A 55,606-nucleotide genomic window follows, 5' to 3' on the forward strand; every position below is an offset into this window, starting at 1 on the left:
TACGGCGGCGAGGCCGGCCGCGCGTGGATCGCCGCACTCCCCGACCTCGCGCCGCCCGTGCTCGACGCCTGGGAACTGCGCGCCGTGTCGTCGTCACCGGAGCTGGGCTGCGTCCCGTCCCCTAAGGTGCGGCTGCTTGGCACCACGAGTCCCGCGCTGTGCACCGGCGAGTCCCGCGCCCTGCACCCGCGAGTCCCGCGCCCTGCACCCGCGAGTCCCGCGCCCTGCACCCGCGAGTCCCGCGCTGTGCACGCGCCCTGCACGCCGATCGCGCCCGTGCGGGGCCGGGGCTCGCCGGTGATCAGAGTGCGGGCGGGCCCTGTTCGATCCGCCGCATGATCGGCGTCAGCTTGTCGAGGTCCGCGCTGTTGATCGGCATTCGCTCGTCCCACCACGTCGCTCCGGCGTCGGCGAGCGGGCCGATCACGTCGGCGGCGTCACGGGTGCTGGAGCCGCCGACCACGACGTCGAACGGCCCGCCGCCGTCACGGTGCGACGACACGTAGTCGACCAGGTCGCGCACCTCGTGCACGGGCGGCGGCGTGCCGTGGTTCGCCGACTTGAACAGCGGCACCACGCCGTCCCACCGCGCGGCCCGGCGCATCGGCTTGCGGTTGGGCCAGTAGCCGGCCACCCACACCGGCACGCGCGGCCGCTGCACGGGCGTCGGCAGCAGCGTCACGTCCCGCACGATGTGGTGCTTGCCCTCATGTGACACCTGCTCGCCGGACCAGTAGCGATCGAGCAGGTCCAGGCCCTCGTCGAGTAGTTCGGCGATCACCACGGGATCGGTCGGCTCGCCGAAGCTGCCGTACTCGTCCTCGATCGGCGCGCCCAGCCCGGTGCCGATGATCACCCGCCCGCCGCTCAGGTTGTCCAGTGTGGACACCTGCCGGGCGAGCTGATGCGGCCGCCGCCGGGCCACCGGGGTCACCAGCGTGCCGAGCTTGATCCGCGTGGTGGCCAGGGCCGCCGCGGTCAACAGCATCCAGGGATCGCCGAAGGACCGGCCCAGCGTCTTGACGTGGACAACGTGGTCCCACACGAACAACGCGTCCCAGCCGGCGTCCTCAGCGGCCTTCGCCACCGAGGCCACCGTCCGCGCGTCGCCGAAGTCACCGAAATTCGGGATGTTCACCGAGAAGCGCACGGCCGCATGGTTGTCTCACCGCACGGCGGCGGCAACTCAATTCCAGAAGACCGCGAGGCCGACGTTGAGGACTACGAGGCCGGCCAGCGTGGGGGCGACCCACTTGGGTGCCGACTCCTTGCGCATGAAGGAGATCGCGAGACCGCCGATCACCACCAGCACGACCAGCTTGATGCCGAGCTTCATGTGGTTGTAATCGGCGTCGGTGGCGGGCGCGAGCACCATCAGCAGGATTCCGGACAGTAGTTGCAGCGCGCTGCCGTGTAGCCAACCCTTGTTGATCGGCGCCTCACGGCCGGCCATCAGCTGCAGCAGGATCATGCCGACGAGCAGACCCATCCCGATCAGGTGAATAAACACCAGCAGGTCACGGACGAAGCCCATGCCGCCTCCTCAATCCGTCGACGTCGACAGCATGATCGTGCCAAACCGTGCGGCGCGCCCGGTGCGGTGGTGCTTGCCTGCACGGAGCGTGCACGCCCTAACCTACTCACGTGCGCTTCACAGCCCGCAGATCAGCCATCGCCCTTCTCTTCTCGCTGAGTGCTCTCCTGATCGCCGCGTTGATCGCCGCGCCAGGCGGATCCGCGCAGCCACAGGGCGAGCGGTCGACCGCCGAGACACACGGGGTACTCGACGACTGCCCACCACGGGAGGCCCGCGAGACGCCGCCGCCCCCGGTGGACACCTCCGAGGTCCCGAAGCCCGGCACGCCCCCGCCGGCGCCGCTGCCCGTGCCGGACGAGCCGGTCGGCGGCAACCGCATGGGCGAGTGCGGCGTCGTGCGGCCGGAGGGCACCACGCCACCACCCGGTGAGCTGACCTCGGCCGCGTGGATGGTCGCCGACGTCGACACCGGCCAGATCCTCGCCGCCCGCGACCCGCACACCCGGCACCGCCCCGCGTCGGTGATCAAGACGCTGCTGGCGATTGTGGCGATCCGCGAGCTGAACCCGCGCATGGTGATCAGCGGCACGCAGGAGGACGCCAACCAGGAGGGCACCAAGGTCGGCGTCGGCCCCGGCGGCCAGTACCCGGTGCACCTGTTGCTGCAGGCGATGGTCATGCGCTCCGGCAACGACGCGGCGCACGCGCTGGCCAGGGCGCTCGGCGGGGTGCCGGCCGCGCTGGAGAAGATGAACTCGCTGGCGAAGGCGCTGGGCGCCACGGACACCCGCGCCGCCACGCCATCCGGTCTCGACGGCCCGGGCATGTCGACCTCGGCCTACGACGTGGCGCTGCTGTTCCGCACGGCGATGCGCCACCACGAGTTCGCCGAGGCGGTCGCGACCAAGGCGCTCGACTTCCCCGGTTACGCCGCCAAGCCGGGTTACAAGCTCTTCAACGACAACAAGCTGCTCGGCAAGTACACCGGGTTCCTCGGTGGCAAGACCGGGTTCACCGACGATGCCCGGCACACCTACGTCGGCGCGGCCACCCGCGACGGCCGGCGTCTGGTGGCGGTCGTGTTGCGCACGGAGAGCAAGCCGGTGCACCCGTCGGAGCAGGCGGCCGAGCTGTTGAGCTACGGCTTCACGCTGGCCCGCCAGGGCTCGGGGTCGGTCGGCCAGCTCGTGGAACGCGCGCCGCAGCCGCAGCCCAAGCCGGGCAGCCCGCCGCCGGTCGGCGAGACCACCTCGCAGGCCCCGGTCGTGGTGGGCGAGGCGTCCAACGACCCGAACCGGTCGGCGTTCGGCAACATGGGCGTGCCACTGTTCGTGATCGCCGGCTTCGTGGTGGCGATCGCCGTCGCGCTGTGGTTGCGGCGCCAGAAGGCGAAGCGAGCGCGACTGGCCCGCCAGAGCGCCACCCCCTAGAAACGCGCATCGCGGGGGTTAGAGCATTCCGGAGGCGGCGGCGATTCCGCCGTAGCGGTGGACGGTGGGGGTCGTCTCGGGGGTGGCGAGGGTTGTGCTGATCTCGGCGACCGTGTCACGCAGCGCGACATAGCGCTCGTCGCCGAACAGGATCGTGAGTTCGTTGCGCGGCAAGCAGAATCGCAGTGACAGTGACGGCTTGCCGTTGCGGCGTTCGGTGCCGATCACGATTTCCCGCAGGCCGTGTTCGTGGTACACGGCGGGCACCGAGCCGTCCTCGCTGGAGTCCACGAGTTCGGCAAGTTTGTCCACTGTGGACTGATCGAGAATGCACGAGTGCGTGGTCACCGCGCCAGGGTGCACCACCACGTGGGCGCGGTCCGGGGCGAGATCGAACAGCATCGTGCTACGCCGGCCGTTGCGCGTGACGCCGGTGACACACCAGCGGCAGAAGAATCGAGGGCCGGCACCCGGGGGCATCGCCATCTCGTAGGCACGCAGCGCCGCTGCGACGTTCGGCTTTTTCATGATCGCCCCATTTCGCGAGGCGGCGCGGGAAGGATGAGAGGCCGATTCCCGCGCCGCCTCTCCACCAGCGGACCAGCCACTGTGGCTCCTGTTTGTCGTATGTCACAACCTTTGCATCCAAGGTGGACCCCGCACAACGGGACAAACAGCGCCCAATTGAGTGAATCCACCGGCGATTGCCGTTACAGAAAGGAGCGCGCCAATTAAGGTATGTCGTATATGACAACGCGACTGGGGAGATGACATGCCACGAAAGCCGAAGTACCTCGGCAAGATCGGCGAGCGCGGACTCGGCACGGAGCTGCGCCGACTCCGCGAGAAAGCACACGTGACGTGCGAGGAGTTGGGCCGGGAACTCGGCTGCTCCCCCAACACGATCAGCCGTCTGGAGCGCGGCCTGCGCCCAGGCACGACGGCCGAAGAAGTGCACCAGATTCTGACATATCTCAATGTTCCCGATGAGGAACGCAAAGGCGTGCTCAACATGGTCAAGGGCTACGCCGAGCACGGCTTGCTGGAGCACAGTCGCGCCACGAGACCCGGCCCGAGGGGCGCCTACCGCCGATTCGAATCACGTGCCACGAAGATCACGAGCTTCGAGGCGAACGTGGTCCCCGGTCTCCTCCAGACAGCCGACTACTACCACACGTTGCTTCGGGTCTTCGACGTCGCCGAGGAGCGCTTCGAGGAACTGATCGCTCGACGCCTGGGTCGGCAGGCACTCCTCAGCAGGCCGAATCCGCCAGACCTTGTGTTCATGATGACCGAGCCGATGTTGCGGCGGCCCTTCGGTGGACACAAGGTCATGGCGCGGCAGGTGCGAGCAATCGCTGAAGCCAGCGAGCGACCGGCTGTGTCGGTGCGAATTGTGCCGGACAGTGTCGTCGAACATCCCGGTGTCGCAGGCTCTTTCAGCCTTCTCGAGATCCCACGAGAGCCACTGGTCGTGGGCGTGGAAACGCGTAACTCGATGGCGTATCCAGAGGATCCCGAGGAGATCGAAGCTTATAGGCTGGGAGCTGAGAGGCTAATCAACTTGACGCTGGACGACCAGCAGTCGCGTAGCACGCTGGACGCCATCGCCAAGGAGTTGGAGAAGGCGAGGTAGCGGACATGACCGCGCCCATCGATTTCCACATCTGGCGGACCAGCAGCTATAGCGGCGTGGGCGACGGAGACGACAGCAACTGCGTGGAGATTTCCTTTGGTCGCAACGACTTCACGGGGATCCGTGACTCGAAGGCACCTCAGCAGGGGCACCTTGCGGTGAGGGCGCCTGCGTGGCGGGCGTTCCTACAACAGGCCCAGGGCTAGCCAGGGTCTTGCGGGCCCAGGTGGGGGCGACGACCGCCCCCACTACCGCCATCGTCAACGCGACAGTGAGCAGCCACGGGAAACCGATGGCCGCCGCGAGCGCGAGGCCGGCCGAGTGCACGGCCGTCACGAAGGTGCCCTCGATCGACATCGGCACCGGGTAATCCGTTGCCGCCGATGTCGGGCGCGCCAGATCCATGCACACCGTGGCGATCCACGTCAGTTTCGCGCTGTACACCACGTACAGCACGGCGATCGCGCACACGACCACGACGGTGCTCCCAGCGCCGAGCGCCAGCGGGAACAACCCGGCCACCGAGCCGACGCCGGCCACGCCGAGCACCAGTGCGGGCCGAACGAGGTGGCGTGACGGAACGAGTGTTACGTATTCATCGAGAACGAGCGGCCTCGAAACTCGGGCGCACGTCCACTGTGTCGTACAGGATCCGCAGGGCCGCGATGCGCCCGTCCTCGGCCAACTCCGCGAGGTCCACGACGTCGAACGGCGCCGCCACCCCGGACGGCAGCCGCCAGTCGAAGTGGAACCAGAACGACACCAGCGGCGCGCCGTCCCGTGTGCGACCTTCCATCACCCCGTGCAGCGTGAGCTTCGCCGCGCTGGTGTCGGCGAACAGCTCCGGATAGAACTCGGCGGGCGGGCGCTCGCCGTACAACGGCGAATGCACCACCGCGTCCGGCGCGAACAACGCGAGCACGGCGTCCAGATCCGAGCGCTCCAGCGCGTCCAGGTATCGCGAAACGAGATCGGAGGGTGTCAACACATCCGCAAGACTATGCCGGCACGAACGCCAAGTGCCCGCCGGGCGTACCGGCGGGCACTCGATTCAGCACTATGTCACGGCGTGCGGTAAAGCTCCTCGATCGGCTTCAAGTTGTCGTCGATCCGAATGACCGCGACATACTCGGCTGGCTTGCGCAGTTCCATGTCAGTAATGACAGTGCCCTTGTAGAACAGCGGGCTGCTGTGCTCGAAGTTTCCGTCCGTGTTGCCGAGCGCCACCCACATGGCACCCTCGCCGTCGCAGCCACCGATGCCGCATTCCTGGAAGAACGCACCGGGGCACCTGTTCTTGCCATCGATCTCGCCCATGAGCTGCCGATTGCGCTCGCCCACCGTCGGTTCGTTCACCATCCGCGGCGCGGGCGGAACCGCCGTGGACGCGGACCGCGCCGGCGTCCGGAACAGCTCCTCGCCCTTCTGCAGGTGATCATCAAGCCGGTAGACGACCACCATCTGGACGTCGTCCCTCAGTCGGAGTGGTGTAGGCCTCGTCGTTCGCGCGCCGAATCGACGGAGTTATTCCATGGATCACTGAGAAAGACACGTAATTTGCGACGCCAAGGACGCCGAAACCCGACGAAGATATTAGGGAAGGCCCACGTACGTAGTTCCTTCGATTTCAATAGGGAGCCCGAACGAGTGATACCTAGCGCCGCCGGCGCAGCCATCCTCGCAATGCCAGCCCGCCGACCGCGCCCGCGCCGAGCAGTCCGGCGGACGTGCGCGCGTCCGGGCCGCGCCGCACCTCGATCGTCGGCCGGATGATCGCCGGAGCGGGCGGCTGCGGCACCGGCGGGCGCAGGTTCTCCTTCGCCGTTGCCGTCCACGCCGTGACGAAAAGCAGGAACCGGGACACCAGATTGGCGAACACCAGCAGACCGATGATCGGGCCGAACAGCGCTCCGGTCGGCGAGCTGGCCACGCTCGCCAGGTAGATCGTCGCGACCTGCTTGAGGATTTCGAAGCCGACCGCCGCGATCAGCGCGCCCTTCATCGCGGACCGTGCGTGCACCCGCTCACGCGGCAGCCGGGACAGCACCCACAGGAACACCAGCCAGTTGGCCGCCAGGGACAGCACGATCGTGCCGACTCGCAGCAGGAACAACGCCCAGCTCTCGTCCTGGAGCCCGACGAGCTTCAACAGCAGGTGCCCGAGACCGCTGCCGGCGGCGGTCAGACCGAACGACACCACCAGCGCGATGCCCAGTCCGAACAGCGACAGCAGGTCCTTGCCGGACCGCTTGAAGAACGACTCCTTGGGCTTGCGGGTCATCCCCCACAACGCGGTGAGCGCGTCACGCAGGTTGCTCATCCAGCCGAGCCCCGCGTAGAGCGCGCCGAGCAGACCGAACACGCCGACCGCGCCGCGCGACTTGATCGCCTGGTCGACGACGTCGTTCAAGGTGTCACCGAGCCCGGCCGGCGCGGAGGAGGTGATCCCCTCCTGCAGCTCTCGCAGCAGGTCCTGGTTGCCGGCGAGCACGAATCCGGCGACCGCGAACGCGATCATGATCAGCGGGAACAGGGACAGCACGCTGAAATACGTGATCGCCGCCGCGTAGTGGTTGCCGTACCGCTCGTCGAAGGCGTCGTTGGCGCGGATCAGGTGGTCGATGCCCGGCCGTTTCCGGCGCACCTTGTCCAGCTTCGACTCTTCCTCGACTGGTTCGTCAACACTGGTCGTCACGGCTGAAAGTTAGCCCCACCAAGGTGGACCCGCAATGTGAGTCCACAATGGACAGACGGGCTACGGGCGGAGGAACCCGACCTTCTCGTAGGTCCGGGCCAGCGTCACCGACGCCACCTCGCGCGCCCGGTCCGCGCCGCGGTGCAGCACCTTGTCCAGCTCGGCCGGGTCGTCCAGGAACGACTTCACCTTCGCCTGGAACGGCGTGACGAACTCGGTGACCACCTCGCCGAGATCCTTCTTCAAATCGCCGTAGCCCTTGCCCTCGTAGGCGGCCTCCAGGTCGGCGATCGTGCGACCGGTCAACGACGAGTAGATCGCCAGCAGATTGCTCACGCCCGCCTTGTTCGCCGGATCGAAGACGATCTCCCGGCCGGTGTCGGTCACCGCCGAGCGGATCTTCTTCGCCAGCCGCTTCGGCTCCTCCAGCAGCTCGATCACACCCGCCGGCACCGACTTGCTCATCTTCGCGGTCGGTTCCTGCAGGTCGAAGATCTTCGCGGTCTCCTTCGGAATGAACGCCTCCGGGAGCCGGAACGTCTTGCCGTAGCGGGAATTGAAGCGCTGCGCCAGATCGCGGGTCAGCTCGAGGTGCTGGCGCTGGTCCTCGCCGACCGGCACCCGATCGGTCTGATACAACAGGATGTCGGCCACCTGCAGGATCGGGTAGGTGAACAGCCCCACGCTGATCCGGTCGGTGCCGATGCGCGTCGACTTGTCCTTGAACTGCGTCATGCGGCCGGCCTCGCCGAAGCCGGCCATGCACTCCATCACCCAGGACAGCTGCGCGTGCTCGGGGACGTGGCTCTGCACGAACAACGCCGAGCGGTCCGGGTCGATGCCGAGCCCGAGCAGCTGGGCGGCGGACACCCGGGTGTTCTCGCGGAGCACCTTCGGGTCCTGCTCGACGGTGATCGCGTGCAGGTCCACGATGCAGTAGAACGCGTCGTGATCGTCCTGCATGGCCACCCACTGGCGCAGCGCGCCGAGGTAGTTGCCGAGGTGGAACGAGCCGCTGGTCGGCTGGATTCCGGACAACACCCGTGGACGGCGCGTCGTCTCCGCCGTCTGACCCGCATCGCTTGGCACGGCGGGAATTCTTCCAGACCCCAGAAGTCCCCGTTCAGGGGTTCGCGCGGAGCCTCCGTCGAGCTACGGTCGATGTACGGGGAGTGAAAGGCGTTCCATGGCTGATGTGGATGTCGTGGTGATCGGGGGCGGGCTCGCCGGTCTCACCGCGGCGAGGAGTCTGATCACGCGCGACCGAAGCGTGCTGGTGCTCGAGGCGCGGGATCGCGTCGGCGGGCGGCTGGAGAGCGTGCGGATGCGCGAGGCGGACGCCGTGCTCGATCTCGGCGGCCAGTACGTCGGGCCGACGCAGCACGAGATCATGTCGCTGCTCGACGAGTTGGGCGTGCGCACCGAGACGACCAGGGACACCGGCGATCACGTGGTGCACCTCGGTTCGCGCCTGCTGCGGTACGCCGCCGAGCCGAAGCTGAGCCTGCTCACCATGCTGGACCTCGGGCGCACCGTGCGGCTGATCGACTCGACCGCCCGGCGGATTCCGCCGCACGCGCCGTGGAGCGCGCCCAGCGCGGCCAAGCTGGATGCGCAGACGTTCGCGGAATGGTTGCGCCGCAAGGGTTTCACTCCACGTGGGCGGGCGCTGCTGGCCGCCGTCACGCGCGCGATCTTCGCCGCGGAGCCGAGCGAGGTGTCCGCGTTATGGGCGCTGTTCTATGTCGCGTCGGGCGGCGGGTTCGACCCGCTCACGGCCACCACCGGCGGGGCGCAGCAGGACTGGATCGTGGGTGGCGCGCAGCAGGTGGCCGAGCGGCTGGCCGCCCGGCTGCCGGTGCGGCTCGGCACGCCGGCGACCGCGATCGACTGGAGTGAGCACGGCGTCGAGGTCGCCGCCGGTGGCATGACGGTGCGCGCCCGCCGCGCGGTGCTCGCCGTGCCGCCGCCGTTGGCCGGACGGCTGATGTACCGGCCGGCGCTCCCGCCGGACCGGGCGCACCTCACCCAGCGGATGCCGATGGGCTCGGTGATCAAGGTGCACGTGGTGTACGAGCGGCCGTTCTGGCGCGAGGCCGGGCTGTCCGGGCAGGCGGCCGGCGACAGCCTCCCGGTCGGCATGGTGTTCGACAACTGCCAGGAGCCGGACGGGCCCGGGGTGCTGGTCGGGTTCGTGGACGGCGCGCACGCGGCGGAGGCGAGCCGGCTGGACCCCGAACGGCGGCGCGCGATGGTGATCAGGTGTCTGGCGACCTACTTCGGCGCGCAGGCCGAGCATCCGATCGGGTACGTGGAGCGGGATTGGAGCACCGAGCCGTTCAGCGCCGGGTGCTACGGCGCGTTCGGCGTGCCCGGCACGCTCACCCGGTACGGCAAGGCTCTGCGCGACCCCGTCGGCCCCCTGCACTTCGCCGGCACGGAGACCGCGACACGGTGGGCGGGCTACATGGACGGGGCGATCCAGTCCGGACGGCGCGCGGCTGACGAAGTGGACCTCGCCCTCCGCTGAGTTTGGGGACTTTAGCGGGCTAAAGTCCGCACCTCGGAGCGGCGTGCAGGGCTGTGACGTGCGGAAACGCGGAGAGCGGCCAGGAGTGGTCGGCGATCGTGGGCGTTTTGTCCGACTTAACCCTGCGAAAGTCGCGAAGCCGCTGGTCAGGCCACGTTGTCGGCGGGCAGCGGCTTGGTCGGCGGGCCCGGGTCGGGCAGCACCGCGTCCAGCTCCAGCGTCTCGGAGGGCGAGGTGCGGGTGGCTGAGATGCGTGTGACGGCGTTCCGGCCGCGGCGCACCAGGCCGAAGATCAGCCCGACGATGCCGAGCGACACGGCGACGACCCCTACCGGTCCGTCGAGCCCGAACGGCACCGACTCGTCCGCCGCGAGGTGGCTCGTGTCGGCCACGGTCTCCGCGGACGCGGGCACCGCCGCGACCACCAGACCTGCGACGGCGGTCAGGAACAAAACCGACACACGGCGGAAGATCACCGTGATCGAACGGCCACCCCGGCGGGCAACTCCGTTGCGCACTGCTGCGCCCCTTCTGCGATCCAGTCCCCGAGCGTTCACCCGTTCGAGTGACGCTCTCCCCGGCAACCGACCAAAAGCTACCGCGAGTGTCAACCCGTCGAACCCGGTCGACACTGGCGGGTGAGAGTAGTCGATCAAGCGCGCTGCGTTGCGATGGGGGCTCACCCCGGCGCGTCGCTACTTCCTGACCAGCTTGAGCGTGGTGCAGCCCTCGAAAACGACCCGGCCGGTCAGCTCGGGCGCGTCCGGCGGCACCGGTCCGGGAAGGTCGACGTCAACCATCCCGTAACCCTCGGGCTGCTCGATCCACTCGTGCTGTTTGAGCAACACTCGCCCGTTGATCACGGTGCCGATCATCGAGAACTTGCCTCGGGCGGCCTTGGGATTCGTCTCGAGTGGGAAGAACTCGAACACCGCGGTGACGGCTCCGGCCCTCGGCGGATCGACGGCGAGCCGCAGGCCGGTCTCGCCCTGGTTGCACAGGTAGGTGCCTTCCCAGAGGCCGGCGAGCCCGGTGAGTTCGGCTTGTCCGGGTGCTTCGATGGCGATCGGGTTGCCGATCACGGGCTTGGCGCAGCCGGCGGCGGACAGCGCGAGTGCGGCGGCGACCGTCAGCGCGCGTGCGGCACGGTTCAATGTCGCTCCCGGGTCGTGGATCTGGTCGGCCCACGGGTGCCAGACTGATCGCCGTGAGCACGGTGACCGTACTGGGCGGGTGCGGCGCGTGGCCGGAGGCGGGGCGCGCGTGCAGCGGGTTTCTGGTGTCGCACAACGGGTTCGATGTCGTGGTGGATCTGGGGTACGCGACGTTGCCTCGATTGTTGGCGCATCGGCCGGGTGGGGAGGTCGATGCTGTGGTGATCACGCATGAGCATCCTGATCATTGTGTGGATCTGACTGGGTTGGCTCGGGTGCGGGCGGCTTCTTCGGCTGGGCGGATTCCGTTGTACTGCACGCCGGGGGTGGTGTCGCGTAACCGTGCTATGGAGCCTCGGCCTTCGTTGGATTCGTTCTTTGAGGTGCACTCGCTACCTGGGGCTTATCAGGCGGGGCCTCTGCGGTTGGAGTCGTGGGTGTTGCCGCATCATGTGTTGAACGTGGGGGTGCGGCTTTCGTTTTCTGGGCTGGTGGTCGCGTTTACGGGTGACACCGGACCGGATCCGGCACTGGCTGAACTGGGGGCTGGGGCGGATTTGTTTGTGGTGGATTCGACTTGGGTGGACTCGCCTCCATCTGGCGAGGATGAAGGGAAGTTGATGACGGCGCGGGAGGCGGGGGTTTGGGCGGATCGGGCTGGGGCGCGGCGGCTTCTGCTTACGCATTTCTGGCCGGGGGCGGATCGGGCTCTTGGGGTGGCGCGGGCTCGGCTTGGGTTTGCTGGGGAGATCTTTACGGCTGAGGAGGATCTGGTGGTCTCTCTTTAGTTTCTCGGCGTGCTGGCTCTGGGGTGTGGCGGCGCGGAATTGTGCGGGAGGCCCTAACCGCAGGCGCTACGGGCAGGCTCCGCCTGCCTTTTGCCCGTACCGCGCCGCCACACTCTTTCTGCTTTTGATTCACCCCATAGTGGTGGACCTTTTTCGGTAGAATACAAGTATGAGGGACAACAACTAATCGACGAGCTACGGGCTCGCGAAATCCACATTCGACAACTCGAATATGAACGACTACAACTCGTCCACGAAATCCATGAGCAAGGCATCGCGAAAGAAATGGGCGCCTACTCCACAGCATCGTTCCTCCGTGACACCGTGCGGATCTCACCCGCCGACGCACGCAGGCGAGTAGCGGACGCCAACGCGTTGTTCGGGTCGACCACACTGACCGGCCAACCCATCGAAGCGCCGCTACCTGTGGCGGCACGAGCACTCGCCTCCGAGTCCATCAGCCGCGACCACGTGCAGGTTGTGCGCGCCACGATCGACAAACTCCCACCCGAGCATCACGCCGACGTGGAGCAACTCCTCGTGGACGAGGCCGAACGCTTCGACCCGGTCAAGCTGGCCACCCGGACACGGGCGCACCTGCAACCAGAACAAGTTGTCCTGGAAGAACAAGCCGCGCGCAAACGCATGGAATTCGAGTCCGTGGGTGCCGGCTGTTCTCGCGTTGTTTGGGATCGGCTCGTTTGTCGGGGTCACGCTTGCGGGTCGCAACACTGTCAGCATCAGGCTTGGGGTGGTGGGGTTTTCGATTCTGGCGGGGGCGGTGGGATTCGGGGTCGGCTCGACATTGAATGTGGGCTCAGTGGTGCACCCCGGCGATCGCCGGGGTGGCGGTGGGTGATGGTGCGGGGCACGCCGCGTTGTGGGTGAGCTTCGGGTTCGCCGCGGCTGCGGGGGTGCTAGCAGTCGCGGCCGGGCAGCGCCTTCAGGAAATCCGCTGACGCCCACCGGTTGTCGCTCAGCTTCCGGAAACCGTTCTGCACGGTCTTCTCGGCATCGGTCTGCGCGTCCTTCTTGTACGAGCCGACCTTGGGCGCGTTCTGCTCGGGGCTCGACCGCACGTTGAGAATGTCCGCGGTCACCACCATGCGGCACTGCGTCGAACTGGAGCTGGACGACGACGAGGTCTGCCCGCCCGGCGAGGCGGCCGCCTTCTCCCGCTGCTTCTCCGACCCGAGCAGGTACAACACGAGTACGCCGGCAGCCACCGCGATGATGATCAAGACCCGCTTGCCAGGCACGCCGCACGCTCCTCCGCGTTTTCGTACTGGTTCAGGTATAGCTCAGTGCGCCCCTCAGTCAACAGGGGCACCGCCGAACCACTCGAACGCGCACACGGCCCGATCCCTCGGGACCGGGCCGTGTGACGCGCGAAAGATCAGGCCGAGGCCATCTTCTTCTGCAGGTTCTCGTCCAGCGTCGCGAGGAACTCCTCGGTCGTCTGGAACTCCTGGTCCTTGCCGATGAGCAGCGCAAGGTCCTTGGTCATCTTGCCACTCTCCACGGTCTCGATGATGACCTTCTCCAGCGTCTCGGCGAACCCGACCACGTCCGGCGTCGAGTCCAGCTTGCCGCGGTGCTCCAGCCCCCGGGTCCACGCGAAGATCGACGCGATCGGGTTGGTGGAGGTCGGCTTGCCCTGCTGGTGCTGGCGGTAGTGGCGGGTGACCGTGCCGTGCGCGGCCTCCGCCTCGACCTTGCCGTCCGGAGTCATCAGCACCGAGGTCATCAGGCCGAGCGACCCGAAGCCCTGCGCCACCGTGTCGGACTGCACGTCACCGTCGTAGTTCTTGCACGCCCAGACGTAGCCGCCCTCCCACTTCAGCGCGGCAGCCACCATGTCGTCGATCAGGCGGTGCTCATAGGTGAGCCCGGCGGCGTCGAACTCGCCCTTGAACTCGGCGTCGAAGATCTCCTGGAACACGTCCTTGAACATGCCGTCGTAGGCCTTGAGGATCGTGTTCTTGGTGGACATGTACACCGGGTACTTCCGCTCGAGCCCGTAGCGGAACGACGCGCGCGCGAAGTCCACGATCGAGGAGCGGTAGTTGTACATCGACATCGCGACGCCGCCGTCGGCCGGGTACTTCGCGACCTCGAACTCCATCGGCTCGGAGCCGTCCTCCGGCGTGAACGTCACAGTCAGCGTGCCGGGGCCGGGCACCTTGAAGTCCGTGGCCTTGTACTGGTCGCCGTGCGCGTGACGGCCGACGATGATCGGCTTGGTCCAACCGGGCACCAGGCGCGGAATGTTCGAGATCACGATCGGCTCGCGGAAGATCACGCCGCCCAGAATGTTCCTGATCGTGCCGTTGGGGCTGCGCCACATCTTCTTCAGGCCGAACTCCTCGACCCGTGCCTCGTCCGGCGTGATCGTGGCGCACTTGACGCCGACGCCGTACTTGGAGATCGCGTTCGCCGCGTCGACCGTGACCTGGTCGTCGGTCGCGTCCCGGTGCTCGATGCCCAGGTCGTAGTAGTCCAGGTTGATGTCCAGGTACGGGTGGATCAACTTGTCCTTGATGAACGTCCAGATGATCCGAGTCATCTCGTCGCCGTCGAGCTCGACGACGGTCCCCTGAACCTTGATCTTGGCCATGTGCCGGGCCGCTCCCTTCACGTCTTCGTGCGTCCCTGGTAAACGGTACAAGCGTACTGCTAATCGGCCGCGTTGGCCCGCCCGGATGGTATGCCGCTCGTCGCTTTCCGACCGCGTCAAGGTATCTTGACAGCCATGGACCTCGAAGTGCACGGCCACCGCGGCATCATCACGTCCGACCTCCAGCTCACCTGCGACTGCGGCTGGCAGGCGACGGGCTACTTCCCGAGCAGTGAAGCCGCCGCCGAGCACTTCATGCGCGATCACGCCCTCGCCGAGCTGGAGTCGCGCCCGCCCGACTGGCTGATGACCAGGTCCGACGTGCTGCGCGAGCAGATCGAAGAAATGATCACCAGCCGGCCCGTGGTCGCGCTGCAGCTACTCGCCGAGATCGAGCGCTGGCACCGGCCGCTGACCGACCGCGCCGTGGCCGCCGCGCGGACCAGCGGGTCGACCTGGGCGGAGATCGGCGACACACTCGGCGTGAGCCGGCAGGCCGCGCACGAGCGGTTCAGCGCGGTCGCCGACCGGTAGCCGCTCAGCCGGGGTGCGCCCCGACCGCGTCGCGGATCTGCGCGCCGAGGTCGCCGTCGTTCGAGCGCGCGCAGTGCGCGCAGCAGTAGAACCGGCCCTCGACCTCGACGCCGTGGCCGAGCACGCGGCACTGGCAGTGCTCGCAGACCGGTGCGATCCGGGTGGCCGCGCACTCGATGCTGTCGAAGTTGTAGGTCTGCCCGCCGCTCGTGCGGACCTCGAAGGTCATCCAGTAGTCGTTCCCGCACACATCGCAGGTCGCCATGGACGTTGCGCCTCCTCGCGCGTTGGGTGCGTTGACCCCATCGAGGGTGCGCCCGCGTCGCCGAGCCGGCAACCTGGCGGTTCAGCCGTTCGAGGTGGAGCTTATATAAGTCGACGCTAATCAACGCTCTCGTCGGCCGGTCGTGCCAGGATGGCGCCATGGCAATCTGGCTGACCGCGGACGATGACGCGAACAAGCTGCTCGACACCGATCCGTTCGCCCTGCTGGTGGGGATGACGCTGGACCAGCAGTACCCGATGGAGGCGGCCTTCGCCGGGCCGAAGAAGCTCGCCGACCGGATGGACGGCTTCGACATCGCCAAGATCGCCGCGCACGATCCGGCCGAGTTCGAAGAGCTGGCCGCCACCCCGCCGGCGATCCACCGCTACGGCCGTTCCATGGCCCGCCGCGTCCAGGAGCTGGCCAAGACGATCATCGCCGAGTACGAGGGTGACACCGCCGTCATCTGGACCCGGGACAACCCCGACGCGGCCGAGGTCTTCCGCCGGCTCAAGGCGCTGCCCGGCTGGGGCGATCAGAAGTGCAAGATCTTCATCGCACTGCTGGTCAAGCAGCGCGGTGTCACGCTCGACGGCTGGGAGAAGGCCGCCGGCAACTACTCGGAGGACGGCTCCCGCCGCTCCATCGCCGACGTCACCGGGCCGGATTCGCTGCAGGAGGTCCGCGCCTTCAAGAAAGCCGAGAAGGCGGCCGCCAAGGAGAAGTGATGGCCGTCGGCAGTGAGCAACGCCGTCAGGAACGCCGACCTCGCATCGAAGCGCGGTTTCCGTCCGACCAGGTCGAGGCCGCGCTCGATCTGCTGCACCTGACGGACATGGCGTGGCACGACTGCTACAGCGAACTCGAGGTGCCCGCGCGGGTTCTGGACGATGTGCTGCTGCTCGCCGGCGGCGATCTCGCGCAATTGATCCGGATTTCGCGGAGTGCCGTGCAGGATTTTCGAGACATCCGAGTGGCTGCGGACGGCGTGCGCGCCAGGAATTCATGACAGGCGTTCGGTCAGGCCCGGCACGCCGGCGCCGGTGAGGTGCGGCAGAGCCGCCGAGCGCCCGGTAATCAGGAGCAGCAGCGCGTCGATAGGTCCGCGTACCTCGGCACCCTCGCCCGCGGTCCAGTCCACGTCGGTGGCGACGAGCCGGACACCGCGAAGCCTGCGCTTGGCCCAGAACGGCCAGCCCATGGTCCAGACCCGGTCGGCTCCGGCGCGGGCGGCCTCGGGTGACATGGCGCGCTCGCGCCCGAGCGGGATCGCGATGTCCTGGCCGTGCACGAGGACGTCGAACAGGATGTTGCGGTAGTTGGTCACCGGAGGGAGCCGGCGCGAGGCGGCGTGTTCCCGCAGCTCTTCGACGATCCGCTCGGTCGGCTGGTGCGCGTGGCGAACGGCGATGTCGTGGTTGAGCCGGTGGAAGCTGCCACGCGCGCGGACACCTTCGACGATCATCGTCCACGGCCCGGGCGGCCGCGGCGCGAGTGCGACGTGCGCCGCGACGTCCCGCACCCGCCAGCCGGCGCACAACGACGGCGTCTCCCATTCCTCGGCGGTGAGCGTGTCGAGCAGGTCGGCCAGGCTCAGTCGCTCCTGGGTGATCACCTGCCAGGCCGTGTCACGATCCATGACCCACCTGCTAACTTAGTCAGCGAGACTGACGAATATAGTCAGCTACTCTGACTACTGTCAAGGAGGGTCGTGGAGCTGAACATCGGGCTGCTGCTGTTCATCCCGTACCGCGAGCTGGAGAACCGGGTCATCGCGGCGCTGCGCGAGGCCGGCTTCGACGACGTGACGACGGCCCAGATGAAGATCGCGCAGCGGATCGGGCCGGACGGCACCCGGCTGACCGACTTGGCCGAGCAGGCGCAGGTCACCAAGCAGACCGCCGGCTTTCTGGTCGATCAGCTCGAGCGGGCCGGCTGGGTCGAACGCGTCCCGGACCCGACCGACAAGCGTGCGCGGTTGGTGCGCGTCTCCACGCGCGGCAAGCAGGCCATCCCGATCGCCGACGCGGTGGTCGCCGAGGTCGAGGCCGAGTGGACCGCGCACCTGGGCAAGCAGCGCATGGCCCAACTGCGCGCCAACCTCACCAAGCTGCGCGAGATCACCGATCCCTACGCGTGAGCCCGGGTACCCGCGGCCAGAAAGATCACGTCGGGCTCGCCGCGCGGGACGGGGACGGTGAGCGTCTCGACCTCGGCGAACGCGGTGGCGAGCGCGTCGGCGAAGGCGCGATCGTCGGCGGCGCTCCAGACGGCCAGCACGCCGTCCGGGGTGAGCCGGTCGGCCAGCAGCCCGGGGTCGTAGAGCTGCGCGTTGCCGTCCGTCACCGTCCATTGTGGACCGTTGTCGATGTCGAGGCAGAGCGCGTCGAACCGCTGATCGGTGTCGGCGAGCCAGCTCACCAGATCCGTCTGTACACAGTGGACGGTCGGGTCGGCGAGGGCGTCATCGTGCACCTCGCGCAGCGGCCCGCGATTCCATTCGATCACGGCCGATTCCCGTTCCACCACAACGATGTCGCCGACGCGCGGGTGATCGATCGCGGCGCGCAGCGAGAACCCGACGCCGAGACCGCCGACCAGCATCCGCCCGCCCTGCGGCATCCGGTCGGCCGCGGCGCGCACGAGCACCCGCTCGGACTCGCCGTTGCGGGTGTCCATCAGGAACGTGCCGTTCGCGATCACCTCGAAGTGCTCGCCGGCGCGGCGCAGCACGAGTTCGCCGCACTCACCTTCACGGCGATCGAGCACCTCCGATTGGGGGTCACCGAACACGGGTCAACCGTAACCGCAACCCTCAGGTTGCGCCTGCGGCAGTTCATGTGCAACTCTGAGGTAGCAGCTCAGGTGACGTAGTTCAGGCGAGGGAGCAGAGATGAACACCGACCGGATCGAGCGCGAGATCGTGATCGACGCACCCGTGCAGCGGGTGTGGCAGGTGGTCACCCAAGCCGATCACCTCGGCCGGTGGTTCGGCGACGCCGGCGCCGAGGTGGACCTGCGGCCCGGCGGCGCGCTGGTGCTGCGCTGGAAGGAGTTCGGCACCGGCCACCACCGCGTCGAGAGCGTCGAGCCGCCGACCTACTTCGCGTTCCGCGGATCCATCACGCCCGATGCGACCGACGTGGACGACAACAGCACGCTGGTCGAGTTCTTCCTTACCCCGCAAGGAGAATCGACCGTGGTCAGGGTCGTCGAGTCCGGCTTCGACGGCCTCGCGCTGCCGGCCGGGGAGCGCGCCAGGTACCGCGAGGGCAACGTCGACGGCTGGCGGATCAAGGGCGACGAGTTGCGCGACTACGTGGCCGCCCTGGTGTCGTAGGGCTCGCCTAGGGTCGGCGCATGGATCAAGCCGAGGTCCCGCCGGAGATCGACGAGAACTACCAGGACGCGATGCTCGCCCAGCAGGTCTGGGAGCGGCGCGAGTTCGTCCGGTGCGACTTCACCGACGGCGACCTGCGCGGCCTGACCACGACCGGGTGCACGTTCACCGAGTGCGACTTCAGCCGGTGCGACCTCGGCGAGTCGACCCACACCACGACCGCCTTCCGCTCGTGCACCTTTGAGCGCACGAACCTCGCCGAGATCACCTTCACCGGGTGCACGCTGCTCGGATCGAGCTTCAACGAGTGCCGGTTCCGGCCGTGGACGATCCGCGACACCGATCTGACACTGGTCGCGCTGGCGCACGCCGATCTGCGGAAGTCCACGATGGAGGGCCTGCGGCTGCGCGAGGCGAACCTCACCGAGACGGACCTGCGCGACGCCGACCTGAGCGGCTCGGATCTGCGGGGCGCGCGCCTGCTCGGCACCAAGCTGGAGAACGCCGACCTGCGCGGGGCCAAGATCGACGCCAACGGGCTCGTCCAGGCCAAGCTCGCCGGCGCGCAGGTCGACCTGGACACCGCGATCGCCTTCGCCGCAGCGCACGGCCTGCGCATCGACTCCTGACGTTTCGCGAGTCCCGCGCTCAGACACCCCGAGTCCCGCGCTCCGCATCGTGCAGGGCGCGGGACTCACCGGTGCACAGCGCGGGACTCGCGCGTTCGGGGAGGTGTCAGTGGGGGCGGCGGCGGTCCGGAACCTCCTCGAGGAACCCGTCCGCGACCAGCTCGCTGATCGGCCCCGGCAACAGGTACGCGGTGCCGCCACCGGGCTGGTCGAACCACGGGATCGCGATCCCGGTCAGCACCTCCAGCGACCGCGTCGTGCGGTACACCCGGTACGGCCGGTCGATCCACTCCGGCACCAGGGAGCGCTGCGCGAACGGCGTGCCGGCCGCGTAGACCAGGTTGCCGTCCTGATCGCCGAAGCGGTCGATCTCGGCGTCCGCCTCCAGCTCCGACATCCGCTTGCCCCGGAACAGGGTCAGCGGCGGCTCGCCGGACATCGGCTTGATCGGCCACTCCTGGCGCTGCGACTGCGCGCCCTGCTGAGGTGACGCCGGCGACTGGGCCGGCGAGGACTGGACCGGCGGTGGCTGGACCGGTGGGGGCGCCGCTGGCCTGGCCGTCTCCACCGTGGCGTGCTCGCGCGGCGGCATCGGATCCAGCGGCACGATGGGATCGCGCTGCTGCTCACGCGGCGGGAGCACGGGATCGCGCTGCTCACGAGTCGGCAGAACCGGCTCCGGCGGCGGCGCGAGCGGCACCGGAGGCGGGGCCGCCGGCCGCCGGGCACGCACGGTGTCCGCCCCGGACGGACCGCCCAGATCGGGCAGCGGCGCGATCAGCGTCCCGCCGCCGCCCCGCGAGGTCGGCTCCTCCACCGGCGCGCGCGCCGGAACGGTCCTGGACGCTCGCGCCGAAGGCTCGTCGAGAACCGTCTCCTCCTCCTCCTCGACGGGCTCCCGACTGTCCACAGTGGACTCGACCGGCTCCGGCTCGAACTCCGGCTCCCCCGCCACGACCGGCTCGCCGGCGTCACGCGGGGATCCCTTGTCCAGCAACAACTTCCCGAGCAGGAACGCCGAGGCGTCGGACGCGTCCTCGAAGTGCGCCGGCGCGACGAACTCGCTGTCGAACCAGCCGACCCGCCAGCCGTCCGGCACCTGCTCCATGGTCCAGGTGCGCGGCGCGGGCGGCCCGATCCGGTACGCCGAATCCGGCACGCCCAACTCGGCCAGCTTGGTGGCCAGCGCACCCAGCGCGTCCCCATCCCCCACCTGCGGCCGGGCGGACGACTCGGAGGTGACCGGCGAGGACGGCGCGTGCGTGGCGGCCTGCGGGGCAGGACCGGGCGGCACGACAGGGGGCGCCACCGGAGGCGTCACCGGAACGGGAGCAACCGGGGGCGCGGCCGGAACCACCGGCGCGACGACGGTCGCCGAACCGACCCCGGTCGACACCGGAGCACCGGCCTCCGCCGACCCCTCCGATCCGCTCAGGTACCGCGCGGCCGCCGTCTGCGTCTCCTCGTCGACCTGCGGCAACCGGAACCCCTGCGCCCGGATGTGATCCACCAGATCGGGCTCCGGCGGCACCTCGTAGGAGCGCAGGTAGTACTCCACGGCGGCCGGCCAGATCCACGTGCCGTCGCTCTGGAACGCCACCGGCACCGTCGGCCGGGCGTCCGGGTCCAGCCGGTCGATGTCGAACCCGTGGCCCGGTACCACGATCGGCGCGTTGGTCAGGTACGCGAGCAGCTCCTCGCGATCGGCGTCGGTCACCGGCACCCGCTCGAACACCGGGCGCCCGCTCGGCCCCATGCCGTCGAACACCCGCGCGATCCGGAAGTGCGGACCCGGCCGCTCCGGCGACAGCCCGGCCAGCCTGCGCATCAGCCAGTCCGGCACGTTGTCCTCGCTGCGCGGGAACATGCGCAGCTCGTCGGCGTAGGCGTGGGCGGGCGGCGGAGCCGACCACACCGGCTCGTCGCGGTCGTACTCCAGGTTGTAGCTGGACGGGCGGTCGAGTTGGTAGCGCGCGTTGAACCAACTGCCGCGCCCCTCTCTGTACATACCCTCACGCAGCCGGGCGAACAGGCGCGCGATGTCCTGCGGAACCGGCCACTCGCCACCGCCGTGTGTGGCGTGCATCTCACCGGTCAGTTCCTGGTGCCCGCCGACGGCGCGGTAGTACACCGTCACCTGCTCCCAGTCGGCGGGCGCGGCGCGCAGCAGGGCCAGCCCGATCTGCTTGACCAGGGCATCCTGGTCGGTCGGGTTCAGTTGAGTCGGTTGAGCCACTCGGACATCTTCTCCTGTCGACCGTCGTTCGGCACCCCGCCGGGTTTCGCCGGCTGAAAACCAGGCGCGGTATGTCGGTCTGTAACGGCACCCTGTCGGTGTGCTCGCTCCCTACCGTCGTCTCGCCGCTGTGAAAGGTCTCCCCGCCCTGCTGACGCTTGCCCTACTGGGCAGGTTGCACATGACGGGCACCGCGCTTGCTATGTCGTTCCTCATAGCCGGCTGGACCGATTCCTACGCGATCGCCGGTGCGACGGGCGCCGCGTTCACCCTCGGCTTCGGCATCTCCGGCCCGTGGCGCGGGCGCGCGGCCGACCGCGGATCGGCCACCAAGCTTCTGGTGATCATGGCAGCGGCGTACGGCGTCGGGACCGTCCTCCTGGTCGCGATGCCCACCGCGCTGCCACCGTCGGCCTGGGTGGTCGGCGTGCTGCTCGCGTTCCTGTGCGGGGTGGTGCAGCCGCCGGTCGGCCAGATCGGGCGGGCGCTGTGGCCGCGGATCACCGAGGGCGTGGTGCTCCAGGCGGTGTACACGATCGAGGCCACGATGCAGGAGCTGCTGTTCGTCGTCGGGCCGATGCTCGCCGGCCTGGTGATCGCGCTCGCCGGCGGACAGGCGGCGACCGCGGTGTGCGGTGCGCTGGCGGTGATCGGCGCGCTCACGTTCGCCGCGGCCCTGCACCGCCGGGGGCTCGGCCGGCCCGAGGCCCCGCCGCCCGACCAACGGCACAGCATCGGCTCGCTGTTCTCCACGCCGGGCATCCTGCCGCTGCTGGTGATGACGTTCTGCGCGATCGCGCCGTTCACCACGACCGAGATCGTGCTGGTCGCGTGGGCACGCGACCGCGGTGAGCCGGAGCTCGCCGGCGTCATGGTGGCCGTGTGGTCGCTCAGCTCGGCGGTGAGCGGGCTGATCGTCGGCGGTCTGACCGGACGGCCGAACCTGCGCATGCGGTTCGCCTGGATGGCGGCCGGCATCATGGTGATCGTGCCGACGCTGCCGCCGGTGGCGGGCGACTCGGTGTGGCTGCTCGGCGCCATGCTGACGCTCGGCGGCATCACGGTCGCCCCGGCGATCGCGGTGATGAACCTGCGGATCGGCGAGCTGGCGCCACCCGACCGGCGGGCCGAGGTGTTCGGCTGGCTGATGACCGGGGCGTTGGCCGGCAGTGCCGCCGCGCTGCCGGTCGCCGGCTGGCTGCTGGATCACGTCGGGCCGGCCGGTGCCGAGGCGTGCGCCGCGGTGTTCGCGCTGGCCGCGGCGGTGCTGGCGCTGCGGGTGCCGGACGCTCCACGCCCACTCGTCGGCCAGAATGCGACACCGTGACACTGGCCCACACGGCGCCAACCCGATCGGAGCGCGCCCTCGGCATCGCGCTGGCCGCGATCGCCGGGCTCGGGCTCGCCGTGCAGTCGCGGATCAACGGCGAGTTGGGTGCCCGGCTGCACGACGGGGTGCTGGCCGCGCTGATCTCGTTCGGCACCGGGCTGGTGCTGCTCGCGGTGATCGTGCCGTCGATGCCGAAGGTGCGCGGCGGGTTCGCCGGGGTGCGCACGGCGGTGCGTGACCGGTCACTGCGGCCGTGGCACCTGCTCGGCGGGGTGGCCGGAGCGACGTTCGTGGCGAGTCAGGCGTTGACCGTGCCGTCGATCGGCGTGGCGATGTTCACCGTGGCGATGGTGACCGGGCAGATGTTCTCCGGCCTCGCGGTGGACAAGGTGGGCCTCGGCCCGGCCGGTTCGCATCCGCTGACCCTGCCGAGGGTGCTCGGCGCCGGGCTGACCGTGGTCGCGGTGATCGGCGCGATGTCCGGCCAGCTCGACGGCACCACCGCGCTGTGGCTGCTCGTGCTGCCGCTGCTGGCCGGCTGCGGGATCGCGGTGCAGCAGGCGGTCAACGGGCGGGTGCGCGCGGCGGCGGACAGCGCGATCACCGCGACGATGATCAACTTCGGTACGGGCACGATCGCGCTCGGCATCGCCTGGGCGGTGTCACTGGCCGTGCGCGGCGGGCCGGAGCCGCTGCCCGGCACGCCGTGGCTGTACGTCGGCGGACCGATCGGCATCGTGGTCATCGGCGTCACCGCGGCGGGCGTGCGGTGGACCGGCGTGCTGCTGTTCGGGCTGACCGCTATCGCCGGCCAGCTCGTCGGCGCGGTGCTGGTCGACCTGCTCGCCCCGGCCGCCGACGACCACCTCGACACGGCCACCCTCATCGGCGCGGGCCTCACCCTGATCGCCGTCGGCATCGCGAACCTCCCGGCGCGACGGCGCGCCGGCTGAGGGTGCGGGGCGCGGAACTCGCGGGTGCAGGGCGCGGAACTCGCGGATGAGAGGATGGCTCGCGTGACCGCGACGATCCTGGACGGCAAGTCCACCCGTGACGCCATCTTCTCCGACCTCCGCACCCGCGTGGCCGCGCTGGCCGAGCGTGGTGTGACGCCGGGGCTGGGCACCGTCCTGGTCGGCGACGACCCGGGTTCGCACGCGTACGTGCGCGGCAAGCACCGCGCGTGCGAGAAGGTCGGCATCACCTCGATCCGCCGCGATCTGCCCGCCGACATCTCGCAGGCCGACCTGGAGGCGGTGATCGACGAGCTGAACGCCGATCCCGCGTGCACCGGCTACATCGTGCAGCTTCCGCTGCCGAGCCACCTCGACGAGGGCGCCGTACTGGAGCGGATCGACCCGGCCAAGGACGCCGACGGCCTGCACCCGGTGAGCCTCGGCCGGCTGGTGCTCGGCGAGACCGGCCCGCTGCCGTGCACACCGCGCGGGATCGTGGAGCTGCTGCGCCGGTTCGAGGTGCCGATCGCCGGCGCGAACGTGACCGTGGTCGGCCGTGGTGTCACCGTCGGCCGGCCGCTCGGGCTGCTGCTGACCAGGCGCAGCGAGAACGCCACCGTCACGCTGTGCCACACCGGCACCAAGGACCTGGCCGCCGAGGTGAGCCGCGCGGACATCGTGGTCGCCGCCGCCGGAAAGGTGGGGTTGATCACGCCGGAGATGGTCAAGCCGGGCGCGGCCGTGCTGGACGTGGGGATCACCCGCACCGAGGACGGGCTCGCCGGCGACGTGGCGGCCGGTGTGCGCGAGGTCGCCGGGCACCTGGCGCCGATGCCGGGCGGCGTCGGCCCGATGACCGTGGCGATGCTGCTGACCAACACGGTGGAGGCGGCCGAGCGGAGTCTGGCGGCGTGAGCATGGCCCAGCGTCCGCGTCCGTCTATCGCCATCCACGTGCCGTTTCTGCTGGTCATGATCGTGGTGGTGATCGCCATCGTGCGCATCTCGCAGTACCACTGGCGGCAGGGCGGCACGCTCATCGGCGCCGCGATGGTGCTCGCCGCCGCACTGCGCGCGATCCTGCCGTCCGACCGCGCCGGGCTGATCGCGGTGCGCGGCCGGGCGGTCGACACGCTCCTCTACGGCGGGCTCGGACTCGTGATCGTTTTCATCGCGCTGAGCATCGAAGGCGGCCCGCTGGACACTTGATAGCCTGCCGAGCGCCGGGCGCATCCCCGCCCGAGACCAAGCAGATCGGGAGGATCGTCCACCGTGGCAACTTCGGGTAACGCCGTCAACGTGACCGTCACCGGTGCGGCCGGGCAGATCGGCTACGCACTGCTGTTCCGCATCGCGTCCGGGCACCTGCTCGGGCCGGACACCCCGGTCCGTCTCCGGCTGCTGGAGATCCCGCCGGCGCTCAAGGCCGCCGAGGGCACCGCGATGGAGCTGGACGACTGCGCGTTCCCCCTGCTGTCCGGCATCGACATCACCGACGACGCGAAGAAGGCGTTCGACGGCACCAACGTCGCCCTGCTGGTCGGCGCGCGCCCGCGCACCAAGGGCATGGAGCGCGGTGACCTGCTCGAGGCCAACGGCGGGATCTTCAAGCCGCAGGGCGAGGCGATCAACGCCGGCGCCGCGGACGACGTGCGGGTGCTCGTGGTCGGCAACCCGGCCAACACCAACGCGCTGATCGCCCAGCGCAACGCCCCCGACGTGCCGGCGGAGCGGTTCACCGCGATGACCCGGCTGGACCACAACCGCGCGATCTCGCAGGTCGCCACCCGGCTGCGGGTCCCGGTCACCGAGATCAAGAAGCTGACGATCTGGGGCAACCACTCGGCCACCCAGTACCCGGACCTGTTCCACGCCGAGGTCGGCGGGCGCAACGCGGCCGAGGCCGTGAACGACGACGCGTGGCTGCGCGACACGTTCATCCCGACCGTGGCCAAGCGCGGCGCGGCGATCATCGAGGCGCGCGGCGCGTCCTCGGCGGCGTCGGCGGCCAGCGCGGCGCTGAACCACATTCACGACTGGGTCAACGGCACGCCCGAGGGCGACTGGACCTCGATGGCGATCCCGTCGGACGGCTCCTACGGCGTGCCCGAGGGCCTGATCTCCTCGTTCCCCGTGGTGTGCAAGGACGGCCGGTACGAGATCGTCCAGGGTCTGGAGTTCGACGACTTCTCCCGGGAGAGGATCGACGCCTCGGTCACCGAGCTCGGCGAAGAGCGTGACGCCGTGCAACAGCTCGGACTGATCTGAACGGGTGGACCTTCACCCGAACGGATGTAGCCCGTTCAGGATTAGTGCGCCGAAAGTGTGATTGCCGGCGTCATCGCGTCACGTCCGACCAGAATCGACATCTCGTCACCGACCGTCGATTCGGGGAGGGTGACAGAGATGACCACGGACGCCGTGCACACCGAGCAGCTGATCGCGCTGTACGGAGGCACCACACCGGTTCGATCGCGCTGGACCTACCAGGCCAGCTCGCCGTACACCGTGATCGCTGAGTTCCAGACCTCGCACGAGCGCTGGGTGCGGTGGATGTTCGCGCGTGAGCTGCTCGTTGACGGCCTGGTCGGCCCGGCCGGGATCGGCGACGTGCGGCTGCGGCCGGAGGGCATCCCCGGCCGCGAGATGCTGATCGTCGAGATCGAGTCGCCCGAGGGGCACGCCGAGCTGGAGCTGGACATCACCGCGGTGGAGGCGTTCGTGGACGCCACCGCCGAGCTCGTGCCGCTGGGCCAGGAGAGCGAGCACTTCGACGTCGAGCGGCTGATCGCGGAGATCACCAACGTCTGACCGTCGGTGTCACGCCGCCGGCCAGCTTGCCCGCACCGAGCGAAAGCCACGCCAAGGTCGGCCAAGAAGGTCGAGGGCGACCGCCGCCACGCCGAAGGCGTCTCGCCCAACCACCCACGCAACACGCAGCCCACCAACCCCGCAGGTAACCACCCACGCAACCCGACCACAGGCGTTTCGGCGAAGCCGAACCAGCGGCGGCCTTGCCCGAGCTGTCAGATACAGGGCACCCACACAGGCTTTGCTCCTGTTGTGGGTGCCCGACACATAGGTCGTCACGCCCTGGCGACCTAGCGTTCACGGCGTGAATCGTGGCACAGCTCACACCGACCTCTCCGGCCGAACCGCCCTGGTCACCGGCGGCGCCAACGGCATCGGCCGCGCCTGCGTGCACGCGCTGGCCGGCGCCGGCGCGAAGGTGCACGTCGTCGACAAGGACGGTGCCGCCGCCGAGGAGACGGCGGCCGAGGTGGACGGCCTCGCGCACGTCGTGGATCTCGCCGACCCTGCGGCCGTGGACTCCCTGCCGGCCGATGTCGACGTCCTGGTCAACAACGCCGGCCTGCAGCACGTCGCCCCGCTGCCCGAGTTCCCGCCGGCCACCTTCACGCTGATCCAGCAGGTCATGGTGACCGCGCCGTTCCTGCTGATCCGGCGCTGCCTGCCACACATGTACGCCCGCCGCTGGGGCCGGATCGTGAACGTGTCCAGCGTGCACGGGCTGCGCGCGAGCGCGTTCAAGTCCGCCTACGTCGCGGCGAAGCACGGGCTGGAGGGCCTGTCCAAGGTGGCCGCCGTCGAAGGCGCCCCGCACGGCGTGACCAGCAACTGCGTCAACCCCGGCTACGTGCGCACGCCGCTGGTGGAGAACCAGATCGCGGCCCAGGCACGGGCCCACGGACTGCCGGCCGACGAGGTGGTCGACCGGCTGTTGCTGGCGCGCTCCCCGGTCAAGCGGCTGATCGAGCCGGCGGAGGTCGCCGCGCTCGTGACGTGGCTGGCCGGCGAGCACGCCGGCTCGCTCACCGGCGCGTCGTTGCCGCTCGACGGCGGCTGGACCGCGAACTGAACACCCCGTCCCCCGAACGAAGTGCGGTGATCACGTGAGTTCCACCCCCGCCGATCCCGGCCGCCGATCCCTGGCCCGGATCGTGTCCGCCAGCCTCATCGGCACGACCATCGAGTGGTACGACTTCTTTCTCTTCTCCTCGGCCGCGGCATTGGTGTTCAACACGCAGTTCTTCCCGACCGCCGACCCGCTCAACGGCACGCTGTTGGCATTCACGACATATGCCATCGGATTCGCCGCGCGCCCGATCGGCGGGCTGATCTTCGGGCATTTCGGGGACAAGATCGGCCGCAAGAAACTGCTCGTGATCAGCCTGCTGCTGATGGGCGGCGCCACGTTCGCCATGGGCCTGCTGCCCACCTACGCGCAGATCGGCGTCGGCGCGCCATTGCTGCTGACATTCCTGCGACTCGTGCAGGGATTCGCGCTGGGCGGCGAATGGGGCGGGGCGGTGCTGCTCGTGTCCGAACACGGCGGGGCGCGGCGGCGCGGATTCTGGGCGTCCTGGCCACAATGCGGCGCGCCCGGCGGAAACCTGCTGGCCACCGCGGTACTGGCGATCCTCGCCGCGGTGCAGACCGACGCGGCGTTCCTGTCCTGGGGCTGGCGGATCCCGTTCCTGCTGTCCGGCGTGCTCGTGATCATCGGCCTGTGGATCCGGCTCGCGGTCTCCGAGTCGCCGGTGTTCCTGGAGGCGGCGCGCAAGGCCGAAGAACGTGGCACGCAAGAGAAAGCGCCGATCGTGCAGGTGTTCCGGCACTCCTGGCGGCAGGTGCTGATCGCGATGGGCGCGCGGATGGCGGAGAACGTGTCGTACTACGTGATCACCGCGTTCATCCTGGTGTACATCACCGAGGTGCTGAAGCTGCCGAAGTCGGTCGGGCTGAACGCGGTGCTGATCGGCTCGGCGATCCACTTCGTCACGATTCCCTTGTGGGGCTTGCTGTCCGACGTGATCGGCCGGCGCGCGGTGTACCTGTTCGGCGCGGTCGGCATGGCCGGCTGGGGCTTCGTGTTCTTCACCATGCTGGACACCAGGTCGTTCGGCGTGATGGCGTTCGCGGTGACCGTCGGACTGGTGCTGCACGGCGCGATGTACGGACCGCAGGCGGCGTTCTTCTCCGAGTTGTTCGGCACTCGGGTGCGCTATTCGGGCGCGTCGGTCGGCTATCAGTTGGCCTCGATCGCGGCCGGCGCGGTGGCCCCGCTGATCGCCGTGGCGCTGCTGCGCGCGTGGGACAGCACGCTGCCGGTGTCGCTGTACCTGGCCGCGATGTGCGTGATCACCGTGGTCGCGATCGTCGTGGCGAAGGAGACCAGGGGCGCCTCGCTCGACGAGGAGCCGGCCGTACCGGAGAGCGCCGAGGTTCGTGCGGCGGAGGTTCGAGTGACAACATGATCGGCGTGGACGCGCTGTCCGATGCGGTGCGCCGGCTGCTCGACCTGCTCGTGGACGACGCGAGCGGTGAGCAGTTGGCGCACGTCGCCGTGGCCGCGCGGACGGCGGGCCTGGCCCCGGAGGCGCTGGCCAGCCTGGACGCGGTGACCGAACTGGCGCTGCGGATCCGGCACACGCTGGCCGAGCACCGGCGGCGCGAGGCGGAGCTGACGGCGCTGTTCGACACCGCCCGCGACCTGTCCAAGCTGCGCGACCTGGACGAGGTGCTGCGCTCGATCGTGCGCCGGGCGCGGACGCTGCTGCACGTCGATCTGTCCTATCTCAGCCTGAACGACGAGCGGGCCGGCACGACGTACATGCGGGTCACCGACGGTTCGGTGTCCTCGCTGCTGCCGAAGCTGCGGCTCGGGCACGGTGAGGGTCTGGGCGGGCTGGTGGCCCAGACCGCGCTCCCCTACGCCACGCCCGACTACCCGTCCGACACCCGGTTCCAGCACACCACGCCGATCGACGGCGCGGTGCGCGCGGAGGGCATGATCGGCATCCTCGGTGTGCCGCTTTCCTTGGGCGGCAAGGTGATCGGCGTGCTGTTCGCCGCCGACCGGGCGCGCCGGGAGTTCACCGCCGAGGAGATCGCGCTGCTGTCCTCGCTGGCCGACCACGCCGCGATCGCCATCGACAACGCGCAACTGCTGGACGAGACGCGGCGGGCCAACCAGCAGCTGCGGCGAGCCGAGGACGCGCACGACCGGCTGATGGAACTGGTGCTGCGCGGCGGTGATCTCGCCGAGCTGGCCGCCGAGGTGGCGGCGATGCTGGACGGCGGCATCGCGCTGTTCGACGCCGGCGGCGAGGAGCTGGCCAGGGTGGACACGCCGCCGCTGGCGCCACCCGACGCGTCGGTCCGCTCCGGTGGGCGCACGGTCCGGTCCGGCGACGAGTGGGTGTGCGCGTTGCTGGCCGGGCCCGAGCTGCTGGGCAGTCTGGTGCTCACCGGGCGGGCTTCGCTGGGCGACGCGGACCGTCGGCTGTTCGAGCGAGCCGGCGTGGTGGCCGCGCTGCTGGTGCTGCTGCGCCGGTCGGTGGCCAAGGCCGAGGAGGAGGTGCGCGGCGAGCTGCTGACCGATCTGCTCACCGCGCCGTCCCGCAACAGGGCGGCGCTGCTGGCCCGGGGGCGGCGGCTGGGCATCGACCTCGCCGCGCCGCATCTGGTGCTGGTGGTGCACGCGGACGGGATCTCCCGGCGGCGGCTGGCCATGGCGTGCCGGCCGTACGCCACGCTGGCCGGGCTGCACGCCGAGCAGGTGGTGCTGCTGGTGGCGGACGGCTCACCCCGGCTCGCGGCGAAGCTCGCCGGCGAGGTCGGCGCCGCGGTGGACGCGCCGATCACCGTCGGGGCGGCCGGGCCGGCACGCGGACCGGAGGCGCTCTCGGGTGCGGCGGCCGAGGCGGCGCGCTGTGTGCGGACGCTGCTGGCGCTCGGCCGGGCCGGGCAGGGTGCGTCGCCGGCCGACCTCGGGTTCGTCGGGCAGCTGATCGGCGACCGCACCGATCTGCGCGGCTACGTGCGCGCCACGCTCGGGCCGGTGTTGGACTACGACGAGCGGCGCGGCACCGATCTGGTCGGCACGCTGCGCGCGTACTTCGCGTGCGGCCGGAACCTGACGCGCGCCAAGGACGATCTGCACGTGCACGTGAATACGGTGGTGCAGCGGCTGGAGCGGATCGGCTCGCTGCTCGGCGAGGACTGGCAGACACCCGAGCGCGCGCTGGAGATCCAGGTGGCGCTGCGGCTGCACCAGCTCAACGCCGGTTGACCGTCAGCGCAGCCACGCCGCCAGCTCGGTGAACGCGGCCCGGAACCACGGCGCCATCGGGGTCAGCCGGTCGGGATACTGGTCGACCAGGCCGTCGACGTGGTTGCCGCCCTCGACGCGGTGGTACCGGTGCAGCCGGACGCGACCGGCGTCGCGCACGAGACCGGCGTACGCGTCGCCGTTGTGGCCGATCGGCAGCAGCGTGTCCAGCGTGCCGTGCAGGGAGATCAGCGGTTTGCCGATGCGCCCGGTCAGCTCGAGCTTCCGCACGGTGTCGCGCACGGAGTCCGGCCGGCTCGCGTAGTCGTAGTGCGCGTCGTCGCCGTCGTAGTCCGGGTCCAGCTCGGAGCGGTAGATCCGCTGGGTGAGTTCCCAGTACACGCGATGGTGGTAGTCCCAGAGGAACTCCGAGCCCGGCGCGAACCCGGCGTCGATCATGTCCCGGTGCGCGCCGGCCGGGTAGGCGCGCAGGGCGGTCGGCAGGAACGTGAGCGGGTTCGGTCCGTCGGCCCGCCACAGGGTGCCCTCCCAGTCGACGCCGCCGTCGAACAGCCACGGGTTGCGCTCCAGCTGCCAGCGCACCAGGTAGCCGCCGTTGGAGACGCCGGCCGCGATCGTGCGGCTCGGCGGGCGGCCGAACCGTTGTGCCACAACGGTTTTCGCGGCGATCGCGAGTTGGGTGACCCGGTGGTGCCACTCCGAGATCGCGTCACCGGGACGCCGGCCGTCGAGGTGGAACTCGGCGCCGGTGTTGCCCTTGTCGGTCGCGGCGAACGCGTAGCCGCGCGCCAGCACGTCGTCGGCGATCGCCCGGTCGTTGGCGTACTGGCGGCGATTGCCCGGAGCGCCGGACACGACCAGGCCGCCGTTCCACCGGTCCGGCAGCCGGATCACGAACTGCGCGTCGTGGTTCCAGCCGTTGTTGGTGTTGGTGGTCGACGAGTCCGGGAAGTACCCGTCGATCTGGATGCCGGGCACGCCGCGCGGCTGGGACAGTCCGGCGTGGGTGAGCCCGGCCCAGTCCGCGACCACGGTGTGGCCGGAGGCGACGGTGCCCGCCGTGGTCAGCTCGTCCAGACGGGCGACGCGCTGGTGCTCGGCACCCGGCACGTGCGGCCGCTCCATCCGTCCACTGTAGACATCCGCCTCCGAGTGTCCACTGTGGACAGTTGTCTCCAGGACAACGGCGAGTACCAGAGCACGGGTGATCATGCGCCGACCGTAGGTACCGCACGCCGGCCGCGACCATGCGTGCGATCACCACAATCCGGGCGCGCACTGTGGCGGCGCGCACCGTCCCGGCGGCGAGCCGCGCCACCTACCGTCGAGAGATCGGAGTGACGTGGACCACACAATGAGGTGACGCATGTCCCGCTTGTTCGCCGCCCTGCTCGCATTCGCCGCCCTGCTCGCCGGTGCCACCCCGGCGTCAGCCGCGACCATCACGCCGGTACCCGACTTCGGCGCGAACCCCGGCAACCTGGCGATGTTCCGCTACGTGCCGGACGGGCTGCCCGCCGGCCGGCCGATCGTGGTCGCCCTGCACGGCTGCACGCAGAACGCGTCCGGCTACGGCACCGGAGCCGGCTGGACCCAACTCGCCGACCGGCACCGGTTCGCGGTCGTGCTGCCCGAACAGCGCACGGGCAACAACGCCAACCGGTGCTTCAACTGGTTCGAGCGCGGCGACACCACGCGTGGGCAGGGCGAGGCGGAGTCGATCAACCAGATGGTGCGGCACACGATCGCCGCGACCAGTGCGGACGCTCAGCGGATCTACGTCACCGGACTGTCCGCCGGCGGCGCGATGACCGCCGCGATGCTCGCCACCTACCCGGACCTGTTCGCCGGCGGCGGCGTGGTCGCCGGCATCGCCTACCGGTGTGCCGCCACCATGATCGACGCGTTCAGCTGTATGAATCCAGGCCGCGACCAGACGCCCGCGCGCCTCGGCGACGCCGTCCGCGCGGCCAGTTCACACGGCGGACCGTGGCCGGTGGTGAGCGTCTGGCAGGGCAGCACCGACTCCACCGTCGTGCCGGCCAACGCCACCGAACTGGTCGAGCAGTGGACGAACGTGCACGGCATCAGCCCCGAGCCGACCCGCACCGACACGGTCGCCGGCTACCCGCACGCGGTGTACGAATCCGGCGGCGCGCCGGTCGTCGAGAGCTACACGATCACCGGCATGGCACACGGTCAGCCGGTCGACCCGGGCACCGCGGACGGGCAGTGCGGCCAGGCCGGCGCGTACCTGCTCGACGTGAACATCTGCGCCGCGTGGCACATGTCCGGCGCGTGGCGGCTGGCTGGCTAGATACAGGCGCGGCGCAGCGTGTCGAGACGCTCCACCTTGTCCTTGGACCACTGCACGGCGTTGGACGGCTTGAACTCGCCGACCTTGGTCGCCATGTCGTTCAGCGCGTCCTTGACCGTGGTGTCGGCGGTCTTCTGGGCCAGGTTGCCCAGTTCCTCGGAGCGCTTCTTCGCCTCCTCGGCCGCCTTCTCCGGGTTGGAGAGATCGGGCTCGAACCCGGCGAGCTTGAGCGCGTCGACGCACACCGAGCCCTTGTCCACCGCCCCCGACACGGCGTTCGACGCCTCCGATGCCGCATCGCACCCGCTCACCGCGACCAGCACCAGAAACCCCAACGCGACAACAGTTTTACGCATGTCCTCCCCTTCACCGACCACGACAACCATGTTACGCAGCTCACCTGTCAGCGATCATGTACCAAGCGTAGCGTCGTTAGTGGGGCTAACGATCAGTCACGGTACCGATCATTGGGGAGGCGGTCGTGAGCGGGAACCCGAATCTCGACGCACAGCACACGGAGACCCCCGGCCAACTGCCGGAGATCGCCGAGGCCATGCAGAATCCCGAGCTGGGGCTGGCCGAGGTCGTGGCGACGGTGATGGACGGCTACGCCGACCGTCCGGCGGTGGGTGATCGCGTGACCGAGAAGGTCACCGATCCGGCGACCGGGCGGACCACGCTTCGGCTGCTCCCCCAGTTCGACACGCTCACCTACCGCGAGGTCTGGCGACACGCTGGCGCGATCGCGTCGGCGTGGCAACACGATCCGGACCGGCCGCTGCGCGCCGGCGACTTCGTCTGCACCCTCGGCTTCACCAGCAGCGACTGCGCGACGGTCGACCTGGCGGCGCTGCGCCTCGGCGCGGTGGCCGTGCCGCTGCAGGCCGGTGCCAGCGCGTCGGCACTGCGGCCGATCCTCGCCGAGACCGCCCCCAAGGCCGTGGCGTCGAGCATCGAGTTGCTGGACACCGTGGTCGACGCCGTGCTCGCCGAGTCCGCGCCACCCTGGCTGATCGTGTTCGACTACCACCCCGACATCGACGATCAGCGCGAACGGTTCGAGGCGGCGGCACGGCGGCTGGCCGAGGCCGGCGCACCCACCGTGCTGGAGCCGCTGGCCGAGGTGATCAGCCGGGGCGAGACGCTGGGCCCCGCCCCGCTGAATGTCCCGGCGCCGGACGAGAACCCGCTGTCGTTGTTGATCTACACCTCCGGCAGTACCGGCACGCCCAAGGGTGCGATGTACACCCAGAGCATGGTCCGCGGCATGTGGCGCGGCGACCCCGACGACGACCGGCCGGCGGTGACGCTGAACTTCATGCCGATGAGCCACATCGCCGGGCGGGTGGCCCTGATCGGCACGCTGGTCCGCGGCGGCCTGTGCTGTTTCACCGCCAGCAGTGACATGTCCACGCTGTTGGAGGACTACTCGCTGGTGCGCCCGACCGAGCTGATGGTCGTGCCGCGGGTGTGCGAGCTGGTGCACGAACGGTTCCGCGCCGAGGTCGACCGGCGGGCGATCGACTCCGCCGACGACACCGCGATCGAGGAGGCCGTGCGGGCCGAACTGCGCGAGCAGGTGTTCGGCGGGCGGGTGCAGGTGGTCATGTGCGGCTCCGCGCCGCTGGCGCCGGAGATCGCCGAGTTCATGCGGACCTGCCTGCGGGTGCCGGTGTTCAACGGCTACGGCGCCACCGAGGCCGGCGGGATCGTCACGATCAACGGGCAGGTACAGCGTCCGCCGGTGATCGACTACAAGCTGGCCGACGTGCCGGAACTCGGGTACTACCGGACCGACTCGCCGCATCCGCGCGGTGAACTGCTGATCAAGACCAAGCAGCTGTTCCCCGGGTACTACCGGCGCCCGGAGATCACCGCCGAGATGTTCGACGAGGACGGCTTCTACCGCACCGGCGACATCATGGCCGAGGTCGAACCGGATCATCTGGAGTACGTCGACCGGACCAAGAACGTGCTGAAGCTGTCCCAGGGCGAGTTCGTGACGGTCGCCGCGGTGCAGTCGGTGCTCACCCAGGCGCCGCTGGTGCGGCAGATCTTCGTGTACGGCAACAGCGAGCGGTCCTACCTGCTCGCGGTCGTGGTGCCGACACCGGACGCGGTCGAGCGCAACGCGGGCTCGGAGCCCGCGCTCCGGGCGGCGATCGCCGAATCGCTGCGGCGCAGGGCGCGCGATGCCGGGCTCGCCTCCTACGAGGTGCCGCGCGACTTCCTGATCGAGACCGAGCCGTTCACGCAGGCCAACGGGCTGCTCTCGGACGTCGGCAAGACTTTGGCGCCACGGCTGCGGGAGCGGTACGGCGAGCGCCTCGAACAGCTCTACGCCGAGCTGGCCGCCGGGCAGGACGCACAGCTCAGCGAGCTGCGCCGGACCGGGCGCGACCGGCCGGTGCTGGAGACGATCGGCAAGGCCGCGCAGGCGCTGCTCGGGTGCGCCGGCACCGACGTGCGGCCGGACGCGCACTTCACCGACCTCGGCGGCGACTCGCTGTCCGCGCTGACGATCTCCACCCTGCTGGAGGAGATCTTCGGCGTACCGGTGCCGGTCGGGGTGGTCACCAGCCCGGCGACCGACCTGCGCGCGCTGGCCGCCTACGTCGAGGCGGAGCGCGCCTCCACGGCCACGCGCCCGACGTTCGCCACCGTGCACGGCGCGAACGCCACCGAGGTGCGCGCCACCGAACTCACCCTGGACAGGTTCCTCGACGCGGACACCCTCGCCGCCACGCGAGACCTGCCGCCCGCGGCCGAGACGGCGAACACCGTGCTGCTCACCGGATCCACCGGCTACCTGGGCCGGTTCCTCTGCCTGGAGTGGATGCGGCGGCTGGACGAGCGCGGCGGCCGCGTGATCGCGGTGGTGCGCGGCCGGGACGCCGAGTCGGCCCGCGAGCGGCTGGACGCGGCGTTCGACAGCGGCGACGAGGAACTGGCGCGCCGGTACGCCAAGCTCGCCGCGGACACCCTGGAGGTGCTGCCCGGCGACATCGGCGAGCCGCGGTTCGGCCTGGACGAGCAGACCTGGAACCGCCTGGCCACCGAGGTCGACCTGATCGTGCACCCGGCGGCGCTGGTGAACCACGTGCTGCCGTACGACCAGTTGTTCGGCCCGAACGTCGCCGGCACCGCCGAGGTGATCCGCCTCGCGCTGACCTCGCGGCTCAAGCCGGTGACCTACCTGTCCACCGTGGGCGTCGCCGGGCAGGCCTCGGCGTCGGCGCTGGACGAGGACGCCGACATCCGGGCGACCAACCCGGTGCGGCGCGTCGACGACAGCTACGCCAGCGGGTACGGCACCAGCAAGTGGGCCGGCGAGGTGCTGCTGCGCGAGGCGCACGACCTGTGCGCGCTCCCGGTCGCGGTGTTCCGGTCCGACATGATCCTGGCGCACAGTGCCTACACCGGACAGTTGAACCTGCCGGACATGTTCACCCGCCTGCTGTTCAGCCTGGCCGTCACCGGGATCGCGCCGTACTCGTTCTACCTCTCCGGCGCCGGCGAGCCACGCCCGCGAGCGCACTACGACGGCCTGCCGGTCGACTTCACCGCCGCGGCGGTCACCGAGCTCGGCGAGCGCGCCACGACCGGGTTCGCCACCTACAACACGGTGAACCCGCACGACGACGGCGTCTCACTGGACGTGGTGGTCGACTGGCTGACCGAAGCGGGGCGGCCGATCGAGCGGATCGACGACTACGCCGACTGGTTCGTCCGGCTGGAGACCGCACTGCGTGGGCTGCCGGAGAACCGCAGGCAGTACACGCTGCTGCCGCTGCTGCACGCGTACGCGGCGCCGGACCTCCCGATACCCGGATCGGTCATCCCGGCCACGCGTTTCCGCGCGGCGGTGCGATCGGCCGGCATCGGAACCGACGGCGACATCCCACACCTGTCGGCGGAGCTGATCGCCAAGTACGTCTCGGACCTCACCCACCTGCGCGTGCTGTGAACGCCCTCAGCCGTCGTTGTGCTCGACGAAGCAGTCGGGCCCGGGGACCACGAGCCCTTCGTGTCCGTCGGAGAAGCGAACCAGGTATGGCGGCGTGCCGTCCTGCCCGCGCACCTCGATGATCTCCCCCTCCTGCTCGGGGTTGCCGACATTGCGGCCCTGTACATGCAGCTTGTCGCCCACGCTCGCTCGCACTGCTGACCACCTCCGTTCGTCACCCAGGGTAGGGCCGAACGGCGATGTGAGACAGCCCGCGATCCGGGTGACGCCGTCATCCACTCATGGTGACCGCCCCTCAGCTTCCACAGCTCGGCGGGCGCTGACGCGGCACGGGGTGACTCCACTGCGGGCTTCCGGGCACCCGCCCGTCCGCCGGGCGCCGCTGCGCGGGGACCCACACCTCGTGCGAAAACCTCGGCAGCTGATGGCGAACGGCGCGCCGTCGAGCGACATCGTCACGCAAGGCTGACCACCTCCCAAAGTCGATCGAACATCTGTTCGAATACTACCTCAGGATCGGCCGCCGATGTCAACCGATTCGGAGCGTCAGGACGGCTTGCTCGCGAGCAGCGCGTACATCAGCGGAATGCGCGGCTCGCCGTCCGGCAGCCGGAACCAGCCGCCGTCCGCGGGGACCATCGAGGACCACCTCGGCCACGGCAGCCGCTCGCTCTCCCGCAGCCGCTCGATCCGCAGGCCGGCGTCCACCAGCGCAGTGGTGATCTCCCCGATCCCGTGCATCCACTCGTAGGCCACCCGCGCGTCGGCCAGCGGCGGCCCGTCGGTGTAGGTGTAGGTCGCGTCCCGCTCCAGCGCGCCGCGCCCGCCGAGAAAGTCGTTGCGCAGCAACAGATCCTGGCTCCCGTCCGGCGGCGGCACCACGCCCAGCGCGTTCAGCAGCGGGTGGAACTCCACGACGTAGACCCGCCCGCCGGGACGCAGCAGACCGGCCACCACGCCGGCCCAGCGCGGCAGGTCGGGCAGGTAGCAGATCGCGCCCTTGCCGGTGTACACGATGTCGAACCGCTGGCCGCCGAGCACCTCGACCGCGTCGTGCACGTCGGCCCGCACGTACTCGATCTCGACGCCGGCTGCCTCCGCGATCCGCCGCGCCTGGCTCACCGACTCGCTGGAGATGTCCAGCCCGGTGGCCTTCGCGCCGCGGCCGGCCAGCACGATCGTCTCGGTGCCGAGGTGACACTGCAGGTGCGCGAGGTCCTTGCCGGCCAGGTCGCCGAGGTCGTCCCACTCGAAGTCGGCGAACCAGTCGTTCGGGTCACGGGTGCCGTCCAGCCCGTAGAACTGACTGTCGACGTGGATCGGGGTGCGCTGGTCCCAGTTCGCCTGATTCGCGGCGATCATCCTGCGGGTGTCGTCGTCGAGCGTCACGACACCATCCTGCCCGAACTTCGATGCACAGCGCGGGACTCACCGGTGCACAGCGCGGGACTCGCGCCACTAATGCGCGAAGTGGCGGGTGCCCGTGAGGTACAGCGCGACGCCGGCCGCGTCGGCGACGGCGATCGTGTCGGGGTCGCGCACCGAGCCGCCCGGCTGCACGATCGCCCGCACGCCGGCGTCGATCAGCACCTGCGGGCCGTCCGGGAACGGGAAGAACGCGTCCGACGCGGCCACCGATCCCTTCACCCGGTCGCCGGCCCGCCGCACCGCCAGCTTCGCGGCGTCCACCCGGTTCACCTGGCCCATGCCGACGCCGACCGTGGCGCCGTCGTGCGCGAGCAGGATCGCGTTGGACTTGACCGCGCGGCAGGCCCGCCACGCGAACGCCAGGTCGGCGAGCGTCTCGTCGTCGACCGCCGCGCCGGTGGCGAGCGTCCACTTGGCCGGGTCGTCGCCCTCGGCGTCGATCGCGTCCGCGGTCTGGATCAGCAGCCCACCGGACACCGCGCGCATCTCCACGTCCCCGCGCGCCGGCGGCTCGGCGATCAGGATGCGCACGTTCTTCTTGCGGGACAACACATCCACGGCACCGTCCGAATAGGACGGAGCGATGACCACCTCGGTGAAGACCTCCGCGACCTGCTCGGCCATGTCCACGGTGACCTCGCGGTTCGCGGCGATCACGCCACCGAACGCGCTGACCGGATCGCAGGCGTGCGCCTTGCGGTGTGCGTCCGCGATCGCCGCCGATTCGTCCAATGTGGACACCGCGATGCCGCACGGGTTGGCGTGCTTGATGATCGCCACGCAGGGCAGCTCGTGATCGTGCGCGGCGCGCCAGGCGGCGTCGGAGTCGACGTAGTTGTTGTACGACATCTCCTTGCCGTGCACCTGTTCCGCGGTGGCCAGTCCGCGCCGGTGCGGATCGCCGCTCGTGTAGAGCGCGGCGCGCTGGTGCGGGTTCTCGCCGTAGCGCAGCACGTCGGCCCGCTGCCAGCTCGCGCCCACCCAGCGCGGGAAGCCGCCGGTCTGCGCGGCGTCCGCGTCGGGGGCCAGCACGCTGCCCATCCAGGACGCCACCGCGATGTCGTAGCTCGCGGTGTGCCGGTACGCGTCGGCGGCCAGCCGCTGCCGGTCGACCAGGGTGAAGCCGCCGTCGCGCACCTGCTCCAGCGCCCAGGTGTAGCGCGTCGGGTCCACCACGACCGCGACACTGGCGTGGTTCTTGGCGGCGGCGCGCACCATCGCCGGGCCGCCGATGTCGATCTGCTCGACGCACTCGTCCGGGCTCGCGCCGGAGGAGACCGTGGCGGTGAACGGGTACAGGTTGACCACGAGCAGGTCGAACGGCGCGATGTCGAGGTGCTCGAGCTGCGCGACGTGCTCGGGTTTGTTCATGTCGGCGAGCAGGCCGGCGTGCACCCGCGGGTGCAGCGTCTTCACCCGGCCGTCCAGCGACTCGGGGAAGCCGGTCACCTGCTCGACGGGCGTGACGGGCACACCGGCGTCGGCGATCACGCGCGCCGTGCCGCCGGTGGAGACGATCTGCACACCGGCCGCGTGCAGGCCGGTCGCGAGCTCCAGCAGCCCCGCCTTGTCCGAGACGCCGATCAGCGCCCGGCGCACCGGCCGGCGGCTGTCCACTTTGGACGTTGACTCGGTCACGGGATGCTCACCTTTCGTCCGTCCACTGTGTACCCATCGCGGGCGAGGGCGGCCACCACGTCGACCAGCAGCCGCCGCTCGACCACCTTGATCCGCTCGTGCAGCTTGTCCACGTCGTCGCCGGGTTCGACCGCGACCGGCTCCTGCGCCACGATCGGACCGGTGTCCACGCCGCCGTCCACCACGTGCACCGTGCTGCCGGTGACCTGCACGCCGTAGGCGACCGCGTCGTCCACCGCGTGCGCGCCGGGGAACGACGGCAGCAGCGCGGGGTGGGTGTTCAGCACGCGGTGCGCGAACCGGTCGAGGAACACCGGGCCGAGGATCTTCATGAAGCCGGCGGACACGACCAGGTCGGGGCGGTGCGCGGCGACGGCGTCGGTGAGCGCGGTGTCCCAGGCGGCACGGTCGGGGTGGTCGGCCAGGCGGACCGTGAACGCCGGGATGTCGGCGCGCTCGGCTCTGGCCAGCGCCTCGACGCCGGGCCGGTCGGTGCCGACGGCCACCACGGTCGCCGGGTACTCGGGTGTTTGCGCCGCGTCGAGAAGGGCCTGCAACAGGGTTCCCGATCCGGAAGCGAGGACGACAACCTTTGCCGGAATGGGCAATTCGAGCCGCAAAGGTTGCGGTGCTGCGGAATCGGACGCGCTCAGCTGACTCTCCTGCGGTCTCCCGGTCTCGGGCACCGCCAGCCTATGTCGTGGCTAGTCGATCTTGCTGGGCGGGCCGGTCAGGTCCTCGTCGGTGTCCTCGTCCTCCTCGGACTCGTCGTCGACCGTCTCGATGTCGTCAACGGAATCGTCGTCGGTGCCGTCGTCATCGGCCGGCTCCTCCTCGGCATCCTCGGTCTCGTCCGGCTCCTCGCCCTCGGCGTCGGTGTCGTCCTCGGGGTCGTCCTCGGCGTCGGCGTCCTCTTCATCGGAATCACCGTCGGTGTCGTCCGCATCGTCGTGCGCGTCAACGACTTCCTCGTCATCGGTGGCATCGTCCACATCGGACTCGACTACCCGCGCCGGCCGCTCGCCGGCGAACCACGCCACCAGTCCACCCGGGATCAGGATCCACGCGGCCATCAGCACCGACAACAGCGGCGCGCGCATCTCGACCGGGTCGAACATGCCCGAACCGAGCCGACCGCCCGCCGCCGCACCCACCACGGCGGACCCCATCGCGACCACCATCGCCGCGACCGCGACCGACCGCAGCCGGCGAATCGGCCGCTCGTCCACATCGCGCAGCAGCCAGCCGATCACCGCACCGATCACCAGCGGCACCGCGAGCAGCGCCGGCCACCACGCCGCACGCTCCTCCGGCAACGCGGCCAGCAGCGGCACCGCCGGCACCGGTCCGCCGGTGAAGTCCAGCGGGCCGATCTCCACCGCGCCGATCGAGAACCCCGGACCCGCGAGGAACGACGTGCCGGCCACCACCGCGTTCGGCAGGTAGGCGACACACAACAGCAGCATGCCCAGCCCGCTGCCGGCCCCCGGCGCGTGCGCGGCGAACAGGCCGCGGGCCGTGCCGAACGACGCGATGAGGCCGATCACCACCACCAGCGCACCCGCCGCGACCAGCACGGCAGCGCCGAGCGCACCCGCGCGCAACCCGATCAGCGCGATGTTGTCCGCCCTGGCCGCCACCATGTCGAGCAGTCGGCACCGGCGGGCCACGCCGATCGTCGCCGCGAGCCCGGACACCAGCGCCGGGTAGTACGCGGCACTCAGGATCGAGGCGGTCGCCTCGGGCGCCGAGGTCACCGTGGCCAGCACCACGCCGAACACCGCGTGGGCGCCCATCGCGGTGAACACGATCGGGCCGGCCTGGGTCGGGTGATCCAGCCCGAGCCGGTGCGCCGCCCCCGCCGCTGTCTTGGCGACCAGCACCAGCACGCCGATCGTGGGCAGCAGCGGCAGAAAGCCCAACTCCGCCGGACCGATCCGCAACGGCACCTGATGCACCGCGAGCCAGCTCGGCGCGGCCGCACTGAGCACTCCCGCCGTCGAGAACTGGGCTTGTGACGCCGCGGCCGTGACCAGTGCGGCGATCGCGGCCACCCCGGCGTACCCGGTGATCAACGGACCGAGCGCGACGACCGCCAGCACCCGCAGCCGGTGAAGCAGGAACGCCGCGGTCCCCTCCTCGGGAAGCGCGGCATCGACAGCGGGAAACAGCGGCATCTGACTCACTGTCGCATCTTGATCGGCATGATCACGTCAGGCACGCCGCGTGCGCCTATCAGGTGAAACGGTTCACACGACCGTCCACATGCGACGGCGGGGTGGCACCGGAACCCGGTGCCACCCCGCCGTGATGCTGTGCGTCAGCTCTGCGGGTAACCGCCAGGAGGCGTGCCCGGCGCGCCACCCGGCTGCTGGCCGGGCTGCTGTCCGAACTGGCCCTGCTGCGGCGCGAACTGCGTCTGCTGGCCCGGCTGCTGGCCCGGCTGGGGGAAACCGCCGGACGGCGGGCCGAACCCACCGGGCTGCTGGCCGTACGGCTGCTGCCGCTGGCCGGGAGCCGGCGCCTTGATGATGCCGGCGTCGAACAGGAACGCGACCACGGCCGCGCCGAGCTGCAGGATGCCGAAGATCAGGATCATGATCGCGCCGGCGCCGAAACCGGCCTGGTCGGGGAAGTCGGCGGAGAACATGGTGAACAGCAGCCCGAACACCGCGCCCAACGACAGCACGGCGGGCACGCCGGGGCTCGGCTTCTGCTTACCGGGCAGCACGATCAACGCGGAGATCAGGCCGGCAACGAAGCAAGCGACGGGTATCCAGCTCAAACCGGCGGAACCGCCCTGACTCACCTCGTAGAAGCCGACGCCATCGCGCCCTTCGACGGAGATCGCCGGGGCAAATCCGAGGAACACGATCACCAGGCCGAGGCCGGCGGTAACCAGGAACAAGATCTGCGGGAGGCCGAGCTTGAGGCCGCCGCCACCCTGGGAAGGGGGTCCGTAACCGGGGCCCTGCTGTGGCTGTTGCGGGCCCTGGCCAGGGAAACCGCCACCCTGTGCGCCGCTCGGGAAGGTCATCGCGTGCTCTCCTCAGCTTTTCTCGCCGCGATCAAGAAGGAAACGCTCGTGGGCAGCAAACGCTAGCCCATCCTGTGAAGTGGACGCCTGGCGGCACCCGGGGGTTCCGCCAGGTGACCCGAAGAAAGTCGTGGGGCCGGACGCTACACCCGCGTCCGGCCCCACAGTGGCAGAAACTCGCGTGTCAGCCGGCCTTCTCGACCAGCTCCCGAGCCAGTGCCGCGGTCTCGCTCGGGGTCTTGCCGACCTTGACGCCGGCGGCCTCGAGCGCCTCCTTCTTGGCGGCGGCGGTACCGGACGAACCGGACACGATCGCGCCGGCGTGGCCCATCGTCTTGCCCTCGGGCGCGGTGAAGCCCGCGACGTAGCCGACGACCGGCTTGGTCACGTTCTTCTGGATGTAGTCGGCCGCCCGCTCCTCGGCGTCGCCGCCGATCTCGCCGATCATCACGATCAGCTCGGTGTCCGGGTCGGCCTCGAACGCCTCGAGCGCGTCGATGTGCGTGGTGCCGATGACCGGGTCACCGCCGATGCCGACCGCGGAGGAGAAGCCGATGTCGCGCAGCTCGAACATCATCTGGTAGGTCAGCGTGCCGGACTTGGACACCAGGCCGATCTTGCCGGGGCCGGTGATGTTCGCCGGGATGATGCCGGCGTTGGACTTGCCGGGGCTGATCAGACCGGGGCAGTTCGGGCCGATGATCCGGGTCTTGTTGCCGGTGGCGACAGCGTGCGCCCAGAAGTAGGCCGAGTCGTGCACCGGGATGCCCTCGGTGATCACCACGGCCAGGCCGATCTGCGCGTCGATCGCCTCGATCACCGCGTCCTTGGCGAACTTCGGCGGAACGAAGATCACCGAAACGTCGGCGCCCGTCTTGTCCATCGCCTCGGCCACGGAGGCGAACACCGGGAGCTTCGCGCCCTCGATCTCGACCTCGGTGCCGGCCTTGCGCGGGTTCACGCCGCCGACGATGTTGGTGCCCGACTTGAGCATCCGCGCGGTGTGCTTGGTGCCCTCGGAGCCGGTCATGCCCTGGACGATGACCTTGCTGTTCTCATTCAGGAAAATGGCCATTGGTCACGCCCCCGCAGCAGCGAGCTCGGCGGCCTTGTCGGCCGCGTTGTCCATGGTGTCGACCACTGTCACCAGCGGGTGGTTCGCCTCGGCCAGGATGCGGCGGCCCTCTTCGACGTTGTTGCCGTCGAGGCGGACGACCAGCGGCTTGGTGGCCTCGTCGCCCAGCTTGCCCAGCGCGCCGACGATGCCGTTGGCGACCTCGTCGCACGCGGTGATACCGCCGAAGACGTTCACGAACACCGACTTGACGTCCGGGTCGCCCAGGATGATGTGCAGGCCGTTGGCCATGACCTCGGCCGACGCGCCGCCGCCGATGTCCAGGAAGTTGGCCGGCTTCACGCCGCTGTGCTTCTCACCGGCGTAGGCCACGACGTCCAGCGTGGACATCACGAGGCCGGCGCCGTTGCCGATGATGCCGACCTGGCCGTCCAGCTTGACGTAGTTGAGGTCCTTCTCCTTGGCTGCGGCCTCCAGCGGGTCCTCGGCGGCCTTGTCGACCAGCTTCGCGTGCTCCGGCTGGCGGAAGTCGGCGTTCTCGTCGAGCGTGACCTTGCCGTCCAGCGCGACGACCTTGTCCTGCGGGTCGCGCACCAGCGGGTTGACCTCGACCAGCGTCGCGTCCTCGGAGACGAAGGTCTCCCACAGCTTCACCACGACGTCGGCGGCGTCCTCGATGATCGCGTCAGGGAAGTTGCCCTGCTTGAGGATCTCCAGCGCCTTGGCCTTGTCGACACCCGCGATGGGGTCGACCGGCACCTTGGCCAGCGCGTCGGGGCGGTCCACCGCGAGCTGCTCGATCTCCATGCCGCCCTCGGCGGAGGCCATCGCCAGGAAGGTGCGGTTGGTGCGGTCGAGCAGGAAGGAGAAGTAGTACTCCTCGGCGATGTCGGACGCCAGGGTCACCAACACCTTGCGGGTGATGTGCCCCTTGATGGCCAGGCCCAGGATCGCCTCGGCCTTGGTCTTGGCGTCGTCCGGGTTGTCGGCGAGCTTCACACCGCCGGCCTTGCCGCGCCCGCCGGTCTTCACCTGCGCCTTGATGACGACGGTCTGGCCGATCTCCTCCGCGATGGCGCGGGCCGCATCGGCCGTGTCGGCCACGTCGCCCGGCAGCACCGGGACTCCGTGGGCGGCGAAGAGCTCCTTCGCCTGGTACTCGTACAGGTCCACCTGGCAGTCTCCTGATCAGGGCGTCTTCGAATGCTGTCGGACGTCGGTTGACCCTAGCGAGGAGGCCTCGCCGGTACCGCATCGCACCCTCGTGAGGTCAGTCACCGACCCAGCCGTTCGCTGATACGGCCGAGCGTTTCATCCGGATCGCCGGTGGTCACGTCGATCACCGCGACGTCGTCGGCGTCCTGATCGGCGAGCAGCGTCACAACGGACTCGGCGGCGATCTCGGGCACGGCGAGCGCGATCGCGTGCACGTCCTCCTGCAGCGCGGTCCGCACGACGTGCTCCGCGGTGGTGTGGCCGCGCGTGTAGACGACCTCGTGGCCGGCGTCGCGCAGCGCCCTGGCCACCGCGACGGCGGGACCGTCGTCGTCGGCCGGGGCGGCGAGCAGGATCCGGGCGATGGTCATTCGCCGTTGTCCTCTGCGTCGGCGGTCCGCCGCTTGGTCAGCGCGATGACCGCGGCGATCACCAGCGCGCCGGCGCAGGCGGCGGACAGCCAGGTGCCGGTGCCCGGGGTCGCGCCGGCCACCCGGCCCGAGGTGAGCGTCGGTTCGAGCGCGCGCACGGCCACCACGGTGGCGGCGCCGAGCAGCAGCGCGGCGGCCCGCGGCGGGCGCGAGGCCAGCGCCAGCACCGCGGCGGCGATCACCGCGGCGAGTGCGACGAGCAGGCCCCAGGACGCGAGCCGGAAGTTCGACCACAGGCCGGGCGGCGTGTAGCCGGCGGCGCGGAGGATCGGTGCGCCGAACGCGCCGACGGCGAGCACCACCGCGGCGGTGACCGGGGTGATCAGCGTGCCGTTGACCGCGCGGTCGGACACGTCCACGTCGTCGCGCTCGGCTCCGCCGGCCAGCGCGCCACAGCACGCGGTGGCGGCGGCGAGCAGGAGGGCGCCGGCGGTCAGCAAGGTGCCGGATCCCGGGCGGACCACGTCGCTGGTGCCCAGGGCGGTGAGCGAGGTGTCGAGCGCGCTGGCGCCGGCGAGTACGACCGCGGCCGATGCGACGACCAGTGCCGGCCGCACGATCGGCGCCCACTTCACGCCCATCTGGCTCAGCCCGAGCAGCCCGACGACCACGCCGGCCGGCACCAGGAGCCGGCTGGAGTAGTTCACCGGCAGCTCGATGCCGGCGTCGGCGACCAGCAGTCGCGAGCGGGCGGCGGCCAGCGATGCGGCACCGGTCAGCAGGCCGAGCAGGGACATGGTCTGGTGCAGCCGGGCGGAGTCCAGCGTGACGGGCCGGCTCGGCGCGCCGTCGGACTCGCCGGCCGGTTCGACGCGCAACTGCCGCCAGGCCAGCGCCAGCAGCGCGAGCGCGGCGACGAGTGCGGCGACCGGCCCCCAGGCGACGTGCAGCCATCGGGTGGTGGTCGCGGCGACGACCGCCGGCAGGGCGATCGCCAGGACGGCGACGGCGGTGCCGATCAGCACGCCGGCCGAGAGGCCGGGCCGTGGCGCGCTCGCGGCCATGGCGGCGCCGGCGAGCACCGCCGCGGCGGCGAGCAGGGTGCCCACGGTGGCCAGCGCCGGGCCGCCGAGCACCCCGGTGCCGACGACGAAGGCGTTGTCGGACCCGAACGGCGCGGTCACCAGGCCCAGTGCGGCCACGCCCGCGGCGGCGAGCGCCCAGCCGGCGACCGGGCGGCGGTCGGCCATGGCATCGGCGCGGCTGGCGTCGTCGAACTCCTCCGCGTAGGGCGAGCCCGGCGCGCTGCCGGCCCGGCCAGCCGCGAGCAATCCGGCGACGAGAGCCGCCACGTGGCCGGCGATCAGCAGCCAGGGCCCGACGCCGGGCGGCGGCTTGGCGACGTCGGTGATGGCGAACAGCTCCGGACGGGCGGCCAGCAGCGGGTCGACGACGATCTGCAGGTCGATCAGTGCGCGGCCGGCGGCGAGGAGCGCGGCGCCGATCAGCACGCCGGCGGCGGCGACCGCTCGGCGGAGCACCGTCAGCGCGGCGGCGGCGATGATCGGCAGCAGGGCCAGCACGACCAGGAGCGGTGCGCTGGCGAACGACGGGGGCGACTTCGTGCGGTCGACGCCGATGATCGCGCCGGCCGAGACGAACAGCGCTCCGGCGGCGGCGACGGCCAGGGCGATCCGGAGGCGCGGCGGCATCGACTGCCAACCGATGCCGTCCGACTGCCGGATGGGCAGCGCCCCTTTCGTCCGCGGCGCCGACGTCGGGCGGGACGTCTTCGGCGGCGTTCGGGTCCGCGCTGTCATCGCGTCGACGCTAGCAAGGCCACGCCGCCACCCTTTCGGGCGACTCACCGCGCCCCGCACCCGCGAGTCCCGCGCCCCGCACCCGCGAGTCCCGCGCCCCGCACCCGCGAGTCCCGCGCCCCGCACCCGCGAGTCCCGCGCCCCGCACCCGCGAGTCCCGCGCTCCGCACGGCGAGTCCGCCTTCGGCACGGCAGTTTGCACGCTCAGGCGGCCAACCGTCCGCCAGGCGCCATTGGTCGCCTCGCTCGGCCGTGGTGGCCACGGCGTCGGCCGAGCCGCACCCTCGCGTCCGCCGCATACGGGTGCGCACCTCACCGCGAGCGGGGCGCGGACCCGCAACAGCCGCGCCGACCGCTGCCCGGCGCCTGAACATCCCAGGCCTGCGAGTCGATGCCGCGATCACCGCGAGATGGGTGCCGCAGGTGACGGGGTGCCAGCGACGGGCACGGCGGCAACCGAGCGGACGCGCGGGGCTCGCCGGGGCGATGCACCACCCGGCGAATCGCCGAGGAGTTCGATGCTCCGAGCGGTCCCGGCCCGAGGGGACGCGGCACGCTCGATCACGAGGGTTGAGGTACCGCGCGGCGAGGCGATGGGGACGGCGACGAGACTGGCACGGTCACGGGCCCGCCTGACCGGAGGTGGAACTCGCTCCACAGGGGCCGGACTCGCGGATCACTCAAGGCGCGGGGCGTAACACAGCTCACATTATTGGAGCAATCTAGTGCTCACTTTGTGTCATTTCCGCAGGGTTTGGACGCGCGCTCGCCGCCCGATCGGCAGACACGCGTCACGGAGGTTGCCCTGAACGGTTTCCCTTGGTTACTGTCCCCCGGTCCGTTGTCACAGTCCGATCACGAATAGGACGGAGCCGGCAACCCCGACGCCGGCTCACCGGGATCCCCCGCCCGGGTCCACGCCAGAGCTCGTCCCCGCGAGCCGAGGTATCGGATTGGATTCCCCGAAGACGGAAGGTCACACGTTGGCTCGTCACCGTGGGTCTGGTGATACCCAGTTCCCGGCACTTGATGAAGCGCTCGAGCGCGCCGAACTTCGTGTTCGCGGCGCTCACCGGCTGCCCCCGCCGCCCTCTGCTCTTCGTGGTCGTGTCGTTGTCGCAGCTGTCGCGGTCGGCGCTTTCGCCGCTGCCGCCGCCGGTCAGTCCCTCCAAGGTGATCGCGGTTCGTCCGAGGGTGTGACGCCCCTCGCCGACGGTCGTGACGCGGCCGCGATGATCGGAGTCGGTGGAGACGCCACCGTCGCCCCCGCGGCGCTCGCCGTCTCCAAGCGGACCGACGGTGCCGCCGAGGCCCGCAAGCTGGCCGAGAGCGAGCGGATCACCAGCGCGAAGACCGCCCGCGAGCAGGCCCGCCTGTCCGAGGCCGCGGCCGCGAGGGCCAAGGCCGAGGAGGAGGCCAAGCGGCCCAAGTTCGTCCGCCCCGCGGACGGCTCCTTCACGTCCGGCTTCGGCGCCCGATGGGGAACCACGCACTACGGCGTGGACATCGCCAACCGGATCGGCACCCCGATCAAGTCGGTCACCGACGGCGTGGTCATCGAGGCGGGACCGGCCAGCGGATTCGGCCTGTGGCTGCAGGTCCAGCACGCCGACGGCACGATCAGCGTCTACGGCCACATCGACTCGTACTCCGTGCGCGTCGGCCAGAAGGTGAAGGCCGGAGAGCAGATCGCCAGGATGGGCAACCGGGGTCAGTCCACCGGGCCGCACCTGCACTTCGAGATCTGGGACTCCAGCGGCAAGAAGGTCAACCCAATGCCGTGGCTCACCGCGCGCGGGATCGACCTCTGATCCGCTACTGGCCCCGCTGACCGTCGCCAGAGCCCTCGCCGGGTAGGCGCCGCACGAAGTAGGCGTGCGCGACCCGCCACACGGTGCACATCGCCGCGCGCCGCCCACGGCCGCGCCAGAAGTGCCGCCCGGCGGCACAACCGCCACAGTGCCCGCGCGCGCCCACCGGATGGTGGAGCTTGAGCAGCGCGCGCCAGGCGGCCACCATGCGCTGGGCGTCCGTACTGAGCGCGTTCGACGCCGAAGTGAGCTTGTCGACCGTGTCCAGATAGCCGACAACGCGTTCGGCGAGCACGCCGAACAAGATCTCGTCCACACCAAGCACCCCCTGCCTGGGCCACCCCCGACCCGGACGTCGTCCCGAGAACCGTCGCGGTCGGACGGTTCGAACGTGTGTTCGAAATCGAGATTACACCGGGGTCGGTGGGTGTCAAGCTGGGGAGGTCAGAGCTTGACCATCGGGACGCTGCCGATGAGCATCAGCCGGACGGTGCCGGCGGTGCCGAAGTCGATGGTGGCCGTCGCCCTCGGGCCGGTGCCGTCGGTCGCGACGACCGTGCCCATGCCGTACTTGTCGTGGTTGACGCGGTCTCCGGTCTCCAGGGCCATCGCCGGCATGTTCTGCCAGCCCTTGCCGCCCGGCGCCGGACGGGTCGACCCGCCGCCACCGCCGAAGCCCCGGCTGCCCCACGTCGTGCGCATGGCCGGCCCCGAGCGCCCGGACCCGGGCCCCCGGCCGGATCCGACCGGCTCCACCCGCCGCCAGTCGATCAGCTCGGCGGGGATCTCGTCCAGGAACCGGGACGCCGGGTTCATCATCGGCTGGCCCCACGCCGACCTGACCACCGCGCGCGACAGGTAGAGCTTGCGCCGCGCGCGGGTGATGCCCACGTAGGCGAGCCGGCGCTCCTCGGCCAGCTCCACCGGGTCGCCGAGCGCCCGGGTGTGCGGGAATATGCCGTCCTCCCAGCCGGTGCAGAACACCGCCGGGTACTCGAGCCCCTTGGCGGTGTGCAGGGTCATCAGGGTGACCACGCCGCTGGACTCGCCCTCGCCGTCCTCGTCCGCGTCCGGCACCTGGTCGGCGTCCGCGACCAGCGACACCCGCTCGAGGAACGCGGGCAGCGAGCCCGGCTCGACCAGCCCCTCCTCGGCCGTGTCCACCTCCGGCGGCGGCGCGGCGGCGGCCTGCTCGGCGAACTCGCGGGCGACCGTCACCAGCTCGGTCAGGTTCTCCAGCCTGGACGCGTCCTGCGGGTCGTCGCTCTCCTCGAGCTCGACGCGGTACCCGGTGCGCTCCATGATCGCCTCGAGGATCTCCGCCACCTCGGCACCCTGCTCGACCAGTTCGGCCAGCGAGTCCATCAGCTCGACGAACCGGGTGATCGCGTTGGCCGAGCGCGGGTTCAGCAGGTCGACCTTGCCGTTCACCGCGTCGCGCAGGGCCGAGGCGAACGTGATCCGCTCCCGCTCGGCGTGCGCGGACACGCAGGCCTCGGCGCGATCGCCGATGCCGCGCTTGGGCACGTTCAGGATCCGGCGCAGGCTGACCGTGTCGTCCGGGTTGGCCAGCGTGCGCAGGTAGGCCAGCATGTCGCGGACCTCGCGGCGCTCGTAGAACCGCACGCCGCCCACCACGCGGTAGGGCAGGCCGAGCCGGATGAAGATCTCCTCGAACACGCGGGACTGGTTGTTGGTCCGGTAGAACACCGCGATGTCGCTGTAGCGCAGGTCCCCGCTGTCGACTCCGTCGTCGACCAGGTTGTCGATCTCGTTGGCGACGAACGCCGCCTCGTCGTGCTCGTTGTCCCCGACGTAGCCGACGATCTTGTCGCCGTCCCCCGCGGAGGTCCACAGCCGCTTGTCCCGCCGGTTCGGGTTGCGCGAGATCACCGTGTTGGCGGCGGTCAGGATCGTCTGCGTGGACCGGTAGTTCTGCTCCAGCATGATCGTGGTGGCCTGCGGGTAGTCCCGCTCGAACTCCACGATGTTGCGGATCGTCGCGCCCCGGAACGCGTAGATCGACTGGTCGGCGTCGCCGACCACGCACAGCTCGCCGGGCGGGATGTCGTTCTCCCCGGTGCCGACCAGCTCGCGGACCAGCGCGTACTGCGCGTGGTTGGTGTCCTGGTACTCGTCGACCAGCACGTGCCGGAAGCGCCTGCGGTAGTACTCCGCCACGTCCGGGTAGTTCCGCAGCAGATCGACCGTGCGCATGATCAGGTCGTCGAAGTCCAGCGCGTTGGCCGTGCCGAGCCGCCGCTGGTAGGACTCGTACACCTCGGCGACCCGCCGCTCGAAGTCGTTGCCGGCGTCGGCGGCGGCCTGGTGCGGGTCGATCAGCTCGTTCTTCAGGTTCGAGATGGCGATCGCGAGGGTGCGCGCCGGGTACCGCTTCGGATCGAGATCAAGATCACGTGACACCAAGGTGATCAGTCGTCGCGAATCGTCAGCGTCGTAGATGGAGAAGCTGGAGGACATGTCCAGCGTCTTCGCGTCCCGCCGCATCACCCGCACGCACATCGAGTGGAACGTGGAGACCCACATCGAGCTGGCCCGCCGGCCGACCAGCTCGGCGACCCGCTCCTTCATCTCGGCGGCGGCCTTGTTGGTGAAGGTGATCGCCATGACCTGGCCGGGATGGACGTCGCGCTCACCGAGCAGATAGGCGATTCGCCTGGTCAGGACGCGTGTCTTGCCCGAACCCGCGCCCGCGACGACGAGCAGCGGCGATCCACTGTGCTCGACGGCGCGCCGCTGCGCGTCGTTGAGATCAGTGAGTAGATCGGCGCCACGGCGTCGCGGCTTCGGCTTGGTGCCGGCAGTGTCGGTGGGGAGTTCGAACAGAGCGCTCATCGTGGGCCAACGGTACCCGGGTGGACCGACGAGCCAGCGTCCGATCGCTCTGTGTCAGGGCGGCGTGTCAGGGAAATTCTCCGGGCGTTCCCGGATTTTCGGCTCGAAGTTTTCTGTTGCGGTGGGAGTATGGATCGACGGAGTACAACCGATGTTGTGCATGTGAGTGGGGACTGCACATGACCGACCTAGTGAACTACCTGGTCAACCTGCCGCCCGCGATGCTGATCGCGGTGCTGCTGGTCGGTTGTGCCGTTGAATCGACGTTGTTCGTCGGCGCGCCGATATCCGGCGAGATCGTCGTCATCACCGTTGTCGGATTCCTGGATCCTCGGCTACTGCCCGTGGCGATCGCCGCGGCGGCGGTCGGCACCTTCGCCGGACAGTCCGCGAGTTACCTGATCGGGCGAACTTTCGGACCTCGCCTGCGGGACGGCTGGATCGGTCGCCGGATTGGCCGGCACCGGTGGGACCGCGCCGAGCAGGTCGTGGGCAACGCCGACGTCGCGACCATCATCGCGTTCCGGTTCGTCGCGGTCGGCCACACGTTCGTGCCGGTGATCGCCGGTGCGATGCGGATGCCGTTCCGGCGCTACGGCTCGCTGGCCGCCATCGCGTCCACCGCGTGGGCGGTGGCGTGGTCGCTGCTGGCCGCGTTCGCCGGCCAGGTCGGGCACGCGCTGCTCGGCGGCTGGGGCCGGGTCGGCCTGCTGACGCTGTGTCTGGTGATCGGCCTGTTCGGGATCAGGGCCGCCACGAGGCAGACGCGCCAGGACAACGACGACGCCGCCGAGGAGGACGACGCGGCGTTCCCTGAGCAGCGCATCAGCACCGAGTCGGCATACGTCGATGCGCGTACGGAAACCGGCCCGCCGCACGCCAACGGACGCAGTGCGGATGACGCTCCCTCGCCGACGCGATGCCCCCCGGAAAATCGCACCATGGGGGCATGAGCACTCCAGCAGAACCCCCGGTAAGAGCTTCCGATTCCGAGCGCGAGGAGATCGCCGCCCGGGTCCAGGCGGCCGGCGCGGAGGGCCGCCTCAGCCTCGCGGAGACCGAGGAGCGCCTGACCAGCGTGTACACGGCGCGGTTCCGGCACGAGCTGACCACGCTGACCTCCGACCTGCCGTCGCCGCAGCCGGCCAGGGGCCCGGCCCGGGCACCCGCCGTGTGGCAGGGACAACTGGCGGGCCGGCGCAACCCGCTGGCCGTGCACGCCGCGATCGTCACGCTGATCAGCGTGATGCTGATCGTCCGGTGGGTCGCCTCGCCGATCCCGTACTTCTGGCCGATCTTCCCGATGTTCTGGCTGGCGATGAGCCTGCTGGTGCACGCGCGGATCCGCAGGAGTGGCTGGGCCCGTCGCCGCCTTCCCACGGGGTAGGACCGGCGTTCGACTCCGTGGACGGCTTGTGCCAGAATCGACCACGTGGCTACGCAGTTCTTCTTTTTTTACGGGAACCGGACTCCGGCTCCCGTGGTCGCGTAGCGCAACGAACCACACGAGCCCCGGAGTCCACGGACCCGGGGCTCGACGCTTTCCGGGCCGGGAATCCGCAGAACGCGGAGGAACACGATGACCACCACGTCGCAGGACGAGAGCAAGTCCGAGCCAGCCGAGTCCCAGCCAGCCGAGTCGGGGGCAGCCGAGCCGTCCCCTGACCAGATCACCGAGCTGCGCAAGGAGATCGACTGGCTCGACGCGGAGATTCTGCGTCTGGTCAAACGCCGGGTCGAGGTGTCCAAGACGATCGGGGCGGCGCGCATGGCCGCCGGCGGTCCTCGGATCGTGGTGAACCGCGAGATGGACGTGCTCGCCCGCTACCGCGAACTGGGCCAGGACGGCCGCGCGATCGCCATGGCCCTGCTCAACATGGGCCGGGGAAGGCTCGGTCGCTCGTAGCCCGAAATCCGGGCTGGCTCAGGGGGATCACCCATCCGCGGACGTCGAGAACAGGGCACACTGGACACATGCTGAACTTGATCGCCTTCATCATCGCCATCGCGGGCCTGCTCGCCGCACTGGGACACGCCGGCTACCTGGCCATGCTGAACTCCGCGGCGAACAAGCGGGCCGGCGGGACGCAGATCGCGCAGTACGTGCGGTCGCGGTGGCCGATCGCCGGCGTGACCACCGCGGCGGCGGCGGTCGGGCTCCTGCTCGCCAACGGCAGCGGGTTCGCGGACGTCCTGGCGATCCTGCTCGGCGCCGGCTCCGGAGCGGTGGCGACCAAGGCCCTGCAGTCGACTCAGCAGCGGTACCGCAGCGGCGGCTAAGCAGGTATTTCGCCAGCCCACAAGGGGTGTCACCCGATCGTGTAACGCACCGCCGTAGGGCGTACTGGGTGCGGCGGCGCCTCACGCACGGCTTACCCTTAGAGACTTAAGCCCCTGGTTTTGCGGAGTGGGTGAGAGTCGTGTCCCCTCGCGATGACGTCGGTCGTGCGCTCGTGGTGACCGCGCACCCTGACGACGTCGATTTCGGGGCGGCGGGCACGGTCGCGGCGTGGAGGAGCGCCGGCATCGAGGTGGCCTACCTGGTGTGCACCTCGGGCGAGGCGGCCGGCGAACCCGAGGTCCCGCGAGCCGAGATCGCCGAGACCAGGCGCGCCGAGCAGCGCGCCGCCGCGTCGGTGATCGGCGTCGAACGGGTGACCTTTCTTGATCACCCGGACGGCGCGCTCACCCCGTCGATCGAGCTTCGCCGCGACATCACCCGCGCGATCAGGGAGTTCCGGCCGGACCGGGTGCTGACCTGGTCGCCGGAGATCAACTGGGAGATGGTGGTCACCACCCACCCCGACCACCGCGCGACCGGCGAGGCCGCGTTCGCCGCGGTCTACCCCGACGCGCGGAACCCGAACGCGCACCCCGAGCTGCTGCGGGACGAGGGCCTGCGGCCGTGGACGGTGCGCGAGCTGTGGCTCGCCGACGGCCCGCCGGCCGCGCGCAACCACGCGGTGGACGTCACCGATACGTTCGCGAAGAAGATCGAGGCGCTGCGCCAGCACCGCTCGCAAGTGGGGACAGCCGAGGGGCTCGAGGAGAACCTTCGACAGCACCTGTCGAGGGCCGCGAGGCGCCACGGGCTGCCGGTCGGACACCTGGCAGAGGTCTTCCAGGTAGTCGACACGAACTGACACAGAGTGTTCGCGTCACGACCGGGAGCGAGAGGAGTCACTACAGCATGAGCTATGGGGAGCGTGCTGGTGAGTTCGCGTCGCACCACGGTCGTCACAGCCTCGACTCGGCCGGGAGGCATTGGACGCCGGCCGTCCCGGCGGGGGCTCCGCGCC

The 55,606-nt window shown here is 70.3% G+C and carries 60 protein-coding genes (1 of these 60 running past the window's edge); 30 read left to right on the forward strand and 30 right to left on the reverse strand.

Translation table 11 applies throughout. The features are described from left to right. Window positions 1-339 carry the 3' portion of a hypothetical protein gene (locus EV193_RS33770; RefSeq protein ID WP_207222709.1) on the forward strand. The gene continues 48 nt to the left of window position 1, outside the view, so 339 of the gene's 387 nt are visible here — the last part of the coding sequence; its start codon lies off the left edge, out of view; it ends in the stop codon at window positions 337-339. Here the strand turns inward: EV193_RS33770 and EV193_RS18910 are convergent. Together EV193_RS18910 and EV193_RS18915 are read right to left on the reverse strand one after the other, a co-directional pair. Next, complete coding sequence (locus EV193_RS18910; protein WP_130345509.1) at window positions 302-1,150, reverse strand: LLM class flavin-dependent oxidoreductase; 849 nt, start codon at window positions 1,148-1,150, stop codon at window positions 302-304. The genes EV193_RS33770 and EV193_RS18910 overlap by 38 nt on opposite strands. A gap of 36 nt (window positions 1,151-1,186) precedes the next feature. After that, complete coding sequence (locus EV193_RS18915) at window positions 1,187-1,534, reverse strand: hypothetical protein (protein WP_130345510.1); 348 nt, start codon at window positions 1,532-1,534, stop codon at window positions 1,187-1,189. Between the two features lie 110 nt (window positions 1,535-1,644). Between EV193_RS18915 and EV193_RS18920 the strand changes: the two genes are divergently transcribed. Continuing rightward, on the forward strand, window positions 1,645-2,967 hold the full coding sequence (locus tag EV193_RS18920) for a D-alanyl-D-alanine carboxypeptidase family protein (RefSeq protein WP_130345511.1): 1,323 nt from the start codon (window positions 1,645-1,647) through the stop codon (window positions 2,965-2,967). A gap of 18 nt (window positions 2,968-2,985) precedes the next feature. On the opposite strand, the gene EV193_RS18925 is transcribed toward EV193_RS18920, so the two are convergent. Further along, window positions 2,986-3,495 carry a hypothetical protein gene (locus tag EV193_RS18925; RefSeq protein ID WP_130345512.1) on the reverse strand — a complete coding sequence of 170 codons (510 nt, stop codon included), beginning with the start codon at window positions 3,493-3,495 and terminating at the stop codon, window positions 2,986-2,988. Between the two features lie 244 nt (window positions 3,496-3,739). Here EV193_RS18925 and EV193_RS18930 point away from each other — a divergent pair, with 244 nt between their 5' ends. Together EV193_RS18930 and EV193_RS18935 are read left to right on the forward strand one after the other, a co-directional pair. Further along, entirely contained in the window at window positions 3,740-4,603 is an 864-nt protein-coding gene (locus tag EV193_RS18930; protein WP_130345513.1) for a helix-turn-helix domain-containing protein, read from the forward strand. Between the two features lie 5 nt (window positions 4,604-4,608). Next, window positions 4,609-4,809: a DUF397 domain-containing protein gene (locus EV193_RS18935; protein ID WP_130345514.1), complete on the forward strand. Its 201-nt coding sequence runs from the start codon at window positions 4,609-4,611 to the stop codon at window positions 4,807-4,809. Here the strand turns inward: EV193_RS18935 and EV193_RS33400 are convergent. From EV193_RS33400 to trpS, 5 genes are all read right to left on the reverse strand, one after another. After that, window positions 4,715-5,143 carry a hypothetical protein gene (locus EV193_RS33400; protein ID WP_165401403.1) on the reverse strand — a complete coding sequence of 143 codons (429 nt, stop codon included), beginning with the start codon at window positions 5,141-5,143 and terminating at the stop codon, window positions 4,715-4,717. The genes EV193_RS18935 and EV193_RS33400 overlap by 95 nt on opposite strands. Before the next feature lie 55 nt (window positions 5,144-5,198). Next, complete coding sequence (locus EV193_RS18940) at window positions 5,199-5,591, reverse strand: nuclear transport factor 2 family protein (RefSeq protein WP_207222710.1); 393 nt, start codon at window positions 5,589-5,591, stop codon at window positions 5,199-5,201. Between the two features lie 74 nt (window positions 5,592-5,665). Further along, window positions 5,666-6,064, reverse strand: coding sequence for a hypothetical protein (locus EV193_RS18945; RefSeq protein WP_130345515.1), 399 nt, complete (start codon window positions 6,062-6,064; stop codon window positions 5,666-5,668). 193 nt (window positions 6,065-6,257) lie between these two features. Further along, window positions 6,258-7,298 carry an inner membrane protein YhjD gene (yhjD, locus tag EV193_RS18950; RefSeq protein WP_130345516.1) on the reverse strand — a complete coding sequence of 347 codons (1,041 nt, stop codon included), beginning with the start codon at window positions 7,296-7,298 and terminating at the stop codon, window positions 6,258-6,260. Window positions 7,299-7,358: 60 nt separating this feature from the next. Next, on the reverse strand, window positions 7,359-8,387 hold the full coding sequence (gene trpS / locus EV193_RS18955) for a tryptophan--tRNA ligase (protein WP_130345517.1): 1,029 nt from the start codon (window positions 8,385-8,387) through the stop codon (window positions 7,359-7,361). A gap of 97 nt (window positions 8,388-8,484) precedes the next feature. Between trpS and EV193_RS18960 the strand changes: the two genes are divergently transcribed. After that, a complete protein-coding gene (locus EV193_RS18960) occupies window positions 8,485-9,828 on the forward strand; it encodes a flavin monoamine oxidase family protein (protein WP_130345518.1) in 1,344 nt (447 codons plus the stop codon). Between the two features lie 146 nt (window positions 9,829-9,974). On the opposite strand, the gene EV193_RS18965 is transcribed toward EV193_RS18960, so the two are convergent. Further along, complete coding sequence (locus EV193_RS18965; protein WP_130345519.1) at window positions 9,975-10,289, reverse strand: hypothetical protein; 315 nt, start codon at window positions 10,287-10,289, stop codon at window positions 9,975-9,977. A gap of 234 nt (window positions 10,290-10,523) precedes the next feature. After that, on the reverse strand, window positions 10,524-10,982 hold the full coding sequence (locus EV193_RS18970) for a hypothetical protein (protein WP_130345520.1): 459 nt from the start codon (window positions 10,980-10,982) through the stop codon (window positions 10,524-10,526). 53 nt (window positions 10,983-11,035) lie between these two features. Between EV193_RS18970 and EV193_RS18975 the strand changes: the two genes are divergently transcribed. Continuing rightward, window positions 11,036-11,770, forward strand: a complete 735-nt coding sequence (locus EV193_RS18975) for an MBL fold metallo-hydrolase (RefSeq protein WP_130345521.1) — start codon at window positions 11,036-11,038, stop codon at window positions 11,768-11,770. Window positions 11,771-11,860: 90 nt separating this feature from the next. Then, window positions 11,861-12,658, forward strand: coding sequence for a DUF222 domain-containing protein (locus EV193_RS34765; protein WP_130345522.1), 798 nt, complete (start codon window positions 11,861-11,863; stop codon window positions 12,656-12,658). Between the two features lie 29 nt (window positions 12,659-12,687). Here EV193_RS34765 and EV193_RS18985 read toward each other — a convergent pair whose 3' ends face one another. Both EV193_RS18985 and EV193_RS18990 read right to left on the reverse strand, forming a co-directional pair. Then, on the reverse strand, window positions 12,688-13,029 hold the full coding sequence (locus EV193_RS18985; RefSeq protein ID WP_130345523.1) for an SH3 domain-containing protein: 342 nt from the start codon (window positions 13,027-13,029) through the stop codon (window positions 12,688-12,690). A 137-nt stretch (window positions 13,030-13,166) separates the two neighbouring features. Further along, window positions 13,167-14,387, reverse strand: a complete 1,221-nt coding sequence (locus EV193_RS18990; RefSeq protein ID WP_130345524.1) for an NADP-dependent isocitrate dehydrogenase — start codon at window positions 14,385-14,387, stop codon at window positions 13,167-13,169. Between the two features lie 135 nt (window positions 14,388-14,522). Here EV193_RS18990 and EV193_RS18995 point away from each other — a divergent pair, with 135 nt between their 5' ends. Then, a complete protein-coding gene (locus tag EV193_RS18995; protein WP_130345525.1) occupies window positions 14,523-14,921 on the forward strand; it encodes a hypothetical protein in 399 nt (132 codons plus the stop codon). 4 nt (window positions 14,922-14,925) lie between these two features. Here the strand turns inward: EV193_RS18995 and EV193_RS19000 are convergent, their stop codons facing one another. Further along, entirely contained in the window at window positions 14,926-15,186 is a 261-nt protein-coding gene (locus EV193_RS19000) for a Prokaryotic metallothionein (protein WP_130345526.1), read from the reverse strand. 158 nt (window positions 15,187-15,344) lie between these two features. Here EV193_RS19000 and EV193_RS19005 point away from each other — a divergent pair, with 158 nt between their 5' ends. Beyond that, the gene (locus EV193_RS19005; protein WP_130345527.1) at window positions 15,345-15,914 is read left to right on the forward strand and encodes an HhH-GPD-type base excision DNA repair protein; all 570 of its coding nucleotides are present in this window, start codon (window positions 15,345-15,347) and stop codon (window positions 15,912-15,914) included. After that, the gene (locus EV193_RS19010) at window positions 15,914-16,195 is read left to right on the forward strand and encodes a hypothetical protein (RefSeq protein WP_130345528.1); all 282 of its coding nucleotides are present in this window, start codon (window positions 15,914-15,916) and stop codon (window positions 16,193-16,195) included. The genes EV193_RS19005 and EV193_RS19010 overlap by 1 nt, the downstream gene beginning before the upstream one ends. On the opposite strand, the gene EV193_RS19015 is transcribed toward EV193_RS19010, so the two are convergent. Next, a complete protein-coding gene (locus tag EV193_RS19015) occupies window positions 16,190-16,825 on the reverse strand; it encodes a maleylpyruvate isomerase family mycothiol-dependent enzyme (RefSeq protein WP_130345529.1) in 636 nt (211 codons plus the stop codon). The two genes, EV193_RS19010 and EV193_RS19015, sit on opposite strands and share 6 nt — an antisense overlap. A gap of 72 nt (window positions 16,826-16,897) precedes the next feature. Here EV193_RS19015 and EV193_RS19020 point away from each other — a divergent pair, with 72 nt between their 5' ends. Beyond that, window positions 16,898-17,326 (forward strand): MarR family winged helix-turn-helix transcriptional regulator, encoded by a 429-nt coding sequence (locus tag EV193_RS19020; RefSeq protein ID WP_242613498.1) that lies wholly within the window; start codon window positions 16,898-16,900, stop codon window positions 17,324-17,326. Here the strand turns inward: EV193_RS19020 and EV193_RS19025 are convergent. Further along, window positions 17,317-17,979, reverse strand: a complete 663-nt coding sequence (locus tag EV193_RS19025) for a spermine/spermidine synthase domain-containing protein (protein ID WP_130345531.1) — start codon at window positions 17,977-17,979, stop codon at window positions 17,317-17,319. The two genes, EV193_RS19020 and EV193_RS19025, sit on opposite strands and share 10 nt — an antisense overlap. 100 nt (window positions 17,980-18,079) lie before the next feature. On the opposite strand from EV193_RS19025, the gene EV193_RS19030 reads away from it, so the two are divergent. Beyond that, on the forward strand, window positions 18,080-18,526 hold the full coding sequence (locus EV193_RS19030; protein WP_130345532.1) for an SRPBCC family protein: 447 nt from the start codon (window positions 18,080-18,082) through the stop codon (window positions 18,524-18,526). Window positions 18,527-18,546: 20 nt separating this feature from the next. Continuing rightward, the gene (locus EV193_RS19035) at window positions 18,547-19,155 is read left to right on the forward strand and encodes a pentapeptide repeat-containing protein (RefSeq protein ID WP_130345533.1); all 609 of its coding nucleotides are present in this window, start codon (window positions 18,547-18,549) and stop codon (window positions 19,153-19,155) included. A gap of 106 nt (window positions 19,156-19,261) precedes the next feature. Here the strand turns inward: EV193_RS19035 and EV193_RS19040 are convergent, their stop codons facing one another. Beyond that, window positions 19,262-21,391, reverse strand: coding sequence for a TNT domain-containing protein (locus tag EV193_RS19040; RefSeq protein WP_130345534.1), 2,130 nt, complete (start codon window positions 21,389-21,391; stop codon window positions 19,262-19,264). Between the two features lie 181 nt (window positions 21,392-21,572). On the opposite strand from EV193_RS19040, the gene EV193_RS19045 reads away from it, so the two are divergent. The 9 genes from EV193_RS19045 to EV193_RS19085 all read left to right on the forward strand — a co-directional run bounded on the left by EV193_RS19045 (window position 21,573) and on the right by EV193_RS19085 (window position 30,772). Then, window positions 21,573-22,718 carry an MFS transporter gene (locus EV193_RS19045; protein ID WP_130345535.1) on the forward strand — a complete coding sequence of 382 codons (1,146 nt, stop codon included), beginning with the start codon at window positions 21,573-21,575 and terminating at the stop codon, window positions 22,716-22,718. After that, complete coding sequence (locus tag EV193_RS19050; protein WP_242613499.1) at window positions 22,715-23,674, forward strand: DMT family transporter; 960 nt, start codon at window positions 22,715-22,717, stop codon at window positions 23,672-23,674. The genes EV193_RS19045 and EV193_RS19050 overlap by 4 nt, the downstream gene beginning before the upstream one ends. Before the next feature lie 63 nt (window positions 23,675-23,737). After that, a complete protein-coding gene (locus EV193_RS19055; protein WP_207222711.1) occupies window positions 23,738-24,592 on the forward strand; it encodes a bifunctional methylenetetrahydrofolate dehydrogenase/methenyltetrahydrofolate cyclohydrolase in 855 nt (284 codons plus the stop codon). A gap of 38 nt (window positions 24,593-24,630) precedes the next feature. Continuing rightward, window positions 24,631-24,885, forward strand: coding sequence for a DUF3017 domain-containing protein (locus tag EV193_RS19060; RefSeq protein WP_423202187.1), 255 nt, complete (start codon window positions 24,631-24,633; stop codon window positions 24,883-24,885). A 63-nt stretch (window positions 24,886-24,948) separates the two neighbouring features. Next, complete coding sequence (locus EV193_RS19065; RefSeq protein WP_130345537.1) at window positions 24,949-25,944, forward strand: malate dehydrogenase; 996 nt, start codon at window positions 24,949-24,951, stop codon at window positions 25,942-25,944. A 138-nt stretch (window positions 25,945-26,082) separates the two neighbouring features. Then, window positions 26,083-26,487 (forward strand): SsgA family sporulation/cell division regulator, encoded by a 405-nt coding sequence (locus EV193_RS19070; RefSeq protein WP_130345538.1) that lies wholly within the window; start codon window positions 26,083-26,085, stop codon window positions 26,485-26,487. A 304-nt stretch (window positions 26,488-26,791) separates the two neighbouring features. Then, window positions 26,792-27,556 carry a 3-hydroxybutyrate dehydrogenase gene (locus EV193_RS19075; protein ID WP_130345539.1) on the forward strand — a complete coding sequence of 255 codons (765 nt, stop codon included), beginning with the start codon at window positions 26,792-26,794 and terminating at the stop codon, window positions 27,554-27,556. Between the two features lie 34 nt (window positions 27,557-27,590). After that, a complete protein-coding gene (locus tag EV193_RS19080; protein WP_130345540.1) occupies window positions 27,591-28,955 on the forward strand; it encodes an MFS transporter in 1,365 nt (454 codons plus the stop codon). Then, a complete protein-coding gene (locus EV193_RS19085) occupies window positions 28,952-30,772 on the forward strand; it encodes a helix-turn-helix domain-containing protein (protein WP_130345541.1) in 1,821 nt (606 codons plus the stop codon). Before EV193_RS19080 ends, EV193_RS19085 begins: the two co-directional genes overlap by 4 nt. Window positions 30,773-30,775: 3 nt before the next feature. Here EV193_RS19085 and EV193_RS19090 read toward each other — a convergent pair whose 3' ends face one another. Next, the gene (locus tag EV193_RS19090; RefSeq protein WP_207222712.1) at window positions 30,776-31,984 is read right to left on the reverse strand and encodes a 3-hydroxybutyrate oligomer hydrolase family protein; all 1,209 of its coding nucleotides are present in this window, start codon (window positions 31,982-31,984) and stop codon (window positions 30,776-30,778) included. 154 nt (window positions 31,985-32,138) lie between these two features. Here EV193_RS19090 and EV193_RS19095 point away from each other — a divergent pair, with 154 nt between their 5' ends. Beyond that, window positions 32,139-33,089 (forward strand): extracellular catalytic domain type 1 short-chain-length polyhydroxyalkanoate depolymerase, encoded by a 951-nt coding sequence (locus EV193_RS19095; protein ID WP_130345542.1) that lies wholly within the window; start codon window positions 32,139-32,141, stop codon window positions 33,087-33,089. On the opposite strand, the gene EV193_RS33405 is transcribed toward EV193_RS19095, so the two are convergent. Further along, window positions 33,086-33,445 carry a bacteriophage spanin2 family protein gene (locus tag EV193_RS33405; RefSeq protein WP_165401412.1) on the reverse strand — a complete coding sequence of 120 codons (360 nt, stop codon included), beginning with the start codon at window positions 33,443-33,445 and terminating at the stop codon, window positions 33,086-33,088. The genes EV193_RS19095 and EV193_RS33405 overlap by 4 nt on opposite strands. Before the next feature lie 125 nt (window positions 33,446-33,570). On the opposite strand from EV193_RS33405, the gene car reads away from it, so the two are divergent. After that, window positions 33,571-37,056, forward strand: coding sequence for a carboxylic acid reductase (car, locus tag EV193_RS19105; RefSeq protein ID WP_242613500.1), 3,486 nt, complete (start codon window positions 33,571-33,573; stop codon window positions 37,054-37,056). Window positions 37,057-37,062: 6 nt separating this feature from the next. Here car and EV193_RS19110 read toward each other — a convergent pair whose 3' ends face one another. The 10 genes from EV193_RS19110 to EV193_RS19155 all read right to left on the reverse strand — a co-directional run bounded on the left by EV193_RS19110 (window position 37,063) and on the right by EV193_RS19155 (window position 47,640). Then, window positions 37,063-37,251, reverse strand: coding sequence for a DUF1918 domain-containing protein (locus tag EV193_RS19110; protein ID WP_130345544.1), 189 nt, complete (start codon window positions 37,249-37,251; stop codon window positions 37,063-37,065). 351 nt (window positions 37,252-37,602) lie between these two features. Beyond that, window positions 37,603-38,445, reverse strand: coding sequence for a class I SAM-dependent methyltransferase (locus EV193_RS19115; protein ID WP_207222713.1), 843 nt, complete (start codon window positions 38,443-38,445; stop codon window positions 37,603-37,605). 69 nt (window positions 38,446-38,514) lie between these two features. Next, the gene (purH, locus tag EV193_RS19120) at window positions 38,515-40,122 is read right to left on the reverse strand and encodes a bifunctional phosphoribosylaminoimidazolecarboxamide formyltransferase/IMP cyclohydrolase (protein ID WP_242613501.1); all 1,608 of its coding nucleotides are present in this window, start codon (window positions 40,120-40,122) and stop codon (window positions 38,515-38,517) included. Beyond that, on the reverse strand, window positions 40,119-40,742 hold the full coding sequence (gene purN / locus EV193_RS19125; protein WP_242613524.1) for a phosphoribosylglycinamide formyltransferase: 624 nt from the start codon (window positions 40,740-40,742) through the stop codon (window positions 40,119-40,121). Before purN ends, purH begins: the two co-directional genes overlap by 4 nt. An 84-nt stretch (window positions 40,743-40,826) precedes the next feature. Further along, window positions 40,827-42,299, reverse strand: coding sequence for a cell division protein PerM (locus EV193_RS19130; protein ID WP_242613525.1), 1,473 nt, complete (start codon window positions 42,297-42,299; stop codon window positions 40,827-40,829). Window positions 42,300-42,442: 143 nt separating this feature from the next. Next, a complete protein-coding gene (locus EV193_RS19135) occupies window positions 42,443-43,159 on the reverse strand; it encodes a DUF5336 domain-containing protein (RefSeq protein ID WP_130345546.1) in 717 nt (238 codons plus the stop codon). Window positions 43,160-43,343: 184 nt separating this feature from the next. Next, window positions 43,344-44,234 (reverse strand): succinate--CoA ligase subunit alpha, encoded by an 891-nt coding sequence (gene sucD / locus EV193_RS19140; protein ID WP_130345547.1) that lies wholly within the window; start codon window positions 44,232-44,234, stop codon window positions 43,344-43,346. A gap of 3 nt (window positions 44,235-44,237) precedes the next feature. Beyond that, window positions 44,238-45,407, reverse strand: a complete 1,170-nt coding sequence (gene sucC, locus EV193_RS19145) for an ADP-forming succinate--CoA ligase subunit beta (protein WP_130345548.1) — start codon at window positions 45,405-45,407, stop codon at window positions 44,238-44,240. A gap of 101 nt (window positions 45,408-45,508) precedes the next feature. Next, the gene (locus EV193_RS19150; protein WP_130345549.1) at window positions 45,509-45,820 is read right to left on the reverse strand and encodes a hypothetical protein; all 312 of its coding nucleotides are present in this window, start codon (window positions 45,818-45,820) and stop codon (window positions 45,509-45,511) included. Then, window positions 45,817-47,640 (reverse strand): hypothetical protein, encoded by a 1,824-nt coding sequence (locus tag EV193_RS19155; protein ID WP_130345550.1) that lies wholly within the window; start codon window positions 47,638-47,640, stop codon window positions 45,817-45,819. The genes EV193_RS19150 and EV193_RS19155 overlap by 4 nt, the downstream gene beginning before the upstream one ends. Before the next feature lie 1,196 nt (window positions 47,641-48,836). Here EV193_RS19155 and EV193_RS19160 point away from each other — a divergent pair. After that, window positions 48,837-49,451 (forward strand): M23 family metallopeptidase, encoded by a 615-nt coding sequence (locus EV193_RS19160; protein ID WP_341273175.1) that lies wholly within the window; start codon window positions 48,837-48,839, stop codon window positions 49,449-49,451. Between the two features lie 4 nt (window positions 49,452-49,455). On the opposite strand, the gene EV193_RS19165 is transcribed toward EV193_RS19160, so the two are convergent. Both EV193_RS19165 and pcrA read right to left on the reverse strand, forming a co-directional pair. After that, a complete protein-coding gene (locus tag EV193_RS19165) occupies window positions 49,456-49,767 on the reverse strand; it encodes a hypothetical protein (protein ID WP_130345552.1) in 312 nt (103 codons plus the stop codon). A gap of 128 nt (window positions 49,768-49,895) precedes the next feature. Further along, window positions 49,896-52,307, reverse strand: coding sequence for a DNA helicase PcrA (gene pcrA / locus EV193_RS19170; protein WP_130345553.1), 2,412 nt, complete (start codon window positions 52,305-52,307; stop codon window positions 49,896-49,898). A gap of 179 nt (window positions 52,308-52,486) precedes the next feature. Between pcrA and EV193_RS19175 the strand changes: the two genes are divergently transcribed. From EV193_RS19175 to EV193_RS19195, 5 genes are all read left to right on the forward strand, one after another. Further along, the gene (locus EV193_RS19175; RefSeq protein ID WP_130345554.1) at window positions 52,487-53,260 is read left to right on the forward strand and encodes a DedA family protein; all 774 of its coding nucleotides are present in this window, start codon (window positions 52,487-52,489) and stop codon (window positions 53,258-53,260) included. Then, on the forward strand, window positions 53,257-53,694 hold the full coding sequence (locus EV193_RS19180; protein ID WP_130345555.1) for a DUF1707 SHOCT-like domain-containing protein: 438 nt from the start codon (window positions 53,257-53,259) through the stop codon (window positions 53,692-53,694). Before EV193_RS19175 ends, EV193_RS19180 begins: the two co-directional genes overlap by 4 nt. 192 nt (window positions 53,695-53,886) lie before the next feature. Continuing rightward, window positions 53,887-54,213, forward strand: a complete 327-nt coding sequence (locus tag EV193_RS19185; RefSeq protein WP_130345556.1) for a chorismate mutase — start codon at window positions 53,887-53,889, stop codon at window positions 54,211-54,213. A 68-nt stretch (window positions 54,214-54,281) separates the two neighbouring features. Next, window positions 54,282-54,587 carry a hypothetical protein gene (locus EV193_RS19190; RefSeq protein WP_130345557.1) on the forward strand — a complete coding sequence of 102 codons (306 nt, stop codon included), beginning with the start codon at window positions 54,282-54,284 and terminating at the stop codon, window positions 54,585-54,587. 140 nt (window positions 54,588-54,727) lie between these two features. Continuing rightward, window positions 54,728-55,450 carry a PIG-L deacetylase family protein gene (locus EV193_RS19195; RefSeq protein WP_130345558.1) on the forward strand — a complete coding sequence of 241 codons (723 nt, stop codon included), beginning with the start codon at window positions 54,728-54,730 and terminating at the stop codon, window positions 55,448-55,450. Window positions 55,451-55,606: the final 156 nt, after the last annotated feature.

The organism is Herbihabitans rhizosphaerae (assembly GCF_004216555.1).
GTDB lineage: Bacteria > Actinomycetota > Actinomycetes > Mycobacteriales > Pseudonocardiaceae > Herbihabitans > Herbihabitans rhizosphaerae.

Excerpts from the sequence above, each read along its gene's own strand:
- EV193_RS19130 (WP_242613525.1), bottom strand. The coding sequence starts at position 42,299 with ATGCCGCTGTTTCCCGCTGTCGATGCCGCGCTTCCCGAGGAGGGGACC.
- EV193_RS18995 (WP_130345525.1), top strand. The coding sequence starts at position 14,523 with ATGGACCTCGAAGTGCACGGCCACCGCGGCATCATCACGTCCGACCTC.
- EV193_RS19010 (WP_130345528.1), top strand. The coding sequence starts at position 15,914 with ATGGCCGTCGGCAGTGAGCAACGCCGTCAGGAACGCCGACCTCGCATC.
- EV193_RS33405 (WP_165401412.1), bottom strand. The coding sequence starts at position 33,445 with ATGCGTAAAACTGTTGTCGCGTTGGGGTTTCTGGTGCTGGTCGCGGTG.
- EV193_RS18915 (WP_130345510.1), bottom strand. The coding sequence starts at position 1,534 with ATGGGCTTCGTCCGTGACCTGCTGGTGTTTATTCACCTGATCGGGATG.
- EV193_RS19030 (WP_130345532.1), top strand. The coding sequence starts at position 18,080 with ATGAACACCGACCGGATCGAGCGCGAGATCGTGATCGACGCACCCGTG.
- EV193_RS19185 (WP_130345556.1), top strand. The coding sequence starts at position 53,887 with ATGACCACCACGTCGCAGGACGAGAGCAAGTCCGAGCCAGCCGAGTCC.
- pcrA (WP_130345553.1), bottom strand. The coding sequence starts at position 52,307 with ATGAGCGCTCTGTTCGAACTCCCCACCGACACTGCCGGCACCAAGCCG.
- EV193_RS18935 (WP_130345514.1), top strand. The coding sequence starts at position 4,609 with ATGACCGCGCCCATCGATTTCCACATCTGGCGGACCAGCAGCTATAGC.
- EV193_RS19000 (WP_130345526.1), bottom strand. The coding sequence starts at position 15,186 with ATGGCGACCTGCGATGTGTGCGGGAACGACTACTGGATGACCTTCGAG.
- EV193_RS19005 (WP_130345527.1), top strand. The coding sequence starts at position 15,345 with ATGGCAATCTGGCTGACCGCGGACGATGACGCGAACAAGCTGCTCGAC.
- EV193_RS19015 (WP_130345529.1), bottom strand. The coding sequence starts at position 16,825 with ATGGATCGTGACACGGCCTGGCAGGTGATCACCCAGGAGCGACTGAGC.
- EV193_RS19045 (WP_130345535.1), top strand. The coding sequence starts at position 21,573 with ATGACGGGCACCGCGCTTGCTATGTCGTTCCTCATAGCCGGCTGGACC.
- EV193_RS18990 (WP_130345524.1), bottom strand. The coding sequence starts at position 14,387 with ATGGCCAAGATCAAGGTTCAGGGGACCGTCGTCGAGCTCGACGGCGAC.
- EV193_RS18930 (WP_130345513.1), top strand. The coding sequence starts at position 3,740 with ATGCCACGAAAGCCGAAGTACCTCGGCAAGATCGGCGAGCGCGGACTC.
- EV193_RS18945 (WP_130345515.1), bottom strand. The coding sequence starts at position 6,064 with ATGGTGGTCGTCTACCGGCTTGATGATCACCTGCAGAAGGGCGAGGAG.
- EV193_RS19180 (WP_130345555.1), top strand. The coding sequence starts at position 53,257 with ATGAGCACTCCAGCAGAACCCCCGGTAAGAGCTTCCGATTCCGAGCGC.
- EV193_RS19095 (WP_130345542.1), top strand. The coding sequence starts at position 32,139 with ATGTCCCGCTTGTTCGCCGCCCTGCTCGCATTCGCCGCCCTGCTCGCC.
- EV193_RS19155 (WP_130345550.1), bottom strand. The coding sequence starts at position 47,640 with ATGACAGCGCGGACCCGAACGCCGCCGAAGACGTCCCGCCCGACGTCG.
- EV193_RS19035 (WP_130345533.1), top strand. The coding sequence starts at position 18,547 with ATGGATCAAGCCGAGGTCCCGCCGGAGATCGACGAGAACTACCAGGAC.
- EV193_RS18960 (WP_130345518.1), top strand. The coding sequence starts at position 8,485 with ATGGCTGATGTGGATGTCGTGGTGATCGGGGGCGGGCTCGCCGGTCTC.
- EV193_RS19090 (WP_207222712.1), bottom strand. The coding sequence starts at position 31,984 with ATGATCACCCGTGCTCTGGTACTCGCCGTTGTCCTGGAGACAACTGTC.
- sucD (WP_130345547.1), bottom strand. The coding sequence starts at position 44,234 with ATGGCCATTTTCCTGAATGAGAACAGCAAGGTCATCGTCCAGGGCATG.
- EV193_RS19085 (WP_130345541.1), top strand. The coding sequence starts at position 28,952 with ATGATCGGCGTGGACGCGCTGTCCGATGCGGTGCGCCGGCTGCTCGAC.
- EV193_RS19190 (WP_130345557.1), top strand. The coding sequence starts at position 54,282 with ATGCTGAACTTGATCGCCTTCATCATCGCCATCGCGGGCCTGCTCGCC.
- EV193_RS18925 (WP_130345512.1), bottom strand. The coding sequence starts at position 3,495 with ATGAAAAAGCCGAACGTCGCAGCGGCGCTGCGTGCCTACGAGATGGCG.
- EV193_RS19150 (WP_130345549.1), bottom strand. The coding sequence starts at position 45,820 with ATGACCATCGCCCGGATCCTGCTCGCCGCCCCGGCCGACGACGACGGT.
- EV193_RS19070 (WP_130345538.1), top strand. The coding sequence starts at position 26,083 with ATGACCACGGACGCCGTGCACACCGAGCAGCTGATCGCGCTGTACGGA.
- EV193_RS19135 (WP_130345546.1), bottom strand. The coding sequence starts at position 43,159 with ATGACCTTCCCGAGCGGCGCACAGGGTGGCGGTTTCCCTGGCCAGGGC.
- EV193_RS19175 (WP_130345554.1), top strand. The coding sequence starts at position 52,487 with ATGACCGACCTAGTGAACTACCTGGTCAACCTGCCGCCCGCGATGCTG.